We start from the raw sequence: 57,671 nt of genomic DNA on the forward strand, positions 1-57,671 counted from the left end.
AAACGAACACCTTTAACGCGACCACGATTGCCATGGCTGACTATGATATGGAAAGCCTGAGCGCAGAAATTAACCTTGAAGCTGCTCGCCTAGCCCGCCAGGCTGCTGATGAATGGACGGCAAAAACACCCGAAAAACCCCGCTTTGTTGCCGGGGTACTTGGCCCGACCAACCGAACATGTTCTATCTCTCCGGATGTTAATGATCCTGGCTTTCGAAATGTCACTTTTGATCAATTGGTTGAAGCCTACTCTGAGTCTACCCGTGCTCTTATCGAGGGGGGATCTGATTTAATCCTGATCGAAACCATTTTCGATACCCTGAACGCAAAAGCCTGTTCGTTTGCTGTTGAAAGTGTCTTTGAAGAGTTGGGTATTGAGTTACCAGTGATGATCTCCGGTACCATTACCGATGCATCCGGACGTACGTTATCAGGCCAGACGACCGAGGCTTTCTACAACTCACTACGCCATGTTAAGCCTATTTCATTTGGTTTGAACTGTGCCTTGGGCCCTGATGAGCTGCGTCAGTATGTTGAAGAGTTATCACGAATTTCTGAGTGCGCCGTTTCTGCTCACCCGAATGCCGGCCTGCCAAATGCTTTTGGTGAATATGATCTCAGCCCTGAAGATATGGCTGCACATATCAAAGAGTGGGCGCAAAGTGGTTTCCTGAACTTAGTCGGTGGGTGCTGTGGGACAACCCCTGAGCATATCCGTCAAATGGCCGAAGTGACTCGTGATGTGACCCCTCGTCAATTACCCGAAATTACTACTGCTTGTCGTCTCTCTGGGCTAGAGCCGTTAACCATTGAAGCTGATAGTTTATTTATCAATGTCGGTGAACGTACCAATGTTACTGGTTCAGCTCGTTTCAAACGCTTAATTAAAGAAGAGTTGTATGATGAAGCGTTAGAAGTGGCTCGTCAGCAAGTAGAAGCTGGTGCACAGATCATTGATATCAATATGGATGAAGGCATGCTGGATGCGGAAGCGGCAATGGTTCGTTTCCTCAACTTATGTGCAACTGAACCTGAGATTTCGAAAGTCCCTATCATGGTCGATTCTTCGAAATGGGAAGTCATTGAAGCGGGTTTGAAATGTGTCCAGGGCAAACCGATTGTTAATTCCATCTCGCTCAAAGAAGGCAAAGAAAAGTTTGTTGCCCAGGCTAAGCTGCTTCGCCGCTATGGTGCGGCTGTCATAGTGATGGCATTTGACGAAGTTGGCCAGGCAGACACCCGAGAGCGAAAAATTGAAATCTGTACCAACGCCTACCGTGTATTGGTCGATGAAGTGGGCTTTCCGCCTGAAGATATTATTTTCGATCCAAATATCTTTGCGGTTGCAACGGGTATAGAAGAGCACAATAACTACGCTGTCGACTTTATCGAAGCCGTTGGTGATATCAAGCGTACTTTGCCGCATGCCATGGTCTCAGGCGGTGTATCCAATGTTTCTTTCTCGTTCCGGGGAAATAACCCGGTGCGGGAGGCGATCCATGCCGTGTTCCTGTACCACTGTTTTAAGAACGGCATGGACATGGGGATTGTGAATGCCGGCCAGCTGGCAATTTATGATGACTTGCCGGATGAGCTGCGCGAAGCTGTCGAAGATGTGGTTCTTAACCGTCGAGATGACAGTACTGAGCGTTTACTGGATATTGCGGGGAAATACCGTGACAGTGGTGCGGTGGAAGATGATCGCAGTGCACAAGAATGGCGTGGCTGGGATGTCGAAAAACGCCTTTCACATGCGTTGGTCAAAGGTATAACGGAATTTATTGTCGAAGACACGGAAGAAGCTCGCCAAAATGCAAGCAAGCCACTTGAAGTGATTGAAGGCCCGTTGATGAACGGGATGAATATCGTTGGTGATTTGTTCGGTGAAGGCAAGATGTTCCTGCCGCAGGTAGTGAAATCAGCGCGCGTCATGAAACAGGCTGTTGCTTATCTTGAACCGTATATTAATGCTGAGAAACAGGCCGGTAGCTCGAACGGCAAGATTTTGATGGCGACAGTAAAAGGCGATGTTCACGATATTGGGAAGAATATTGTCGGTGTCGTACTGCAGTGTAATAACTACGAAATCATTGATCTTGGCGTGATGGTATCTTGCGATAAGATCCTCAAAGTTGCGAAAGAGGAGAATGTCGACATTATTGGCCTGAGCGGCCTGATCACTCCATCGCTTGATGAGATGGTACATGTGGCGAAAGAGATGGAACGCCAAGGCTTTGATTTACCATTGCTTATAGGGGGGGCGACCACCTCTAAAGCACATACAGCTGTGAAGATTGAAGAAAATTACCACGCGCCGGTAGTCTATGTTTCGAATGCTTCTCGTGCCGTTGGGGTATGTTCTGCTTTGCTCTCTGATGAACAGCGGCCAAAGTTTGTTGAACGTTTAGAGAAAGAGTACGAGGTTGTGCGGGATCAGTATGCCCGTAAAAAACCACGTACCGCCCCGATCACCTTGGAAGAAGCCCGAGCCAACAAAGTGGATATCGATTGGGAGGCCTATCAGCCACCCGTTCCGGCAAAAGGCGGGATCCACACGTTTAATGATTTCCCAGTATCTAGATTACGCAAGTATATCGACTGGACGCCTTTCTTTATGACCTGGTCGCTCAGTGGTAAATACCCAACCATCTTACGCCATGAAGTGGTGGGAGAAGAAGCGCAGCGCCTATTTGATGATGCTAATAAGCTGTTGGATGAGATTGAGCAAAGCGGCATGATTAAGGCCAATGGTGTCTGTGGATTGTTCCCGGCCAACAATATCGGTGATGATATTGAGGTTTACACCGATGAGTCTCGTACTGAGGTGCTGACGACCTTGCGTGGTTTGCGCCAGCAGACGAACAAACCCAAGGGGCCAAACTACTGCCTGTCGGATTATATTGCGCCGAAAGAGAGCAAAAAGGCTGACTGGATTGGTGCTTTCGCTGTCACTGGCGGGATCGGAGAATATGACATAGCTGCTCAGTTTAAGGCTAAGGGCGATGATTACAACGCCATTATGATCCAGGCGGTAGCTGATCGCTTGGCTGAAGCATTTGCTGAGTGTATGCACAAAATGGTGCGTAAGGAAATCTGGGGTTATGCGGCTGATGAAGATCTGAATAATGACGATCTGATCCGCGAGAAGTATCAAGGTATTCGTCCTGCGCCGGGCTATCCGGCTTGTCCTGAACATACCGAGAAGGACGAGATCTGGAAGTTGCTGGATGCCGAGGCAAATACGGGTATGACCCTGACAGAGAGTTTTGCAATGTGGCCGGGAGCGGCGGTATCGGGCTGGTATTTCTCCCATCCGGAATCTCGCTACTTTGCGGTGGCACAGATCCAAGCCGATCAGCGTGATAGCTATGCTGAGCGTAAAGGCTGGGATCTGGTTGAAGCAGAAAAGTGGCTGGGGCCTAACCTTTAAATTCAGAGTTATACCAATCGGGATAAGTAAGTGTTCAGATAATTGCGCAGGAAAAATCACCTAAGGCAAGGAAGAATTTGCAGTAACTAGTGGTTCTAATTACAAAAATTCTGACGTAGTAATAGGTGATTTTAACCAGCAAGAATGATCAAGTACTTATGCTGATTGGTATTAGCCATTAAGATGAGAAGGGCGCCGCAAGGCGCCCTTTTACTGTTATTACAATCCAGGTTCGGTTGAGTTACTCAAGAATTTTGCGGTGCAGTGTTTTCACCACAGATTTTGCATCTTGCTCCTTAACGAGGAAACACAGGTTGTGCGGGCTGGCACCGTAGCAAATCATGCGTAGGTTATAGTCATCCAGCGCCCCAAAGATCTGTCTTGCTGAACCCTTGGTACTGCTCATCTGGTTACCAATAAGAGCAACGAGGCATAGGCCTTGTTCAACCTCAACACGGCATAGCTTGCTGAGCTCTTCGACGGCTTTTTCGGGTAGTGTAGGCGCGCCGCCTCCCGTATCGGTTTGATCCAGGGTGAGTGAGACACTGACTTCTGAGGTAGTGATCAGGTCCACTGAAATTTTATGCTCGGCAAGGATGCGAAACACTTCGGCTAAGAAACCATAGGCATGGAACATATTCAGGCTGGTTAGCGTGACCATAGTCTGGTTGCAGCGCAGGGCCAGTGCACGGAATAGTGGGGCCTTATTGACGCTTTCACGGATCCATGTTCCACCTTGCTCCGGTGCTTTTGATGAGCCGATAAACACCGGGATCTGCTGGCGAACAGCCGGAACCAATGTTGAAGGGTGTAGGATCTTTGCCCCGAAGTTTGCCATTTCAGAGGCTTCGCTGAAACTGATCTCTTTAATGGGCTTAGCCGCCGGGGTAATGCGGGGATCGGTGGTGTACATGCCGGGTACATCCGTCCAGATTTCCAGCGTTGCGGCATCTGTTGCTTCAGCCACCAGTGCGGCACTGTAGTCACTGCCGCCACGTCCCAGTGTAGTGGTCGTCCCTTCGCTATCCGAGCCAATGAAACCCTGCGAGACCACCACCTGCTTCTCCAATAGTGGCTGTAGTTGCGTGGCTGCCAGCTGGCGGATCACCTCTGGCTGAGGGATCGCTTTACCAAATTGGCTGTCGGTACGCATAATGTCACGAATATCGAAACGGACGGTATCGACGCCCATTTCGTTGAGGATCTGAGTAAACAGGTGGGTTGATAGTAGCTCACCATGAGAAACTAGCTGGTCGGTCAGTTGCGCGCTAGGCTGTATTGCCGCTTGTTCAGCCAGGGTTGAGACTGAGTCTAGCAAGCTACCTATCGCAGAGGTCACGGTTTCAGGCGATTTCAGCTCACTGATGACACCATGGTGTATTTCTTTCAGGCGAGTCAGAAGCTGTTGGCGAAGGGCTGCATCATTGACGCCGTTGGCCAGCTCGACAAGCAGGTTGGTAACACCAGAGCAGGCACTGATCAAAACGATACGGGCGGCTGGGTTGTGTTTGATGATGGCGGCACTACGGCTCATTGCAGTAAAATCTGCAACGCTGGTTCCACCAAACTTAGCGACAGTCAGGGCTGTGGCATTATTAACTACAGGGCTCAAAGTAAGTCTCCCAATAACAGTAAAATTATAACGAAGAATAGGGAATTTACTCGGGAGGATATTCCCGACATCCAATTGTCAGGAGAGCAGGTAGGCGAGACGTATTGATAGCGCTACAACCAGAAGCTCCCCACCTTTCAAAAGAGAAAGGTGACAGCCAGAAGGATTCAACCTTCATAGCCGATACTACTGGCCCCCTGTCCAGCAGTATCTCGGCGTTACTCCCCCTCTCTATGCTGCTTAGGGGTGGGGCCCCGCAACCATAGATACCTGGGTAACGCTCCTCTTCTATTTTTACCTGATGGTATTCCAATCATCAGGATGAACAAAAAACGATCTCTATTGAAGCGAATTTGTTACTTGCTTGTCAATGGGAACATGAGAATTTATGCAAAGAAATTGCAATAAATACGACGGGCTATTTATATGCTTGGTTACGTTGCTTGGTTACATTGCTTGCTTCGAAACGAAATTCCTTTAATACTGGTTAACTGCGTGAAGACCAAACGGTACGCTTTTGTGTTCCAGGCAAGCGTACCGCTGGGAGCAACATTCTCGCCCTACCACAGCACTTCAGGGAATCACCGAACTCTTACTAAAGGGAGATACAATAATGACAATCGGTAGCTTTTATCCTCCACAACGAACACTAATGGGCCCTGGGCCGTCAGATATTTACCCGCAGGTTCTACAGGCCTTAAGCCGTCCGACGATTGGCCACCTAGACCCGTTGTTTATAGGCATGATGGATGAGCTGAAGCAGTTGCTGCAGTATGCCTTCCAAACACAAAATACGTTCACGATTGCGGTATCGGCACCGGGCAGTGCCGGTATGGAAGCTTGTTTTGTTAACCTGGTAGAGCCGGGTGACAAAGTGATAGTCTGTCGCAATGGCGTGTTCGGCGATCGTATGCGTGAAAATGTCGAGCGTTGTGGCGGTGAAGCCGTGATGGTAGATAACGCATGGGGCGAGCCCGTTGATCCGCAATTGGTTGAACAGGCACTAGAGGCGAACCCAGATGCAAAAATTGTCGCTTTCGTGCACGCAGAAACCTCTACTGGGGCATTGAGTGATGCCGAGGCGATTGCCAAGCTTGCACGCCAGCATGACTGCCTGACTATTGTTGATGCTGTAACGTCATTGGGTGGTGTCCCTCTGCTGGTGGATGAGTGGCAGCTCGATGCCGTGTATTCAGGTAGCCAGAAGTGCCTGTCGTGTGTACCAGGCCTGTCGCCGTTGACATTCTCACAGCGTGCCGTAGATAAAATCCAAAGCCGTAAGAGCCAGGTGCAGAGCTGGTTCCTCGATCAAAGCTTGGTCTTGGGTTATTGGAGTGGTGAAGGTAAGCGGAGCTACCACCATACAGCCCCGGTCAATAGCTTGTATGCCTTGCACGAAGCGCTCGTTTTGCTAAAAAATGAAGGCTTGGAAAATGCATGGCAGCGCCATAAGGATGTTCACCTAGAGTTGCGTGAGGGGCTGGAGAAGCTGGGCATTGAGTTCGTGGTGGATGAAGCTCACCGCCTGCCACAGTTAAATGCCGTGCATATTCCTGATGGTGTTGATGATGCACTCGTGCGTAAAACATTGCTTGAACGCTATAACCTAGAGATCGGTGCCGGCCTTGGTTCGCTTGCCGGAAAGGCATGGCGGATTGGCCTGATGGGCTATGCGGCAAGAAGTGAAAATGTCGCCCTGTGCCTAAAGGCACTGGAAACGACATTAAAATAATGGTGAAAAAAAAACGGCTACCTCGGTAGCCGTTTTTGCAGGTGCCGTTAACTGGGTGAGCCTGAAGTCTCTGCACTATGGTTGGGGTCTTCGGCGATAGAGTCAGGTTTAATTAAAACCGGGATTGCCTCGCTGGAGGTAAAGTCGTTGCCAGGGAACAAATATTTGGCCTCCTGCCTGATTTGTTCAGCCTGGCTCTGGTTACCAAGGAACAGGTAGGCTGCAATCAAGTTTTGGTATAGGGCAGGACGCGGCCAGTTCACGGCTTTTTTAGTGGCCCATTGAATATACTCATTGACCAGATCCGGGTTGCTAGATGCCGCGCCAAGTTGGAGCTGCGTGACGTGCAAATCCCATTCAAAACGATTTTTCCAGGCCCAAGGGTTATTGACCTTCAGCAGGTAGTCGACATTGGTAGGTCGGGTCGTTTCATATTTTGTCAGCAAATAGCCGGAGTACAAGGTGGTTGCCATATAGCTAGCTGTGGCTATCGGTAGCAGCAGGACCAAAAAGCGGATAGTCAGTACATAGTTTGCTTTGAGCTTGTAGTATTTGGCTGTTAGGTTATCGACCCAGTAAATCAAAATAATGAAAATCGCCCAGTGCACCAGTGAATGGTAAAACGGGTATTCCAACTGGGTATGCAAGGTGATTGGGAAAAACAAGCCAACCAGTGCCAGCTGGGTGCCCTCCCGTGCTTTCTTTATTCTGGCAAATACAGCAACAGCGGCTAGCAACAGGGCAAGGAGCGGAACGATACCGCCTTCGGAAGCCCAGTAAAGCAGTTCATTGTGCGGATGGTCGAGCGCTGCAAGGCCATAATGTTGCTCTGGATCAGCTTGGTGCCATTGTGCTGTTTGGGTAATGAAAGAGGACTCAAATGTTCCGTAGCCATAGCCTGTTAACGGCTGTTTTAAGAACATGTTAAAGGCTTGCGGAATATGGATGGAACGTGCACTTTCCAGGCTGAGTTTATTATCTGACGGTGCCCAGCCGCTATTGCTGCTCAGGTTCCAAGACACACTCAGGCCAAGTACAACCATCAATAGCCACATCCGCCATTGCGCCTTGGCTGCAAAGCGGCGCAGGTACGGGATCATCAGCCCGGTACCTACCACGGCACCCAGCCAACCGGTGCGGGAGCTGAGAACAACCAACATAGGAATAGTGACAACAGGGGTCAGAAGCAGAACCAGTTGCAGCCATGACCATTTTCCTCGGTACATCGGGATCCGTGTCAGTAAATAAGCTGACAAGACCAAGCCGGTAGCCAAAAAGCTGGCCATGACATTGGGTTGCTGGAAGATACCGTAAGGACGGTTTTCTACGGTGTCATAACCAATGGCATTGCCGGGCTCTAAGACTAAAAACTGGCACCAACCGAATAGGGCCTGGATCCAAACCGCAGCCAGGATCATCCACAGCATACGCTGGCGTTGCTTTTGACTGAATGAGAACTGCTGGAGGCTGATAAAAAATAACAGTCCGGCCCACAGGCCTAATAGTCGGTTGATCACTTCGGAACCAACAGCATTGGGGTACAAGGCAGGAATAGTCAGCAGCGTACAGCATGCAAAGAGGATCAGTGTCAGGCGTGAATAGCGCCAGGTCTTCTGGCGGCAGATCTCCAACAAACCGAAGGCAATGGCAAAGCTGAACGGGATCCAGCTAGTGGTATTGAATGACAGCTCCAGCCCAGAGCCTCCCGGGTTATGCTGGAAGTAATGCATGGCAAGTATAAAAAGCACACCCAATGAGGCCAAAAAGGGCCTAACCATGGGCTTGCTGACTTGCTGCTCTGCCAGTCTGGTACCTTGTACATGTAACACTGTCATTGCTATTCCGTGCCTGTTTAGCGGATCGTCTGATAATAAACAGGCTGATTGATACCAGCCTGAATCTTATTTGTCACCTTATTTAGCCTTTCTTAACCTAAGGTAGGCAGTAGCGGCTTGAGGAAACGCGCCGTATGCGAGCCATCAACCATCGCGACTTGTTCTGGCGTACCTGTTGCGACAATCTCACCACCACCATTCCCCCCTTCCGGGCCGAGGTCAATGATCCAGTCTGCTGTTTTGATCACATCAAGGTTATGCTCAATAACAACGATAGTATTGCCATGGTCGCGCAAGCGGTGCAGCACCGACAGCAGTTGCTGAATATCATGGAAGTGCAGGCCCGTGGTCGGCTCGTCCAGAATATACAGGGTCTTTCCGGTATCGCGCTTAGAGAGCTCGCGGGCAAGCTTCACCCGTTGTGCTTCACCGCCAGAGAGTGTGGTCGCAGCCTGGCCCAGTCGGATATACGATAAGCCGACATCAATCAATGTCTGCAATTTTCTCGCAATTGCGGGAACCGGATCAAAATATTCCCTTGCATCTTCAACGGTTAACTCCAGAACTTCGTCAATGCTCTTGCCTTTGTAGCGGATCTCCAGGGTTTCACGGTTATAGCGCTTACCTTTGCATGAGTCACAAGGGACATAGACATCCGGTAGGAAGTGCATTTCGACCTTGATCACCCCATCACCTTGGCAGGCTTCACAGCGTCCGCCTTTCACATTGAAGCTGAAGCGGCCGGGTTTATAACCGCGGGCACGGGATTCCTGGGTGCCAGCGAATAGCTCGCGGATTGGGGTAAAGATCCCGGTATAGGTCGCAGGGTTTGAGCGCGGGGTACGGCCGATCGGGCTCTGATCGATATCGATCACTTTGTCGCAATGTTCCAGATCCTGGATCTCGCGGTACGGGGCAGCGTCACCGGAGGTTGCACCGTTAAGCTGGTGGTGGGCAATGCGGAAGAAGGTATCGTTGATCAGAGTCGACTTGCCTGAGCCGGACACGCCGGTAATACAGGTAAACAAACCAACTGGAATTTCAGCATCGACATTTTTCAGGTTGTTGCCTGTCGCGCCTAGCAACTTAACGGTTTTCTCTGGATTAAACTCAATACGTTGCTCTGGTACCGCAATCGACTTAGCGCCGCTGAGGTATTGGCCTGTCAATGATTCCGGTGCATCAAGGATATCATTCAGCAAACCTTCGGCAATCACCTTACCACCGTGGACTCCGGCTCCTGGGCCGATATCAATGACATGGTCAGCGGTGCGGATGGCATCTTCATCATGTTCAACCACGATCACGGTGTTACCGAGATCGCGCAGGTGGGTCAGGGTTTTGAGCAGGCGTTCGTTATCACGCTGGTGGAGGCCGATCGACGGTTCATCAAGTACATACATGACCCCAACCAGGCCGGCACCAATCTGACTGGCCAGACGAATACGCTGTGCCTCGCCACCTGACAGGGTTTCTGCGCTGCGCGACAGATTAAGGTAGTTCAGGCCGACATTAACCAGGAAGTTAAGGCGATCACCGATTTCTTTCAGAATTTTATCCGCGATTTGAGCACGTTGGCCAACCAGTGAAAGCTGGTTGAAGAACTCTACGGCTTCAATGATGCTCATTTCGCTGATCTGCGGTAGTGTCGTATCGGCGATGAAGACATTACGGGCTTCAAGGCGTAGGCGCGAGCCGTTGCAGCAGCTACATGGCTTGGTCGAGACAAATTTAATCAGCTCTTCGCGTACCGAATTAGATTCTGTTTCACGGTAGCGGCGCTCCATGTTATTGAGGATCCCCTCAAACGGATGACGGCGTACCGTGATATCACCACGGTCATTGATGTATTTGAATTCAATCTCTTTTTTTCCTGAACCACTTAAGACCAGGTTTTGGATTTTCTTCGGTAGTTCGTTAAATGGCGTTTCGACATCAAAGGCAAAGTGTTCAGCCATCGATTTGAGCATCTGGAAGTAATAGAAGTTTCGCTTGTCCCAGCCGCGGATAGCACCGCCAGAGAGGCTAAGCTCATCATTCTGTACCACGCGGTCAGGGTCAAAATATTGCTGGACACCCAGGCCATCACAGGTGCCGCAGGCACCGGCAGGGTTGTTGAACGAGAACAACCGGGGTTCCAGTTCCTGCATGCTGTATCCGCAGTGCGGACAGGCAAAGTTGGCCGAAAATACGATTTCGTCCATCTCGCCTTCAGTCATTGGGCTGATCACGACCGTGCCACCGGATAGCTCTAGTGCCGTTTCAAATGATTCTGCCAAACGCTGCTGGAGATCATCGCGTACCTTAAAGCGGTCAACAACAACTTCAATGGTGTGCTTTTTATGGAGCTCCAATGTCGGTGGATCGGAGAGATCACAAACCTCGCCATCGATACGCGCCCGGATATATCCTTGTGCTGCCAGGTTAGCCAGCGTTTTAACATGCTCCCCTTTACGCTCTTTGACGATAGGAGCCAGCAACATCATTTTGCTGCCTTCCGGCAGTTCAAGGACTTTATCGACCATCTGGCTGACTGTCTGGGCGGCTAGCTCAACATCGTGGGTCGGACAGCGTGGCTCGCCAACCCGGGCATAGAGCAGGCGCAGGTAGTCATACACTTCGGTAATGGTACCGACGGTAGATCGCGGGTTATGCGATGTGGATTTTTGCTCGATCGAAATAGCAGGTGACAGCCCTTCAATATGGTCAACATCCGGCTTTTCCATCAAAGATAGGAACTGGCGGGCATAGGCCGACAATGATTCAACATAACGGCGTTGACCTTCGGCATACAGGGTGTCGAAGGCAAGCGAGGACTTGCCTGAGCCAGACAGGCCGGTGATCACAATCAGCTTGTCGCGGGGAATAGAGAGGCTGATATTTTTAAGGTTATGGGTCCGGGCACCCCTGACTTCGATCTTATCCATAGTATGCGAGCTTTATGACTGACAAATTGGTCAGCATTATCGCATAGCCAGGAAAAGCTTGAAAGCATAAGCTGTATAAAGATACAGTATAATGTGTATTTGTTGAGCATCGCAGTGCCTTTTATGCTCAACAAATAACGACTACAAGGAGTTTCTGATTGTGGATCAGTCACTCATCGTGAATGAGCAAAAATTGCGTCAGATAACACAGTCTGGGCTCTATGCCTAAACCGTGTCAGCATGATAAACTGCGCGATTAAGTATAAACTTTGACTAAGCGGCTATTGGTGATCTGATAGTACGCAAACAGATTTGGAGTTAAGTATGGCCAGTCGTGGCGTAAATAAGGTTATCTTAGTCGGTAACTTAGGTAATGACCCAGAAATCCGTTATATGCCAAGTGGTGGTGCAGTAGCCAATCTTACCATTGCTACCTCTGAATCATGGCGTGATAAAGCAACGGGCGAGCAGCGTGAAAAAACTGAATGGCACCGTGTTGCGCTATTTGGCAAGCTGGCTGAAGTTGCGGGTGAATACCTGCGTAAAGGCTCACAGGTATACATCGAAGGTCAATTGCAGACCCGTAAATGGCAAGACCAGAACGGCCAAGATCGCTACACAACTGAAGTTGTGGTTCAAGGCTTTAACGGTGTCATGCAAATGCTTGGTGGCCGTCAGGGCGGTGGTCAGGGAATGGGTGCACCAATGGGTGGCCAACAACAGCAGCAAGGTAACTGGGGTCAACCTCAACAGCCTGCAGCCGCGCCACAGCAGAACTTTGCGCCTCAACAGCAGCAACAATCTGCACCACAGCAGCAGGCTCCTCAGCAGCCACAGCAGCAGTACAATGAGCCACCAATGGATTTCGACGATGACATTCCGTTTTAATTAACGAATGTTCATGAAATATCAGAGAAAAAAGCAGCGCTGGTCGCTGCTTTTTTATTGCCTATTTATCTTAGTATGAGTGCTATACCGGGTTGGCTTTTTCTTTGATGAAATCAATAAACAATTTGGTTTTGACATGGTTATAGTCAAGCTTCGGGTAGTAGGCATAAGCTGAACTGACGGGTTGTTTTAGCTCGGGCAGAACCGGAACCAACAGGCCTTTGCTGAGCTCTCTTTTGACCATTTTCTCACCGGTAAGGATAAGGCCCATACCGGCAACCGCTGCTGCCACCAGGGCTTCGGGGTTTTGGGTGGTAAAGTTGCCGCGCAGGCGCAAGCGCAGGTTATCTTCAAAAACATGCTCTTGTTCATGGCCGTGGGTGCCGAACAACAAGCAGTTGTGTTGAGTCAGCTGCTCAGGGGTTTCGATTTGTGGCTTGTCTTCCAGGTAACCGGGAGAGGCATAAAAACTTGGTTGGAAGTTAAATAGCCGAGTTGCAATATAGCTAGATGAGTTGAAATCAGTGAGCTCCCGGCTGATGAACACATCCAGATTAAGATCGGGAAGTTGGCCCGGTGTCACGGTGTGGAGTTCCACCTGGATATTGGGGTAGGTTTCAATGAATTCGGCCAAATAGTGGACCAGTAATCGGCTGCCGGTTGCCAGCGGCGCTCCGATCCGTAAAATGCCGCTCACCTCGCCATAGGTTGAGGTCGTTTCAGCTAACATCTGGTGCCAGTCTTCCAGCAGCCGTGCACTACGTTGGTAGAACAGTTTACCGGCGTCGGTCACTGTCAGGCTACGGGTTGTCCGTTTGAGTAACTGCACCCCTAATTGCTTTTCTAACCATGAGAGGCGCTTTGACAGGGCTGAACTTGAGGTGTTGAGCTTCGTTGCTGCCTGAGCCAGAGAGCCCTGATCGACAACCGTGACGAAGCTGGTGGTACACGTGATCCAATCCATATATTTCTATTACCCTCAGGCTGTTACTGAAACCAGTAAGGTGATAATAACAAACAGGGCGATGATCTGATCGATAGGCAACGAAAAGATTTGGGATCTGTTTGGCCTTAATTAACAAATTGTTAAATTGTCGACTTGAGTACTAACACAACAGCTTGGCTGAGTGATATTTTGCAAACTTGGCCATTGTGCTCTATTGCTTAGATTGGCTCGGCGACGAGTCAGTGTGGACTACATTCATTTAGCTAAAATTGGATCCTTATGAGAAAAGCCTCAGGGATGAGACTAACCAACCGCTTGGTTGCCTTTGTTACGCTCATCGTTATTTGTGCCATCTTTGTTATTTTCATCGGCGGAGCTGTCAGTTTTCGTAAGCTGGGGCAAGATTACCTGACCCATTATCTTGATGGCGTTGTTGAGGTGATTGACCTGGAGCTAGCGGATCCACAAGGGGCACAGTCTTTATCTCGATGGCTACCTAAGCTACTGAAAGCCAGTAATGTTGTTGAGCTGGAGGTGGGAAGCTCGGCGGGGGTTATTTATGCCTTCAAAGGGCTTCAACCCGTTAATGACCCGAACATTTTGCACCAGAGCCACTATACACTGAGCCATAACCCTGGTTTCTATATTAATTTAAAATCGATCCCGCCCTATACGGAGTTTACTTATTCAATCGGTGCGATGTCATCGATCAGTATTGCCATTGTGATCATTATTATGGGGCTGGTATGGGGCGTGAACTGGTTGCGCCAGCAGCTCTACGGCTCAGAGCTGCTTGAGCATCGCGGGCGGCTGATCCTCGCCGGAAAAGTCGATGACAATGCGGTGGGAGATGAACAAGAGTGGCCGGCCACGGCCAGCCTGGCGCTGGATCAGATGATTGCCGAGCTCAAAGATGCCCGCCAGGAGCGAAGCCGCTTTGATACCTTTATTCGTACCCATACCTTTCTTGACCAACTGACCGGGGCAGCTAACCGGGTGCTGTTTGACAGCCGTCTGCAGTCGATGGTGCAGGATCAGGAAACGCATGGTGCGGTGATCCTGATCCGAATTTCAGACTGGGACGAGCTACTGGCAAACAAAGGCAAAGATATTGCCGATGAGCTGATCCAAGATGTCGGCATGATCCTGTCTAACCAGATCCAGCGTTATCCTGACACGGTGCTTTCTCGCTATTTCGATGCCGAATTTGCCATCCTGCTATCCCAGCAATCGGCCAAAGAGGTCAAACAATTTACCAGCCAGCTACTAAAAGCGCTGGAAAGGCTGGTACCTGCGACGCCATTACAGCCTGATAACTGGTGCCATATTGGTGTGACATTCTGCTCCAGCGGTGAACGTCGTGGCCGGATCATGGATGAGGCAGATATGGCACTGCGCAGCGCCCAGCTTCAGGGTACCAACAGTTGGTATGCCTTCCAAAAGGAACAGCAGTACGAAGATGCTCGTGGCAGTGTACGCTGGCGTACCCTGTTGGATGCGGTGTTTAACAGTGGTGGTCCGATCCTTTACCAGCAACCAGTCTTAGCGCTGGATGATGAAACGATTATTCATCGCGAGTTGCTGGCACGTATCAAGGATGAAAATGGCGTGCTGATTAAAGCTTCTCGCTTTTTGGCTGCCGTTGAACAGGTCGGGTTTAGTGCCCGGATGGATAAACAGGTCATCACCCAGGCGCTTCAGCAGTTAAAAGGCCGTCCTGTGAATGGCTCGCTGTCGGTAAATATCAGTGTTGAGTCGCTACTGGAGAAAGAGTTTGTGCGTTGGTTGCGTGACGAACTGCTGCAAACACCACGTACGGTACTGAACCGCCTGTCATTTGAAATTGCAGAAGGTGGGCTGGTGAAACACCTCGATGCGATGCGCCCAGTAGTACGGATGATTATTGGCCTGGGCTGTAAACTGGGTGTCGACCAGGCTGGCCGAACTATTGTTAGTACTCACTATATCAAGGATATTAAGGCCGACTACATCAAGCTGCACCGCGGCCTGGTCCGTGAAATCAACCAACGCCAAGAAAATCAGCTGTTTGTTAGAAGTATGCTGGGAGCCTGTGCTGATACCGATGCCCAGGTCATTGCGGTTGGGGTAGAAAATGAAAAGGAATGGCGGGTGTTAAAGCAGCTGGGGGTCCAAGGGGGACAGGGACGATATTTTGCTCCTGAGATTTCCTTGCTGAATGATTCAGAAGAAAAAAATAAAATAGGCAAATCTTTCTTTAGAAAATAACGTCGATAAGCAAAAAAACACTGTGTTCTTCATAAAACCCCGTTATAATGGTCAAATTATTGACGGCAGCTAGTTGTTAGCGTTTTCCAGTTGCAAAACCTGTATGTTTTGTGAGCGGCGCTGGGGTTTTATGAAGTCTAAGTTTTTGTTTGTTAATCGCTTTAAGAAGAAAAGCTGCAACAAGTCCGCCAGTCTGGCAATTTTTACTGATTCCATCACACTTGTTTATAGATCCGACTCGGGATGGGTGGCGGATGACGTTGCCATTTCGACCGTTGGTGAATGGGCCGGGGGAATAAAATCCCTGCTCGATAAGCACCAGCTGGGCGGTTGTACACTACGCCTGGTGCTTGGTCATGGCTTATACCAGAGCATGCTTATCGAGAAGCCTTCGCTGCCTCGTGAAGAATATCCGACAGCACTGCCATTTCTGGTCAAAGAATTGGTTAATGAGTCGCCGCTTGAATTAGTTGCGGATGGCTTTCCTGCACCTTTAAAAGACCGTTTGCAGGTTATTGTTACTAACCGAAAGCAGGTTGAGCAACTGATCCGGATCTGTGCTGATGCCGGATGCGAGCTGCTGTCTATTTCTGCCGAGGAAGTGGTATGGGGGCAGCTAACGGCTTCCTCTCTTAGCCAGCTTGTTTTGCACCGGCGCCGCAATGCCAGCCTGCAGCTAACAGCATTCAAGCAGCAGAAAATGTGTTTTCAGCGCCAGTTACGTGGCTTTCCGACGCCTTTGCTTGATGAGCAAACACCAGGAGAGATCGGTAATAGCCTGCAGCTTGATAGTTTGGCTCTTGAGCTGCAACGCTCGCTGGACTTCCTCAGCGCCCAGCTGCGGGATACGCCTATCACCCAGCTACTGATTTCCTGTGATGATGACGATGACAGCAGCTTGGCGGCTGAACTGAGCCAGCGCCTTAATGTTTCCGTTGCTGCTGTGACACCAGAAGATCCGGCGCTAGCTAATAATGGCGCTCGTATCGCCCAGGCCGCTCTGGCTGAACCTGAGAGTGCCGGCATTAATCTTTATAGTGATGCCTTAAAGCCGAAAACCCAATTACTGACGTTGCAGAATGTCGTGCTTAGCTGGGTACTGGCGGTGGTTGTAATGGGCTCGATGGCAGGCTGGTACAGCTGGCAGAACTATCAGAAGCAGCAGCAGCTGGCGGCTGAGAAAAGCCGCCTTGAGAGCAAAAAAACAGAACTTGAACGGGCCAAGGCATCCTTGGCTAAGCATATGCCAAGCTCATTGAAGCTAGAGTTGGCAGGCGACCTAGAGCAGCACCTAGCGGCCAAACAGGCCACATTGAAAGCGATTGAGATGCATGACGATAGCCTGAAGGTGGGCTATGCCGGTATGTTGCAGCAATTGTCGGATGCGGCAAGCGGGGATATTTCCCTCAGCCGTATTCGGGTAACGGGCAAGCAATTGGACTTAGAAGGGCTGGCCCGTAGTCCAGAGTCGGTGCCTAGCTGGATACAGGCATTTAAAAATTACCCTGATCTGTCTGACCGCCGCTTTCAGTTAATGTCCCTGGGGCGCAATAAACAAAATATTGTAACGTTTAAGTTGCTGGCTGAACGTAACTCCGCCATACCGGTGAGCTCTGCACTTTCCGCGAAAGAGGATAAATCATGAATGGTTGGCAGAAGCTCAGCGATCAGTTTGATTTGCTGACCCGTCGCGAGAAATGGCTGATCCTGATCTCAGGTTGGATTGCCCTATTGTTTGTTGGCTTTATGGTATTTATCGAACCGCAAATGAAAGCGCTGACATCGGCCAAGCGACAAGTCGTGTCTGTGGTCAATGAGATCACCAGCAGCAGCAATCAGATCACCCTGATAGATCGCAAACTAAAGGCTGATCCGAACCAAGATGTTGAGCGCAAGATTGGCGGGCTTGAACAGGAAAATTCAGCACTCGACCAAGAGCTACAGGGGCGGGTGGCTAGTCTGGTGACACCTATGCAGATGTCGGGGCTGATGGAGCAAGTGCTGCAGCGCTCAGAACGGCTGAAGCTGGTTTCGCTTGAATCACAGTCTCCGGTACAGCTGATAAACGGTGAAGATGAAGGGTATTACATTCATCCGGTTCGCCTAACATTGCGTGGGCGCTATTTTGATGTCGTCAGTTATTTGAGCCAGCTTGAAGCATTACCAGTGAAATACTACTGGCGCAGCCTGAGCTACCAGGTTGATAAATACCCTTGGGCCGATATTCAGTTGGATGTTTATACATTAGGTGAGAGTAAGGATTTTATTGGTGGTTAAGTCAGGTTTTATTGCGGTTGCCATGCTGGGCGTACTGGCCAGCGTTGCCCAGGCCAGCCAGGATCCGACGGCGCCATTAGGTTGGCAGGCACCGACTAAAAAGCACACGACGACGAGAGTCCGCCTTCCTCAACTACAGGGCATTGTTTGTGATGAGCTCAGTGCCTGTACGGTAATTTTGAATAATGTGCCCGTTGAGCGCGGGGGACGAGTCAGCGGCTATACCCTAACCGACATTCAGGATGATCATGTCACAGTTACACGCGGCGGTAAGAAATGGCGTTTGGAGCTATTTGCCGACATTGTGAAAACAAATTAATGAATGAAGTGGTTAACATGCGTGGATTAATTGTCGCGGTCATCATGGTGTCTTTGGTTGGTTGTTCAACCAATATGGGGCACCGGGATCCTGTTGAAGTCAAAGGGGCGCTGAATGAGGCGGCCAACGAAGCCAATAGCCGGCCACTGGCTGATTTGCCGTCGGCTGTAAGCTCTGATCTGATGCCAGTGTTGGATGGCAGTGATTATGTATCCAATACCGCGCTGGAAAAGCGTTTTCGGGTTAATGCCCGGAATGTGGATGCCCGTACTTTCTTCGGTAGCCTGGTGAAAGGTACGCCTTTCAATATGGTTATCCACCCTGAGGTCAAAGGGCGCATTTCCCTGACCCTGCGTGACGTGACCTTGGATGAGGTATTGGAGGTCGTATCCGATATTTACGGCTACAACACCACCCGCAAGGGCAATATTATCCAGATATTCCCGGCGACACTACGCACTGAAGTGATCCCGGTTGATTACCTGCAGCTAAAACGCCGTGGTGTGTCGCTGACTTCGCTAACAACCGGCTCGATCACGAGCAGCGACTCGGGCTCGTCTAGCAGTAGTAGTGATAGCAGCAATAATGACAGTAGCTCGGGCAATAGCAAAAACAGTTCAAGCACTGCCACGGGTGGTACTACGATTGAAACAACCACTGAAAGTGATTTCTGGCAGCAGCTGGAAAAAGCCGTCCAGGCGATGATTGGTAACGGGCAGGGACGTAGCATTGTCGTTTCGCCACAGGCCAGCCTGATTTCAGTACGTGCTTTCCCCAATGAGCTGCGTGAAGTGAAAGAATTCCTTGGCGTTTCGCAGCAGCGCCTGAAACGCCAGGTGGTGCTTGAAGCGAAAATCATGGAAGTGACCCTGAGCGATGGTTACCAGCAGGGGATCAACTGGAAAAATATCACCAAGAGTATTGGCGGCACCGATATTGTATTTGGCCGAACTAGCGTCAGTGAGACATTGCCGGGCAGCGATCCGATTGCGGCCCTGCTTGGCGGCCAAACCAATGTCACTATCTCCGACGGTAACTTTGAGGCCGTACTGAGCTTTTTAGATACCCAGGGTGACTTGAACGTACTGTCCAGCCCTCGTGTCACCGCGGCTAACAACCAGAAAGCCGTGATTAAAGTCGGTGGGGATCAGTATTTTGTCACTGACATCTCCGGTGGTGAAGTGAACAGCGATGGCGGTACGGCATCGCCAGATATTGAACTGACGCCATTTTTCTCCGGTATTTCACTTGATGTGACACCGCAAATTGATGATGAAGGTGGTGTGCTGCTGCATGTCCATCCGGCCGTTGTTGATGTGGTGACAGAGGTTAAAGCCATTGAGCTGGGCGAAACCTTCGGTACCTACAAGCTGCCATTGGCAAAAAGCTCGGTACGTGAATCGGACTCGGTGATCCATGCCCGTACGGGTGATGTGGTGGTGATTGGCGGCCTGATGAAATCGGCGACCAGTGATCAGGTATCGAAAGTGCCATTGTTGGGTGATATCCCAATGCTGGGCCACTTGTTCCGTAACGTTAACCAGATCCAGACCAAAACCGAGCTGGTGATCTTACTAAAACCAACCGTAGTCAGCGAACAGACCTGGCAGAAGGAAATTGAGCGTTCCCGGGCCTTGGTGACCGAATGGTTCCCTGAAGAGGGATAAGCCATGTACCAGTCGCATTTTGGTTTTGGTGAGCTACCTTTTTCACTGACGCCGAACACAATGTTATTTCACGCACTGCCGCCGCATCTGGAAGCAATCCAGACTACCTTAGCGGCATTGGAAATGGGTGAAGGCATTATCCAGATCTCTGGTGAGGTCGGTACGGGCAAAACACTGGTGTGCCGGATGTTGATTAATCAGCTGCCAGCACACTTCGAGCTGGCCTACCTGCCGACACCGGCGGCCAGTGGCCATGAACTACGGCTTGCCCTGGCCAGAGAGCTGAATATTCAGGCCGAGGGTGACAATACCACCCTGACTGCGCAGCTTCAGCAAGCATTGATTGCGCGTAAAGCGCAAGGAAAGTCAGTAGTAGTACTGCTCGATGAAGCGCAGGCACTACCCGACGATGCGCTGGAAGTGATCCGGCTGCTCGGTAATTTGGAAACAGAACACGAGAAACTGCTACACATCGTCTTACTAGGCCAGCCTGAGCTCGATCAGCGGCTGGGCCAGCACCATATGCGCCAGTTTCAGCAACGGATCACGTTCCGGGCTAACCTGCGCCCGTTGGATCTGGCAGAGACTATTTCCTATATCGAATTTCGCCTGGGCAGCGCTGGCTGCGAGCGAGTCTTGTTCGAACTTAGTCAGTACCGTGAAATTTGGAAAGCCAGCCAGGGAATACCTCGGCTTATCAACCAGCTTTGTCATAAAGCATTTATCGCAGCATGTAGCAGCAACACTCAATTAGTAGGTCGCAAAGAAGTCTTGATGGCAATTAAAGATACATTAGGGGCACGCCAGCCCAAGTGGACATACCCAGTACTGTGGGGATGGCAGTAGCATGAGTGAGATTAATAAAAAGCTCAATGCATTGAGCCAGAACAATGCTAGCCATTCACCAACGGCAATGCCGCTGAAGGCAGTAAAGGTGAAACCTGTACCGAAGAATAATGGGCCGCTGTGGATGGTTGCTGGCGTATGTATAGCGGTAATGGCGGGTGGTGCTGGATGGTGGTTTGGCTCTCAAAGCCAGGCAACGAGCCCGGCAGAAGCACCATTGCCTGTGGCGAAGGCTGCGGTTAAGCCAGAGCGAGAACCTGAACCCGAGCCAAAACTGCAACCTCAACGAGAGGCCTCAGCTTCGGAGATAGCGCCAGCAGGCTCGCGGTCTGAGGTTGTAAAACCTTTACCAACCCCGGAAGTAAAACCGTTATCAGCCAAGCCTGTTATCAAGCCAATAGCGCCGCCAAAAACGGAGGCTAAACAGCTGCCCGTCAAGGTGGTCAAGGTGAAAGAGGCGCCAAAGGTTGTATCTAAGCCTAAAGCGGCCGAAGAAAAAATACCATCGGCAAACGTTGTAGCGAGCCAGCCTGTTGAATTCCCTGAAGAAGAACAGGCTGAAGGACTCATGATTGAAACCGTTGAGCTTGATGCCGGGCAGCTTGCCAATGTCGAGTACAAGAAGGCACAAAAAGCCCTGAAGTCTGGCGATAGCCGCAAAGCGATTGGCTACCTTGAGAAAGCGCTGAAGTACCAGCCGGAATGGATCAAGGCAAGGCAGAAACTGTCGGCCCTGTATTACGGGCGGGGAGATAACCGTAAGGCGATTGCTACCCTGCAAGAGGGATTAGCCCTGGACGGTGAACAGCCGGATCTGCGTCTGACCATGGCCAAGCTGCTGGTTAATGAGTCGCAGCAACAGGCTGCCCTTAATGTGTTGAGCCGCCTGCCCGAGCAAAGCCACAGTGGTTACCTGGCCATGCGCGGGGCTCTGGCCCAACAGCTCAAGAATAATGAACTGGCAATGAGCAGCTATAGGCAGCTGGTAAAAGAGCAGCCTTATGACGGCCGCTGGTGGATGGGGCTAGGTATTGCCCTGGAGCGTAGCGAAGCGCTCGAAAAAGCTCGCGATGCTTATAAGCAGGCATTGCTGATGGGGCGGGTTTCCCAGCAGTCACAGCAGTTTATCCAACAGCGCCTGGCGGTGCTTGACGCTCGGGAGGGCTAGGCACTATGCAGATCCGGTTAAGAAAGCGTCTTGGTGACTTGCTGGTTGAAGAAGGCATTGTTGCACAGGAACAACTCGAGCAGGCGCTGGGCAAGCAACAGACAACAGGCCGTAAGCTGGGTGATACCCTGATCAGTATGGGGTTTCTGAGTGAGCAGCAGATGCTGTCATTCTTGTCCCGCCAGCTAGATATTCCACTGGTGGATCTTACCCGGGTCTCGGTTGATGTCGAGTCGGTTTCCCAGCTCTCTGAAGTCCATGCCCGTCGCCTGCGCGCACTGGTCATTGGTTCCCGTGGTGATACCGTGCGGGTCGCCATGAGTGATCCGGCAGACTTAGCAGCTCAGGAAGCCGTCTATGATCAGCTGGCCCAGTACCGTGTCGAGCTGGTGATTGCCCCTGAGCGCCAGTTGATTGCCGCTTTTGACCGTTATTACCGCCGGACCCAGGAAATTGTCTCGTTCGCCGAGCAGCTTCAGGCCGAGCACCAGGGTGGATCGGACTATAGCTTTGGGTTTGACGACTCTGAAAACGAAGAAGTCACGGTCGTCAAACTGATCAACTCCTTGTTTGAAGATGCGATTCAGGTTGGCGCTTCCGATATCCATATCGAGCCGGATACCGATGTGCTGCGTATTCGCCAGCGTATTGATGGCGTACTGCATGAGACCCTGCTCAATGAAGCCAGTGTGTCATCAGCCTTGGTATTGCGCCTGAAGCTAATGAGCGGGCTCGATATTTCTGAAAAGCGCCTGCCGCAAGATGGCCGTTTCAACGTCAAGGTACGCGGCCATTCGGTTGATGTCCGTGTCTCGACCATGCCAGTTCAGCACGGGGAATCCGTGGTGATGCGTTTGCTTGACCAGTCGGCGGGGATCCTGAGCTTAGAAGAGATCGGCATGCCTGCTGATCTGCTGCAGCGTTTTCGCCGCCAGCTCAAGCGCCCGCATGGGATGATCCTGGTTACCGGCCCGACAGGCTCCGGTAAAACCACCACTTTGTACGGTGCATTGAGCGAGCTAAACAAGCCGGGCAAAAAGCTGATCACTGCCGAAGATCCGGTGGAATACCGCTTGCCCCGTGTTAACCAGGTGCAGGTAAACAGCAAAATTGGCCTGACATTCTCGTCAATCCTGCGAACCTTCTTGCGTCAGGATCCCGATATCATTCTGGTCGGTGAAATGCGCGATCAGGAAACCGTGGAAATTGGCCTGCGTTCGGCGCTGACCGGCCACCTGGTGCTGTCGACTTTGCATACTAACGATGCCATCGACAGTGCATTGCGGATGATGGATATGGAAGCGCCGGGCTACCTGGTTGCCAGTGCGGTGCGTGCGGTATTGGCGCAGCGGTTGGTTCGCCGGGTGTGCAGCGATTGTGTTGAAAGCGATGATCTTGATGGCGCAACACAGCAGTGGCTAAAGGCGCGTTTCCCGCACTACCAGCATTATGATTTCCATCGTGGCAGGGGCTGCCAGAGCTGTAACTTTACCGGGTACAAAGGACGGGTCGGGGTGTTCGAGCTGCTCGAGATGGATCAGCCGATGATGGATGCGCTGCGGGCCAATAATGCGGTGCTATTTAGCCAAATCGCAAGAATATCAGAAGGCTACAAGCCGCTGATTGAGTCAGCGATGGAGCTGGCACTTGAAGGCCGTACCAGCCTGGAAGAAGTATTGCTGCTGGGCGAAGGTGATGTTAATGGCAGTCAAGTGCTGTGATCTCGCGGTAGGAGTGAGTTATGCCGGTATTTAACTATCGTGGCCGTAGCAGCCAGGGCGATCTCAAACGCGGGCAAATCGAAGCTGCCAGCCAAGATGCGGCCGCCGATCTGCTGATGCGCCAGGGGATCATCCCGCTGGAAATCCGCCAGGGAAAAGCCAAGGGGCAGGGGCTTGATCTGCAGTCACTGTTCAAAAGCCGTATTCCTATGGAGGTGCTGGTGATTTTTTGTCGCCAGCTTTACAGCCTGACCAAGGCTGGGGTGCCACTATTGCGGGCGATCAAAGGCCTGAGCCAGAGTGCCGCCCATCCATTGATGCAAGAAACCCTGGAGTCGGTATCAGACGAGCTGACCAACGGCCGCCCGTTATCGGTGGCAATGAAACAGCACCCGCGGGTATTTGAAGAGCTGTTCGTCTCGATGATCCATGTCGGTGAAAATACCGGCCGGCTGGATGACTCATTGCTGCAGCTAGCCAGCTATTACGAGCAGGAGATGGAAACCCGCCGCCGGATAAAATCGGCAATGCGATATCCGACCTTCGTGCTGTCTGCCATCATGCTTGCCATGGTGGTACTGAACGTCAAGGTGATCCCGCAGTTTACCTCGATGTTTAGCCGCTTTGGGGTGGACTTGCCTCTGCCGACCAGGATTTTGATCGCTATGTCTAACTTTTTTGTTAGCTACTGGCCGCTGATGCTCGGTGGCCTGGTTGTCAGCTGGATCTGCCTCAATGTTTGGCGCCAGACAGCGCAAGGCAATGAGAAGTGGGATCGTTGGCGTCTAAAACTGCCAATCGTCGGCGACATTGTTAATCGGGCGCAGCTATCGCGCTTCTCACGAACCTTCTCGCTGATGATCCGTGCTGGGGTGCCGCTCAACCAGGCGATCCAGATGGCGGCAGAAGCCCTGGGTAACCGCTTCCTGGAAAATCGCCTCATTGAAATGAAAAACGGCATTGAGGGCGGTAACACGATAGCCAGTACCGCCAGCCAGTCAGGGGTGTTTACGCCGTTGGTGCTGCAGATGATCGCGGTGGGTGAAGAAACGGGCCAGGTCGATAATCTATTGCTCGAGGTTTCTGATTTTTATGACCGCGAAGTGGATTATGATCTCAAGACCCTGACGGCACGCATTGAGCCGATCTTGCTGTTTATCGTGGCAATCATGGTGTTGATCCTGGCACTGGGTATTTTCCTTCCAATGTGGAGTCTGCTTGATGTGGCTAGAGGCGTTTAACCAGCTGCAGAAAAAGCGTGTCTATTACTTTATTCGCTTAGTGGTCATTTTTTCTATTATTACTGCTTTGGTCATTCAATGGCATCAAGTGAACGAAAAGGCCGAACAAACACAACTAAGAATGTTAGTTCATACCCTGACTAAAAGTGCTACTACGCTACGCCAAGAGTGGGAGTTGAGTAATAAGCCCGAGCAATCAATCAAGGATGGGCTTAGTTATTCTTTCACCCGTTCTGGATGGCCGATTATTGTTGAAAACAACCAACTAAATTGTAAAAAAATATGGGGTTTATTGTCGTCACGGTTAAGGCCTGTATCATACATTGATTTGGTGAATAAAAGTGAATTTAAATCAATGGATTACGGTTTGTGTTTTTATCAAATTAGTGACGGAAAGTGGCTGGCATTATTTTATGAAAATGAGACAATACGGATCGATGGTTTTTTGACGCGTCCCCGATAGCGGTGACGGTGATTTGACAAAAAGGGTTACATCAAAATGAAAAAACAAGCAGGTTTCTCCCTGGTTGAGTTGGTGATTGTGATCATCGTTGTTGGTCTGCTGGCAGTGGCAGCCCTACCACGGTTTATCAACGTTACCGATGAAGCAAAAAAAGCGTCTATTGAAGGCGTCGCGGGTGGCTTTGCGACAGCGGTGCTATCAGCACGCGCGCAATGGGAAGCTGAAGGGCGACCAACAACAAGCGGTGGCGATCACAAGGTTAACTACGATGGCGATATTTTTATGCTTTCGGTTGCCAACGGTAGCACTGTAAGAGACGGCTATCCTATCCGTTTTGGAGAAAAGAATAATGCAAGCATTGGTGAAATCAGCAATGCGACTTGCAAGGGGTTGTTTGATAATTTGATGCAGAATCCGCCTCAAATTACGGATAAAGAGAACAGCGTTAATTCCGATGATTTTCAGTATTTAGCTAAGGTTTCTCAAAACGGAAATAACAAAGAGTGTACTTATTATCAGCTTGCTTCAGCTAAGAGTAACAGTACAGGTACAAATATTGACCCAGATAGTGGCCATTATTTCAGTTACAAACCAGCCAAAGGCCAGGTTGAAGTACATTTAGTTAACTAATTAATAAATATATAAATAGGAGAAAGTTATGAAACGTCAAGGCGGCTTTACGCTAATTGAAATGGTTGTGGTCATTGTTATTCTGGGTATTCTGGCCGTAACAGCGGCGCCACGCTTTTTGAACCTGCAGGACGATGCGCGTAATTCAGCATTGCAAGGTCTGAAAGGTGCGATTGATGGTGCTGGCGGTATTGTATTCGGAAAGGCTGCTATCGACGGCCTTGAGCGAGTAGATGCAGCAGAAGCCGGTGAAGGTAAAAAGCCAGAGGCTGGTGATGTTAAGATTACCTTTGGTTATCCGACAGCAACATCTGAAGGTATTGGTAAAGCATTCGTATCGGATGATTGGGATGCCATTACAACGAATGAGAATCTTGCCGTTACCGGTGATGCACTAAAAGAAGGTGAAATTGCCTATACCTTTAAAGGTCGTGCAACTGCAGGCTGTTATGTTCTGTATAAGCAGGCTGACGAAACAACTGAAGCTAAAACGGAAGTTGTAGTGGGCAATGGCTGTAATAATGAATAAGTCTTTTTAAATTAGAGCTCTTCGGAGCTCTATTTAATAAAGGTGTTATTTTTCTACGCCTTTATTAAATAGATCCAACCCATTCCAATTCATATATTCTCAGGGTGAACTATGCCCATCACTCAACGTGGTTTTACCTTAATTGAAGTTATCGTGGTGATAATGCTGGTGGGCATTATCAGTGTCACTGCTGCTTCGAAGATCATGGGGCGCAGCAGTTTCGACGCCCATCTAAATCGTGACCAGGCTATTTCTATTGCTAGGCAAGTGCAAGTTATGGCGATGAATCATCCGATTGCTTCAGCTACTGATGCCAATGCCAATGCCATTTGCTATTCCCTGCAAATATCACCGGGCTATTTGGGCAGCCCGAACTGCAATACCGTGTTGTCGGGAATGGCACCTGCGCTAACTGCGGCTGATAATAACCTGAGCTTATCCACCGAAGGGCTGGATGTCGAAAGCCTGCATTTCGATATGCTCGGCCAGCCGTTTTATTTCAGCGGAACGGGAGAGAAGGAAGAGCGTGTATATGTTTGCCAAAGCAGCTCAGGTTGTAAGGTTATCTTCAGCACCGGAGCCGATGAGAAAACCGCCATGTGTATTAATCAGGAAGGCTACATTTATGCAGGCTGCTAAGTTTCCGCGCGCAAAACAAGGCACTAGGCAAGCTGGCTTTACCTTGATTGAAGGCATTATCACTATTGTGATTCTAGGTATTGCGATGGTAACCCTGACCAGCTTCCTGTTTCCCCAGGTAGAGCGCTCTGCCGTGCCCCATTACCAGGCTCGGTCGGCCGCTATTGGCAATGCTTTTCTCAATGAGATCCTGTCCCGTAAATTTGATGAGCACTCTGATCCAAACAATGACAGCAGACTACGTTGTGGCGAAGAAGGAGCCCAGGCTTGTACCCAACCGAATAAGACCAATAAAAGTTGGCCCGAGGACAAGCTGCAAGAATACATTACTGTCATTGATCCAATTGATGATTCTCGGGTAAAGCGCCTAGATGTGGCCGTTGCCAACGATGTCGATGATTTTCACGGCTGTTGGGGGGAGCGTAAATTATGCCGGGAGCGCTATGGCAGTACCGATTACCCGTGGCGCGGGCTTATTGAGAATTTGATTGAACCCGATAGCGAGCAAACAGATAAGTATTTCAATATGACGGTGATAGTTGATGTGGCCTATGGCAGCCCTGACGGAGAACTTGTAAGCCGCAACCTGCACAAACGCATTGAAACCTTGGTCAACGCCAACCGTTATGGCGAATATAAGTTTGTTGCCTACCGGAGTAATTACTGATGCTCCCTCAAAATTATGCTTCGAAGGGCTTCACCTTGCTGGAAATGGTGATTGCGCTGGTTATCCTCGGGATCATCTCGCTGGCTATCGGTAGCTATTTGCAGCTGGGGGCTCAGGGATATACCAGTACAATCCAGCGTGAGCAAACCCAGGGCCTGGCCCGTTTTGCCATTGAAAAAATGACCCGGGAAATTCGGCATGCGGCGCCCAACAGTGTCAGGGCTGAAGTGATTGCTAACAATCGCTGTCTTTCATTTTACCCGGTTCGGCTATCAGGTTTTTACCTGGATAAGCCAAGCGGTAACTCTATGGGTTTTATTGCAACTGGGGCAGAAGAGCGCTGGAAGGCCATCACTGTTGATGATGGTATGGCGATGGCGGTTGGTTTTGGCTCTCAGCAGCAATATAACGCCAAAAATCCTATTCAAGTTATTACTGAAGCAGATGATGTGTTGCTTGCCACCTTGGCTAGAAGCATTACCACCGCATCGCCTGCCTCCCGTCTCTATGCCTATAGCGAGAAAGTCAGCTATTGCCAGCAAGGCGATAAACTGTATCGGCTGGTCGATGATGCACTGCCTTCGATGCAGAATGCCATTGCGGAGAATATCGTAGGCGCTGAGTTTACCTCGGAGGGGGCCGGTATCAACAGTAACGGTATGGTACATATTTCCCTATCAGCAAAGAGCTCAAATAGTGACGAAGTAACCACTTACAACCACAGTGTGCAGGTGTTGAATGTCTTATAGAAAACAACGTGGTAGCGCACTAATAACCTCAATCTTTGTGATCACCGTGATGGCAGCTTTCGCCGCTGCAATGATCCGGGTGGATTGGTCGAACCAAGAAACGACCTCGCGTGAAGTCTTTGCCACCCGGGCCTGGTTTGCGGCCCATTCGGGCAATGAGTATCTACTGAGCAAACTGTTTCCGCTTGGAGTGGAAAAATCTGATCCGGCTGTGTGTTCAGAGCCAAAGCGCGATCTTAAGAAATACACGTTAGATGCAAAGCTGTTCCAGTGCCAGGAAGTAACAGTAATTTGCACCCGCCATAAGTATGGCTCTAGTACGCCAGCTTCATATAAATATCAGTTAGAAAGTACGGCAACTTGCGGGACCGGAAAATTCAAAACAACCCGCGTTCAGGAAATATGGGCGAAGGATTTAAATAATGACTAAAGCAATACCTATTTCTTTGCTGTTGATTTCATTTTTATTTAGTACACATAGCATGGCTTCACCTCAGTTTGAGTTTGGTAAGCTGAACTATGACAATTGCCTAAATCAAGTCTGTGAAATTAAATTTGATACTGAATTTGATTCTAAACCATATGTTTTTGTTATGCCGACTATTGGAACCGGAGACAATGGTAAAGGGGATTGGCGAAGTGCCCCATCCGCAATCCGTATTATGGATGTGGGATTGAAGAAAGCAACGTTTAGGCAGTTTGCTGCACCGTATAGCAAATTAGCGTCTGATAGTTATAAAGAGCCACTGCTTAAACAAATCAAACCTAAGCCAATGACAGAATTTCACTATTTAGCGATAGAGAAAGGCACGATCAAACTTCCTAACGGAGGGAAAATAGTTGCAGGAGATATTTCAACCAACGAGTATGTTTGGGGGCGGGTGAACTGGCAGAAAATAAAGTCTGGTTGGGATAATGAATTTAATACACATTTGCCAGAAATTGGATATGGACTGCATTTTGATAAAACGCCAGGAATTCTGACCCAGATTCAAACGACAAATAATAAATATCAAGATGGGAAAGATCATTACTATAAAGCCGGTGAGCCTGTTTGGCTGACATCGTTAGGGTGGGATGTTGAAGGCCGTAAACATAGCAAAATGCGTTTGGCTCTGGATATTTCCGAGGTTCATAGGCCGACTAAATATAAGAAAGGCAGGCAGAGTAACCATAGGAATATACCTGTACCTAAAATGAAAGAAACCGTTGCTTATATCGCTGCTGAAGGTAGCGGTTTTATTAGTGGCAAGAAGTTCTGGATGGGGAGTATTCAAACTAAAAATACACACAAAGATCCTGATAACGGTAATGCAGAGCTAGGCAATAGCGTTCAAGACAGGCTTGTAAAGCCAGTCACGATTGCCTGTCAACATAATGACTTGGAGTTTGTCGAAGATTTTCCTTCGGCACCTGTTATTTTGGTAGGAAAGAACTCCCGCTCAGGTCCCAACGGTGGTTGGATCCGCCGCTGTAAGCTAAATAAAGACAGAGTGACCGTTCAGGTAGAAGAAGACTTTGACCAAGACAGCGAACGCAAACACGCCTCTGAGCTAGCAGGTGTGTTTATTTTTGAAGGTAGCAAGCAGGGAGCATATTGTGATGTATTCCCGGGCCCAGCCCAGACATGGAAGAACAATTCGAGTGAAAAGCTAATTATTAGCAATCATGCCCAAATAAAAGGCACCCGTAGTATCGGTGGCAAGCGGGTTGTCGGTTTTGCCAATTTGAGCGGGCAGGGTTTGCCTACCGGGTGTGATGACAAGCGATGTAATACGGAGCATGGACTGATGGTTGACAGGGCTGAGCTGGGAACTTTTGTCAAGCTTCCTTCGGCCGGTACTGATGTCATGCAAGACACAACATTTACCCAGGGCTCTCACGGTATCCTTGGCCCTGTTTTTGTCAAAAAAGGAGCTACGCTGAGACTGACATCAGGGGAATACTGGAATGACAGTATGGATATCAATGGCAATGTATTTATTCCAAAAGGAGAAAAAGTTGTCATTCATACCAAGGCGATTGCTTTGAACAACAACAGCCGATTTGGGGTGGCAGAGGGCTCTGCTGTCGATAATCTGGTGATTTATGTTCATGATGAGCCGGTAGGCGGTAGGATCCACCCTCAGGTGATGTTAAGTAATAATTCGAAGTTTCGTGGCCTGATTTATAGTGAGAGGAATGTTGACCTGAGTAATGGCGTTGAGTATTTCGGTGCAATCACAGCCAAAGATCTTCACCTCCATAACAATTCATTGATTAATGGTGAAAGTGCCTGCTTCTCGCCGATAGAAGATTATGATATTGAGGTGACGCCGAAAGCTGACTTTTCATTAACCTGCGATTTGCAGGAGATCGAATTTACGATCACTAATGATGGCAGTGTAGCTGATAGTTTCGATGGTAAAGTACGAATCACCACAGATCTGACAAAACGAGGGCAGGCTAAATGGTTCACAAGCAGCAATGGTAGCGGTCAAGGGTATGATGCCAGTGTTGCGTATGAGGCAACACCCGTCGCTGGTAAGGTGAAGCTTTGGCTAAAAAGTGACTATGTCGGCAAGGTAGCCGTCAGGGGGGAGATCCTTGATGACGATGCAGATCCGGCGAGTGCCAGTTTCAGCTTTGCACCATTTAAGTTTGAAATTGCTAACAGCGCGCTAAAAGTGGTGGCGGGTAAGCCGCGTGATATCACGATTACCGCCAAGTCATGCCGCAATGAGAATCGCACCGATGTGGCCGTAGGATACACTGGCAAGCGTACCCTCAACCTGTCAACGGCTTATATCGCACCTGCTCATGGCAATAAGTCTCATGGTGTTGAGCTGGCCAAGTGCCAGCCTGAAAATGGTGTCCTTAATTCACAATGTAAGCCAATAGCGGATAAAGACTGGCAGGACAGTAAAATTACTCTGAACTTTGACAAGGGGGTAGCCCGGTCGGTACTGCGCTATCTAGAGGCAGGGATGATTGATCTGAACTTTCATGATCCGGAATGCACGCTAGATAAGGGCTGTGAGCTCTTACCAAAAGGTTATCGCCAAGCGAAATCTAGCTTGGGTGACTGGGAACGCCTGGAAGGTAAGCAATCGGTGTGGTCACGGCCATACACTTTTGCCCTGTGCCAGTCTGGAGTCAGCAATATTGAAAGTGCGTCAGGCAAGTCAGATCGCGGAGTTGGTTTTGTTGCTGCAGGTAGTGAGTTCAAGACCCTAGTCAAACCGGTTATCTGGCACAACGGTGATCCTGTTGCTGCCTCTGGCAAGCAACCTGATGTTGATAGTTCTGGGATGTGCAGTCGGACAGTGACACGGAACTTTTATCATAACCAGGGACCAGCAGCTGTGGTTGCTTTGTCCCATAAACTAGAGACGCCGGATAAAAAAGGAGCGGTAGCAGGAGAGCTTGGAGGAACATTGAGTCAGGCCCATAGTGCTATTGGTAATGCTCCATTTTCTCTGTACTGGAGTGAAGCGGGGAGTATCATGCTTGCGGCTGATACTTCCAGTAACTACCTGGGGATGGATATTAATCAAGGCTACCGCCCGGTAGGCCGTTTCTACCCTAAGTATCTCAAACTTGCCTCAGACAGTATTGATTACCCACTGGGACAAAGCGGTTTTGTCTATATGGATCAGAACTTGAATTTCGATTTCATCGTTGAGGCGCAAAACGCAGCGAAAAATCCGACCAAGAACTATGGCTTCTTTGCAGATAAGTACAAGACAGGTTTAGAGTTGATGGTGGTCGATAACACCAAGCCAGAAACCGTTGTCAATTCACTTGCAAAGAGAGTGGAATACTTCTCTCGAAAAGGTGTTCCCTATACCTGGTCATGGTCGGGAGCTGCTTGGAATAAAGGTGGAGATAAGCAGGCAAATACGGCACAGATGAGCATTAGCGAACCGAATTTTACCTTTGTCCGTAATTACTATAACAACACTAACCGGAGCAGTGCGACGCGGTATAGCCGTGAAGACGGGCCTTTTGACTCGGATAATACCCGGATGGGGCTGTTTATTAAGAACAACGCTGATCCGCTAGATTGGGATTACACCAGCTATAGCGGTGAGAGCAAGCTAAAGCAGGTTGAAACGGCTGAAACCCATATTGGTCAGGTTTGGCAATCCAAGCCGGATATTCGCTATGGCCGGATGGTGATGGAGGATGCTGCGGGCCCTGCTGATAGCAACATTGTGATCCCTTTACGTGTCGAATTCTGGAGCGGCATCGAGTTCGTGGTCAACAACGAGGATTCGGTATCCGAGTATGACGGGCGATATTCCTGCAAGCAGATCATCACGAATTCGGCAGATAAGCTTGAGCAGGGAGAAAGCAGCAATTCTTACACCCAAGGTCGCGGGGAAGTACGTAATGGCGATACCCAGTCAGGCCAGTTTGTGGCTGTTCCCCACCTGCGGGAAGGCAAGCCTGTCGAGGGCTACCGTGAGCAGGTCCGTTTTTGGCAACGGTTGACCGCCAATAAGCCCAATAACATTAAACAAGTGAATAAGGCGATCAGTTGTATCGGTAGCCACTCAAGTCAGCCTTGGCTGTTGTACAACTGGCGCCAGCTTGGTGACGAAAACCCGTCTGCCGTCGTCACCTTCGGTGCCTACCGCGGTAACGACCGCATCATTTACCGTGGTGAAAAGGGCATTAATACATTGCTCAATTAAATAAAATGCGGATCTGTGGCAGGTTTGACAAAGCTTACCTTGTCTCGATCCTTGCCCCTTGATACATTTAGCACAATTTAACGAATTTGTAAGCTTGCAGGAATTAGCCGAAGACTATGTTTAAAAAACTTCGTGGCATGTTTTCTAATGACCTGTCTATTGACCTGGGTACTGCCAACACCCTTATTTATGTCAAAGGACAGGGCATCGTACTCGATGAACCATCAGTAGTAGCTATTCGCCAGGATCGTGCGGGAGCAACCAAAAGTGTTGCCGCCGTCGGTCATGACGCAAAACAGATGCTAGGTCGTACTCCCGGTAATATCGCCGCTATCCGTCCGATGAAAGACGGTGTGATTGCCGATTTTTACGTGACTGAAAAAATGCTGCAGCATTTTATCAAGCAGGTGCATGACAACAGCATCCTGCGTCCTAGCCCACGCGTGCTGGTGGCGGTTCCTTGTGGCTCTACCCAGGTTGAGCGTCGTGCGATCCGTGAATCGGCACAGGGTGCAGGTGCCCGCGAAGTGTACCTAATTGATGAGCCAATGGCGGCTGCGATCGGTGCGGGTATGCCAGTATCGGAAGCGACAGGTTCGATGGTGATCGATATCGGTGGTGGTACTACTGAGGTCGCTGTGATCTCGCTTAACGGTGTGGTTTACTCCTCATCGGTACGTATCGGTGGTGACCGCTTTGATGAAGCTGTTATTAACTACGTACGCCGTAACTACGGCAGCCTGATCGGTGAAGCAACCGCAGAGCGCATCAAGCATGAAATCGGCTCGGCTTACCCGGGTGACGAAGTGCGTGAGATCGAAGTGCGCGGCCGTAACCTAGCTGAAGGTGTGCCTCGTAGCTTTACCCTGAACTCCAATGAAATTCTAGAAGCATTGCAAGAGCCACTAACCGGTATCGTTTCGGCGGTGATGGTTGCGCTTGAGCAGTGTCCACCAGAGCTGGCGTCTGATATCTCAGAGCGCGGCATGGTACTGACCGGTGGTGGTGCGCTATTGCGTGATCTTGACCGCCTGCTAACAGAAGAAACCGGTATCCCAGTGGTTGTCGCTGAAGATCCGCTAACGTGTGTTGCACGTGGTGGTGGTAAGGCACTGGAAATGATCGATATGCACGGCGGCGATCTATTCAGCGAAGAATAATAATGCCATGTCTGGCAATTGATAAAACAGGTTATAGCGTTAGATGAAACCTATATTTGGCAGAGGCCCCTCTCTGCAGTTACGCCTGTTTCTTGCCATATTACTGTCGGTTAGCCTGATGCTGGCCGACAGCCGCCTAGATGCCTTCGCCAATGTACGTTATTTGCTGAACACAGCAATTGCGCCTCTTCAATATGCTGCTAACTTGCCCCGCGATATGTTAGATGGTATGTCGGGCCAGTTGAGCTCACATCAGCGTTTGTTGGCAGAGAATAAAGCACTTAAGCGTGATTTATTGGTAAAGCAGAGCGATGTGCTGCTGCTCGACCAGTTGAAGCAGGAAAACCAGCGTTTACGCGAGCTGTTAGGCTCACCGTTTGTCCGTGACGAGAAGAAGTTGATCGCAGAAGTGATGGCGGTGGATTCGGATCCTTACAGCCATCAGGTGATGATTGACAAGGGGCGGGTCGACGGTGTGTACGAAGGCCAGCCGGTGATCAATGAAAAAGGGATCGTCGGCCAGGTATCTTATGTCGGTGCCCATAACAGCCGCGTGCTGTTATTGATTGATCCCACCCATGCGATCCCGATCCAGGTTGTCCGCAATGATATTCGGGTCATCGCTTCGGGCAGTGGCCAGATAGATCAGGTCCAGCTTGAGCATGTGCCGAGCAGTACCGATATTGAAGTCGGGGATCTACTGGTCTCCTCCGGCCTGGGCGGCCGATTCCCCGAAGGGTATCCTATCGGGCACGTAACCGAGTTTTCGTTTGATAACAAACGACCTTTTGCACAAATTAAAGCTAAGCCGACAGTACAGTTTGATCGCTTGCGCTATCTGCTGTTGGTCTGGCCGACACCACGGGAAACGCTGATGCTAGGGGAGGCCGATAGTGGCAACTAGTCGACCGAACGGCCGTTTGCTGATCTGGCTGTCTTTTATCGTGGCGCTGATTTTACAGGCCGCGCCATGGCCTGGCGAGCTAGAGCTATTCAGGCCTTCATGGGTGTTGCTGGTGGCATTTTACTGGGTGTTGGCATTGCCTCACCGGATAAATGTCGGAACAGCATTGCTCCTGGGGCTGCTGTGGGATCTGATGCTGGGTTCGACCCTCGGGGTACGCGGCCTGATGATGTCAGTTCTGTGTTATGTCGTCGCCCTGAATTTTCAGGTGCTACGTAACTTATCACTGTGGCAGCAGGCGATACTGGTCGCTTTGCTGACGCTGGCCGGTAAGCTGATCGAGTTTTGGGCTGAATACCTGGTATCAGTGATCACCTTTGAGCCACAACGGTTATGGGCTGTGCTGCTTAACTTACTATTGTGGCCATGGCTGTTTTTACTGCTGCGGCGAATGCGTCGCAAGTTCTCAATTCGTTAAATAATTTTTCAAACAAGGTCTATTCGGTGTTAGGTTGTGAAGCATGACATCGAATGGATCTTTTTGATATTTAAGTAAATGGTATAGATCATGTCTACGTTGCAACTGTATCTGGCATCGGGATCTCCCCGCCGCAAAGAGTTACTGGCTCAGCTGGGTTACCGCTTTGAACGGGTGGTTGTGGATGTTGAGGAGTGTCATCAGCCTGGTGAGGGCCCGGCGGAGTATGTTCAGCGCCTGTCACAAGACAAGGCTCTGGCCGGGGTAAAAGAAACCGATGGCCAGACGCCGGTACTGGGTTCAGATACTATTGTTGTAGTAGATGATGAAATCTTGGAAAAACCTGAAGACTTTGCCGATGCCAAGCGCATGCTGACACTGCTGTCAGGCCGCCAGCACCAGGTGATGACAGCAGTCACATTGGCAACGGCAACACGCAAAGAAACCCGCCTGGTTGTAACGAACGTCTGGTTCAAGACTTTGTCTGATAAAGAAATAGAAGCATACTGGCAAAGTGGTGAGCCGCAGGATAAAGCGGGCAGCTATGGGATCCAGGGGATCGGCGGCAAATTTATCGAGCGCATCGATGGCAGTTATTACGCTGTGGTGGGGTTACCGTTAATGGAAACCGACATCATGGTTCAAGACTTTTTAAGTTTATCAATTTAGAGGCAACCATGAGCACAGAGCTGCTGATTAACGTGACGCCAAGTGAAACGCGCGTTGCAATGATTGAAGGAGGGACCCTTCAGGAAGTACATATAGAACGAGAATCAAAACGCGGTATTGTCGGCAATATTTATAAAGGCCGGGTGAGCCGGGTATTGCCGGGTATGCAGGCTGCGTTTGTCGATATCGGTTTGGATAAAGCCGCATTTCTGCATGCGTCCGATATTGTGCCGCACACTGAATGTGTGGCTGAAAATGAAAAACAACAGTTTCAGGTTCGGGATATTTCCGAGCTGGTCCGCCAGGGACAGGATCTGGTGGTTCAGGTAGTCAAAGATCCCCTGGGAACCAAGGGTGCCCGCCTGACAACCGATGTTACCTTGCCGTCGCGTTACCTGGTCTTTATGCCGGGGGCCGGCCATGTGGGTGTTTCCCAGCGTATTGAAAGTGAAAATGAGCGCGAGCGCCTGAAGAAGGTCGTGAACAAATACTGTGACGATCTGGGTGGCTTTATTATCCGTACTGCTGCCGAAGGGGCGACGGCGGAAGAACTGGCGCAAGATGCCGCATTTCTGAAACACCTATGGCGTAAAGTGTTGGATCGCCGTGCCAAGCACAAGCCAAAGTCGATGCTATATGGCGAGCTCGGCCTGGCGCAGCGTATTCTTCGTGACTTTGTTGGCACGGAACTGGACTGTATCCAGGTTGATTCGCGCCTTGGTTTTGAAAAGCTCAAAGAGTTCACCGATGAATTCGTTCCTGAGCTGAGCGAGAAACTTGAATATTACGCCGGCGAGCAGCCTATATTTGATTTATACGATACAGAGAGTGAAATTCAGCGCTCGCTGGATCGCAAGGTCGAGCTTAAATCCGGTGGTTACCTGATCATTGATCAGACGGAAGCCATGACCACCGTCGATATTAATACCGGGGCGTTTGTTGGCCGCCGTAACCTGGAAGAAACTATCTTCAACACCAATATTGAGGCTACCAAGGCGATTGCGCGTCAACTTCGGTTACGAAATCTCGGTGGGATCATTATTATCGATTTTATCGATATGGCATTGGAAGATCACCAGCGCCGCGTATTGCTCGCTCTGGAGCAGGCGCTCTCTTATGATCGGGTAAAAACCAATATCAATGGCTTTACTCAGCTAGGCCTGGTTGAGATGACGCGTAAGCGGACCCGTGAAAGTATCGAGCACGTTCTGTGTGGTACTTGCCCGACTTGTGAAGGGCGCGGTACGGTGAAAACAGTTGAAAGTGTTTGCTACGAGATCCTGCGTGAAATTACCCGGGTGAACCGTGCCTACGATGCTGACCGATTTGCGGTATATGTCTCGCCTGCGGTGGCGGAAGCCTTGGCGGGTGATGAATACCACGCCTTGGCAGAGCTGGAAGTATTTATTGGTAAGCAGGTGAAAATTAAAGCTGAGCCATTATATATCCAGGAACAATTTGACGTTGTAATGATGTAATTACCCATGCGAGGCTATTGAGTGACAACAGTTCCAGTTCGTCTGGCACGTGGATTAATGTGGCTGGTGCTGACTATGTTGGTACTGGCCGCAATTGCGATTAGTGGTCTGCGTTTTTTCCTTCCCCAGCTAAACGAATATCGCGAGCCTATCCGTCAGTGGGCATCTGAACAGGCTGAAATGCGCCTGGAAATTGCCCATGTCGAAGGGCGCTGGCGTAACCTAGGACCATCCCTGGTCTTGCAGGGTGTAGAGGTAGCGGCAACCGATGATCCGGCCTCGATTGTCCAGGTCGGTGATGTTGAGATGCAGCTTGATGTGCTGCGCTCGGCGTTTGAGGTACGGCCGGTATTCAAAGATATACGTATCAATCAGCTAAGCCTTGACCTGACCCGCCTTCCTGGTTCTGTTTTCAGCCAGGATACCCTAGTGCAACCAACGGCAGAAGATAGTAGCCAAGCTTCCACCGTGGCACGGCTGGAAGCGTTATTTTTTGTTCAGTTAGGAAAGTTTTCCCTGAAGAACTCTGATATCACCTTGTTGTCTCCGGCCGGACATAAGCAACGTATCGATATCAAAGAATTAAAATGGGATGGGACAGGTGGCCAGCACCTGGCTGAAGGGGTGATCAGCGTTGCTGATACTCACTTCAGCCAGATGCGAGTGATTGCTAACTTATCGGCCAAACGCTCGTTGCCTGAACTGTCTGGCAGCATCTATGTCCAGAGCCAAAACCTATCGGTTACCCCATGGCTGAATAAGCAGCTGCTGGGCGGTGCCGATATAACGGGCAGTAATATTAATGCCGAAATCTGGCTAAATTTACAAAGCGGTAAATTGGTCAAAAGTCTGGCTAAGCTCGATGATAGCTACCTGCGCTGGCGCCAGGGCGAAGAAAAGCATGAGTTCCGGATCCGTCAGGGGCTGGTGGGGCTAACCCCGCAAGCTCTGGCAGAAGGAAAAACAGGCTGGCGGATTGATAGTGACCAGATAACTTTGCAAACCGACAAGCTGCTTTGGCCTGCCTTTGATATTGCCGCGCAATGGGAACCAGAGCGCTGGCAGGTTGCATTGAGCCATCTTCCTCTGGAGCATCTACTTCCATTCACTAGTTTCTTGCCGAAGGACAATGCAGCAGCCGACGTTCTATCGACATTGCAGCCTTCAGGCCAGCTACAGGATATTCGTGTAGCCGCCAATGGCGATCAGCCACCTCGATTTTCTGCCAGCCTAAAACAGTTTGGCATGAAACAGTGGGAGCTGCTGCCTGAGGTACATAAGCTTAATGCCCGACTATCCGGTAGCCTGAATTCCGGCAAAGCCATATTGGATCTTGAAGATGACATTTTGCCGTATGGCAATGTATTTCAGGCGCCATTGCAGCTCGCCAAAGGTGAAGTCACCGCTTACTGGCAAGTCGGTGAAGAGGGATGGAGATTGTGGAGCGATCAGCTGGCCGTGTCGACGCCGCATTTAACCGCAGATGGTCAGTTCAGGTTGGACTTTCCGGCCGATGCACCGTCATGGCTGTCATTTTACGGTGAAGCCTCGGTGAGTAATGCGGGTGAAGCCTGGCGTTATTTACCGACACTGGCGTTGGGACGTGAGTTGACCGATTTCCTGTCGACGGCGATTCGAGGCGGCAAGGCCGATCATGCGCAGTTGTTATGGTACGGCGAGCTTTCTGATTTTCCTTACAGCAAGCATGATGGGATTTTTCAAGTTGATGTGCCCCTTAGAGAGGGGCGCTTTAGCTTTGATACGGCGTGGCCTGTACTTACCGACCTTAAATTGGACCTGCTGTTTGAAAATGATTTCATGTATCTCGATGCGAGCCATGCAAAAACGATGGGGGCAACGGCCTCCCGGGTGACTGGTGATGCCGAGCTGAGTCCTGACGGGCACTTGAAGCTGGCCCTTGATGTCGGTGCAGAAGGCCAACAGATCCGTGATTATATGCTGGCGACACCATTGGTTGATTCCGTTGGTGCTGCATTGACGACCGTTCAGGTCAGTGGCCCGGTGACATCACGTTTCAAGCTGGATATTCCTTTTGATGGCAGCGAGGTACGAGCCTGGGGTTCGGCTCAGCTGGAAAAAAACCAGATCGCCATTGAGGCTCCCCCGATCCAGCTAGAGCAAGTCAGTGGTAGTCTGGGTTTTGATAATGATGTCATTAAAGCTAATGATATTCAGGGCATGTTGCTGGCACAACCTGTTAGTTTTGGTTTTGATGGTAAGAGTGTCGAGACGGGCTATCAAGTCGGGATCCAGCTGGGAGGAGACTGGGAGATCGCAGCTTTGCAGCAGCAGATCCAGGATCCTTTATTAGCACATGTGTCTGGTCGTAGCCCTTGGCAGGCAGCAGTCGGGGTGAGTTTGCATGATACTGGCTTTAATTATGATGTTGACCTGTTGGCCGATCTTTCTGCAGTAAATAGCAAGTTGCCTTATCCGCTCCACCTGTCACCAGGTACTAAACAACAGGCTAAAGTGATGGCCGCAGGTAATGCCGAATCACTTACAGCGACAGTAGCAGTGCCAGATGCCAGCTACCAGGCAACGATCAACTTGGTGCCGGAGCGGCTGAAAATTGAGGCGAGCGAGTTGCTGGTTGGGGGCGGAAAATTACGCTCTTTGGCTGTGGGCAACCATACCTTGCGGATCAACAGTGATAGCCTGGATGCTGACCGCTGGATTGAGCTGGCAGGTGAAATTGATGATAAGGCCGCCGAGTTGGCAGATTCCGGTCAGCCTGTTGTGATGCCGGAAATCCCGTTACCGACCCGGGTAAACGGCCGGATAAAGAGGCTGAAACTGGCGACGCTGAACTGGAATGAGGTTGATCTGGCGGTTCGCAAACAACCTGCGCAGTGGCATATGATCTTGGGAAGCCGTGAAGCCACTGGTGAGGCTTTCTGGCCAGACGGTGCGCCATTGAAGATAGTGCTGGAAAAAATGCACTTGAATCTGCCGGGGCTTGAGAGTGTTGAAGAAGTATTACCACGTAAAAAATATGTTCCACAGAGTGATATTCCACCAGCAACCGATTTTGACCGTAGTATGATGGCCAATATACCGGAAATGGATCTGCAGCTTGAGGATGCCTGGTTACAGGGGTACCGTCTGGGTAAGGTGACAGGTAAGTTGCGCCGGGAAGGGCCGATGCTGGAGTTGCAAAACTTTCTGATTGACTCCGGAACAACCTCCTTAAGCCTAGATGGCCACTGGATGCTAGATGATGATCAGAATGAAACACAAATTGCCTTCGATATCGAAGGTGAAAACAGTTCTGATTTGATGGGGCGATTTGGTGTTTCCGGAGGGATCCAGGGGGCAGAGTTCAGCAGCTATGCGTCGATTCAGTGGCAGGGCTCACCTTGGACGATGCACCGTGAAACTTTGAGCGGCGAAGTGAAAACAGAAACTGGCAAGGGCGTGATCAGTGAAGTCGGTGGTGCAGGGCGCTTGCTTGGGCTATTTAGTATCGATTCGATTGTGCGCAAAATGCAGCTCGATTTCTCCGGTATTTTTGATGACGGTTTGGCATTCGATTACATCAAGGGCTCCGGAACCATTGAGAATGGCCAGTTTGAGAGTGACGACATTAAGATGAAGGCGCTGGCGGGCGATATGTTTATTACCGGAAGTGCTAACCTTGTAAATGAAACGGTTGATGCGAATGTGAAGTTTCTTCCTGATTTTACATCCGGTATACCGGTATTGACCGCTTTTGCTGTGGCGCCGCAAACTGCGATTTTGGTATTTGCCATTTCAACGGCGCTATCACCGGTACTGGATGTATTCACCCAGATCAACTACGTGGTGAAAGGGCCGATTGATTCTCCGACGGTCACCGAGAAATCTCGCTTTACGGGTGAGTACACTTTGCCTGAAAAGCTAAAAGAATAAGAGCACCTGCTTTAATGAATATGGAATGGCGGTCTTTGTCAGAAAAAGGAAGTAAATGATGGCAATAGTGGGCGTTGTACAAATGAATTCAGGTGCCGATCCTGAAGAGAATTTACGGCAACTGAAAAAAAAGCTCAAAGGGCTGCAGTTGCAAGGGGCGAAGCTAGTTGTGACGCCAGAGAATTGTCTGGTGTTTGGTTCCCGTTTAGATTATCAGCGCCATGCTGAGCCTCTGGGAGAGGGGCCTTTACAGGCTGAATTATCAGCGTTTACACGGCAGCTAGGGATTTGGCTGCTGATCGGTTCGATGCCGATCCGCCAGCCTGACGGGGCTATCACCACAACAGCCTTGCTGTTCGATGATAACGGCCAATGCCTGGCGCATTACGATAAATTGCATATGTTTGATGTTGAAATAGAAGATCAGCATCATAGTTACCGTGAATCTGATACGTTCCAGCCAGGGCGTGATATTAAAGTGGTGCCAACACCCTTTGGCAACATCGGGTTATCAATCTGCTATGATATCCGCTTCCCACAGCTGTATACGGCTTTAAGAGAGCAGGGTGCTGATATTATTGTGGTTCCGGCGGCATTTACCAAAGTGACCGGTAAGGCTCACTGGGATGTATTATTACGTGCTCGTGCGGTGGAAACGCAGTGCTGGATTGTGGCTGCAGCCCAGTGGGGCGAGCATAATGAAGGCCGGGAAACCTGGGGACACTCAATGATAATTGATCCCTGGGGCCAGGTGGTTGCCTGCCAGCAGCAGGGAACCGGTGTACTGACGGCCGATCTGGATTTAAATTTAAGCCAGACCATAAGAACAAATATGCCTTTGCTGAAACACGCCCGGTTAGGTGTGCACCAGCGATAGGTATCTTACAAGAGCAAAGTGAATGACTCTGGAAACTGTAGAAAACACCATGCTGACCCAGTCAGGCTTGGGACGAGATGAATTAAGTCAAACTCTGGGGCTGATTGCGGCTCGGGATGTGGATTATGCCGATATTTACTTTCAGTCTTGTTGGCATGAGTCGTTAGTACTTGAAGACAGCATAATCAAAGATGGCTCGTTCAACATTGACCGTGGTGTGGGTGTTCGGGCAGTTGCTGGTGAAAAAACCGGCTTTGCCTATTCTGATCAGATCAACCAGCTGGCATTGACCCAGAGTGCAAAAGCGGCTCGTGGTATTGTCCGTGGTGGTGGAAACGGCAAAGTGCAGGCATTTAGCCCTGTTACGGCTTCAGGGATCTATGCACCAATTGATCCATTAGGGAGTTTTGACAAGCATCAGAAAATTGCATTGCTTGAAGAAATTGACCGTTACATCCGAACCAAAGAGCCGTTGGCGAAGGAAGTGTCTGTCAGCATCAATGGCGTGTATGAGCAGATACTGGTTGCCGCGCTAGATGGTACCTATGCGGCTGATATCCGCCCGTTGGTGCGTTTGTCTATCAGTGTACTGATAGAAAAAGGCGATAAGCGCGAGCACGGTAGTGCCGGTGGTGGTGGACGCTATGGTTATGAATATTTTCTCAATGAAGAAAACGGCAAGTCCATTGCGTTAAATTATGCCGATGAGGCAATCCGTCAGGCTTTGGTGAATATTGATGCCGATGCGGCGCCTGCGGGCACTATGCCTGTTGTACTCGGTGCGGGCTGGCCAGGGGTCTTGCTGCATGAAGCGGTTGGCCATGGCTTGGAAGGTGACTTCAACCGCAAGGGCTCATCAATGTTTGCTGGCCACATGGGCGAGCAGGTAACCTCACCCCTGTGCACCATTGTTGATGACGGCACATTGGTTGATCGTCGGGGTTCTCTCAATATCGATGATGAAGGTACACCCGGCCAATATAATGTACTGGTCGAAGGCGGTAAGCTTAAAGGTTATATGCAAGACAAGCTGAATGCGCGTTTGATGGGTGTAGCCCCGACGGGGAACGGCCGTCGCGAGTCCTATGCTCACCTGCCGATGCCACGTATGACCAATACTTACATGTTACCTGGGCAGCATACGCCGGAAGAGATCATTGCTAGCGTGAAGCAAGGGATCTACGCCCCTAACTTTGGTGGTGGTCAGGTCGATATTACCTCGGGTAAGTTTGTGTTCTCGGCCTCGGAAGCGTACCTGATCGAGAACGGCAAAGTGACGCGGCCAATTAAGGGAGCGACCTTGATCGGTAGTGGTATTGAAGCGATGCAGCAAGTATCGATGGTGGGTAATGATCTCGATATCGATCGCGGTGTCGGGGTATGTGGTAAAGCCGGCCAGAGTGTACCTGTTGGTGTTGGCCAGCCAACGCTGAAGGTTGATTCAATGACCGTCGGTGGAACGCAGTAACCGGGCCTGAGCCTAGCCGATATAAAAATGCCAGCAATGAGATTGCTGGCATTTTTTTAGTGCGCTTTTAAGCGGGGTTATACCAATCAGCATAAGTACTTGATCATTCTTGCTGGTTAAAATCACCTATTACTACATCAGAATTTTTGTAATTAGAACCACTAGTTACTGCAAATTCTTCCTTGCCTTAGGTGATTTTTCCTGCGCAATTATCTGAACATTTACTTATCCCGATTGGTATTAGTCTTCCAGGTACAGCTCTTTGAGGTATTGGAAGATCTCGCGGTACGCTTTCGCTGGCTTGTTTTGCGTTTTTTCTTTGTTCGCTTGGCGAACAAGCTGGCGCAGGCGCTGACGGTCAGCATCTGGGTGATCCACCAGAATGGCATTGATCATACTGTCGCCATTTTCGATCAGTTTGTCGCGCTTAAGCTCCAGCTTTTTCAGGGCAACAGTCGCCTGTGAGTGCTTGTTACGCAGCATATCCAGTGCGGCCTGGATTGGCTCAAGCTCAACTTGGCGCATTAGCTTACCAATTCGTTGTAACTGACGGCGGCGGGCTTCATTTTTAAAGCGCTGTGCGTCACGAATGGCATCCATCAGCTCTTCATCAAGCGGAATTTTTGCCAGCGCATTAGGCTTGAGCTCAACAAGCTCCTCACCAATTTTTTGCAGGGCTTCCATGTCGCGTTTCATCTCGGACTTGCTTACCCAGATGATTTCTTCTTCCTCTTCCCAAGGGGCTTTTTGGTTTTTACGGCTCATAACTGGCTCACTAAAGAAGGTAATGGCTCTATTTTATCAGTTTAATCATGATTTGGGGCGCAAATTCCACAGTGGCGGTGTTATCCTATAAGTAATACTAAATAGAGCACGTATCAGCGTTGGTTGGTGTGCTGCTAATCATAATCATGATCCCCATTTCATTAGTCACCTGTCAGAGTCAGATAGCTTTGGGTAACTTAATGAAATGGGTATCATTTCCTGAGAAAGTGAAGGTATGGACGTAAGAGAACAGGTTGCGCAGCAGCGCGTAGAGCTGGAAGTTGCGGTCGCAAAAGCATTAGAGCTGGCGGGCAAGCAGGCTGACGCTGCCGAAGTTGCTATTAATAAAACCACGGGTATTAGCGTATCCACACGTATGTGTGACGTTGAGAATGTGGAGTTTAATAGCGATGGAGCATTGGGGATCACTGTCTATCGTGGTCAGCGTAAAGGCAGTGCCTCTACCTCTGATCTGAGTGAGAATGCAATTGCCCAGACTGTTGCTGCGGCACTCGATATTGCCCGCTATACCTCAGAAGACCCGTTTGCAGGCCCAGGCCCTAAAGAGCTGATGGCCAAAGATATTCCGGATCTGGACTTGTTCCATCCCGATGAGCCTGAGCCGGATCATGCTGCCGCTATTGCCATCCAGGCTGAGCAGGCAGCGCTAGATTTCGATCCGCGTATCAAGCAGAGCGACGGTGCTAGCTATGACAGCCACTATGGTATCCGTGTCTATGGTAATAGCCATGGCATGTTGGCCAGCTATGCCTCAAGCCGCCACAGTACCAGCTGCTGTGTGATTGCCGAAGGTAAAAACGGCGAAATGGAACGTGATTACAGCTATACAACCGCGCGTCGTGCTTGTGACTTATGGACCCCTGAGCGAGTGGGCCAGCATGCTGCTGAGCGTACGGTTGGCCGTATTGACCCACAAAAGCTGTCGACCCGTGAGGCTCCGATTATGTTTGCCGCTGATGTGGCTACTGGGCTATTTGGGCATTTGGTGATGGCGATCAGCGGCTCTAACTTGTACCGCAAGTCGTCTTTCCTGCTGGATAAGCTAGATGAGCAGATCTTTCCTGAATGGATGAATATCAGTGAGCGTCCGCATATTCTCCGTGGCATGGCAAGTACACCTTTCGACAGTGAAGGCCTTGCTACCCATGATCGTGAAATTATCCAGGACGGTATCTTGCAGACTTACCTGATGACCAGCTACGCCGCGCGTAAGCTGGGCCGTCAGCCAACCGGGCATGCTGGTGGTATTCATAACTGGCTAGTTAAGTCGACGGGCGAAGACTACACCCAGATGCTGAAGAAAATGGATCGAGGCCTGTTGGTGACCGAGCTGATGGGTCAGGGAGTCAACATTGTTACTGGTGACTACTCCCGCGGTGCGGCGGGTTTCTGGGTGGAAAATGGCGAGATCCAGTTTCCGGTCAGTGAAGTGACCATTGCCGGTAACCTCAAAGACATGATGCAACATATTGTTGCGATTGGTACTGATACCGAAACCCGTAGCCAGATCCAGACCGGCTCTATGCTGCTCGATACGATGAAGATAGCGGGAGAGTAAAGAACTTATATGCTTTGCATAGGAAGCGTTTTACACTTCGTGTAAGAGGCGAGTACGCTTCGCTTCGGGAAGCGGGAATAAAAAGCGAGAGCTGTTGACTCTCGCTTTTTTGATTCTACAATCTGCGACGCTTCACGCTTCACGCTTCACGCTTCACGCTTCACGCTTCACGCTTCACGCTTCACGCTTCACGCTTCACGCTTCACGCTTCACGCTTCACGCTTCACGCTTCACGCTTCACGCTTCACGCTTCCTTTATACCAAAAATATTGTCGCCAGCCCCAAAAACACCGACAGGCCGATAATATCGGTAATGGTGGTTAGCGCCATTCCGCCCGCCAAGGCCGGGTCGATATTGAGTTTTTTCAGTAGGATAGGAATGCACACCCCGGCAATACCTGCGACCAGCAAGTTGGTCATCATGGCGCCGGCAATGATCACCCCGAGGATCAGGTTTCCTTTCCACACGACGACGACACCGCCAATAATTGCCGCCCAGAGAATGCCGTTGATCAAGCCGACCCGGGCCTCTTTGCTGAGCAGCCAGCGGGTGTTGGTTTCACCGATATGGCCGACAGCCAGGCCACGGATCACCAGGGCAACGGTCTGGTTGCCTGCGACCCCGCCCATTGATGGGACAATGGTCATTAGGATCGCAATCGCCGCCATTTTATCTAGGGTTTCTTCAAACATATTTGATACTGAAGCTGCAGCTAGTGCAGCCAGCACATTAACGCCTAGCCAAATACTCCGGCGTCGGGCCGATTTCATGACAGGAGCGAAGGTGTCCTCGTCATCATCCATACCCGCCATACTCATCATTGAGTGTTCGGCATCTTCACGGATAATATCGACGACGTCATCAATGGTGATACGGCCAACAAGCTGGTTGTTGGTATCAACGACCGGGGCAGAGAGCCAGTTGCGTCGTTCAAAGAGGTTGGCGACCTCACTGTCATCCATATCCACAGCGATAGCTTCATCCGCATCATCCATGACTTCCTGGATGGCGGTATCCGGCTGGGTGGTGATCAAGGTAGAGAGTGACAAATGCCCAATCAGCAGGTCATTTTGATCAACCACGTACAGGGCATCTGTCGCTTCGGGTAGCTCGCCTTTCATTCGCAAGTAACGCAGCACCACATCTGCGGTGACATCACCCCGGATAGTGATAAAGTCGGTGCTCATCATCCCGCCAGCCGTTTCTTCCGGGTAGGCCAGGGCTTTTTCTACCCGGTGGCGGTCTGTCGCATCCATCTGCGCCAGTACTTCCTGGTATTTATCATCAGGCAGGCTACGCAGTACATAGGCAACATCATCGGTTTCCATTCCCTCGGTCACGGCGGCCAGTTTTTCTGGCTCCATTTGCGAGACAATACCGTCTTTTACATCTTCCGACAGTTCATCGAGGATCTCACCTTGCTCTTCCGGATCGGTTAACTGCCATAATACCTGGCGCTCTTTAGGCGGCGAGGCTTCCAACAGGTGTGCGATGTCCTCCGGCTCCATATCCTGAAGCATTCGGCGGACATGGACAAACATGCCATTTTCAAGCGCTTGGTTGACTTCTTGCAGCGTCTGATGGGTCTTATCTTGTTCTAGTACATCCGCCATTGGTCGTGGTACCCCAAATTACTCTGATGCCGGCCGCGATACCCTGAACTGGTGAGTGAGGTGAACAGGGGAAATGCCGAGAAGGCATTGCTGACTGTTTAGCTTGATCTGCTTAGTTGGGTATGGCAGCGCAATAAGCTGAATTTTAACGCAATAGTGCAGTGGTTGTCTCACCAGATCTGAGAGGAAATAAAGATTTAATCTGCTTGAGGAATAGCTGTGGTGGCATGAAAGGAATGATTATGGTCCGGTTTTGCGGAAATTAACCCATAATCATTCTTTTTGGCCGCTTGATTGGCGAAGTTATGCTGAATGAGGCTGTTAGTTTTCTTCGTCAAAGCCCGCTTCAATTAGCTCAGAGACCGCAGATAGTGCCGCTTCGGCATCATTGCCATTGGCACTGACACAGATTTCCTGGCCTTGGGCCGATTCCAGCATCAATAGTCCCATTACGCTATCAGCAGTGGCACTTTTCTCGTCATTGCTGATAGTGATGGTTGCTTCGAAGCTTTGGGCCAATTCAACCAGCTTGATGGCGGCACGGGCGTGCAAGCCAAGGCGGTTCTTGATAAATAGCTGACGGCTTAAGGCGGTCATGAGCTTGCTTCCAGTGTACGGTGACGCACCTGGATCTGGTGGCCTTCACTGCGAAAATGCTCTGCTAGCTGCTGGGCTACGTATACGGAGCGATGCTGGCCACCAGTACAGCCAATAGCTACCGTCAGGTAGCTACGGTTATTTTTTTCCAGCATCGGTAGCCAGGTCTCAATAAAATTTCTGATCTGGTAGATCAGCTGGTTCACTTCATGGTGGCCTGAGAGAAACTCTTTGACGCCCTGATCCAGGCCGGTCAGAGGTTTTAGCTCGGGTACCCAGTGAGGGTTTGGCAAGAAACGGACATCAAAAACATAGTCGGCATCCGTGGGTAATCCGTGTTTGAAACCGAAGGATTCAAATACCATGACCAGCTCGCGTGCATCGCGGCCCAATACCCGGGAACGTACCGTTTCACTTAGATCGTGAATAGACTTATTGGTGGTATCAATCACCAGGTCGGCATGCTCTTTCAGTTCAGCTAGGCGGCTACTTTCCGACTGGATTGCTTGCTCCAGGCTCATGTTATCGCGTGATAACGGGTGCAGGCGGCGGGTTTCGCTGTAGCGCTTCACCAGCTCTTTGTCATCGGCATCAAGGAAAATCACGTTTACATCGAGCGTTTCACTGAGTGAATCCAGTGTTCTTCGGATCTCCTCAGGTTCATTAGGCATATTGCGAACATCGATGCTAACCGCGATATCTTGCTGGTTACTTTCGACTGTTTTGACAAACTGCGGCAGCAGGTTAACCGGTAGATTATCAACACAGTAATAGCCCAGATCTTCCAATACCCGCAGGGCAATGGATTTTCCTGAACCAGAACGTCCGCTTACGACCATTAACATCATGGCTTGTATACCTTAAATAACGGGAGTGGGGAGATGAGCATTATGCATCACAGGTTAGGATTTGATAAAGCTCTTCATCGCTTTTTGCGGTGCGTAGCTGTTTGCAGACTTGTTTGTTGCTCAGCTTTTCCGCCATGCAGGACAGGGTTTTAAGATGCTCCTTACATTGCGCATCAGGGACGAGCAGGGCAAAGAGAAGATCGACAGGCTGGTTATCAATGGCATCAAATTGGATCGGATCCATACACTGGATCAGTACAGCAATAGCCTGATCACTGTTATTGATCCGCCCGTGGGGAATGGCGATACCATTGCCAATACCGGTACTTCCCATTTTTTCGCGGCTGAGCATACACTCAAATAGCGGCTGGGGATTCTGGTCTAGGTGTTCAGCAGCAATCTCGCTGATGATCTCTAGGGCGCGTTTTTTGCTGGAGCAGTGAACTGCACTCTTGGTGCAGTCCAGGCTCAATACATTACTCAGTTGCATGATCAGTGGCTATTGAGTTTATCTTTGTGTTTGTTTAATTGACGAACCAGTTTATCAGTTAATGCATCAATAGCGGCATACATATTTTCAGAATCCGCTTTCGCGTGGATTTCTCCCGCGTTAATGTGCAAGGTCGCTTCGGCCACCTGCTGTAATTTTTCAACGTTCAGAATCACATGGACATTATTAATCTTATCAAAAAAGCGCTCCAGCTTATCGAACTTGGTCGTTACGTAATCACGTAGAGACGGGGTAATTTCGACATGGTGCCCTGTGAGATTAATTTGCATAGACATCTTCCTTCTGTTGGCGTCTGGTTAGAGCAGACGTTTTCGCTGATTAGACGGCGGGATACCCAGCGATTCACGGTATTTGGCGATGGTTCGCCGTGCCACCATGATGCCTTGATCCGCCAGTAATGTCGCAATTTTACTGTCACTTAGTGGCTTCGCCTGATTTTCAGCGGCAACCAGTTTCTTCACCAGTGCCCGGATAGCGGTCGAAGAGCACTCTCCGCCATTATCCGTACTAACGTGACTTGAGAAGAAATATTTCAATTCAAAGATACCACGTGGGGTGTGCATGTATTTTTGCGTTGTCACACGTGAAATCGTTGATTCATGCATGTCCACTGCCAGTGCAATATCGTTGAGCACCATAGGTTTCATGGCTTCTTCGCCATATTCAAAGAAATCCTGCTGGTGTTCAACAATGCAGCGGGCGACTTTCAGCAGCGTTTCATTGCGGCTTTCCAGACTCTTGATCAGCCATTTGGCATCCTGCAGGTGAGAGCGGATGAACTGGCTGTCAGCACTGTTGCGGGTGTTTTTGCTTAATGCAGCGTACTGCTGGTTGACCCGGATCCGCGGTACGCTATCGGGGTTGATGGTCACCACCCATTTGCCGTGATCTTTAAATACCGAGACATCCGGTACGACATACTCCGTTTCAGAGCTGACTACGCGGTTGCCCGGGCGAGGCTCCAGGCTGTGGATCAACTGCATCACCGCCTTCAACTCTGGCTCTTTGAGCTTGGTTTCGCGCATCAGCTGGCGGTAGTCCCGGTTGGCGAGCAAATCAATGTGCTGATTAAGCAGGATTTTGGCCTCAGCCAGCCAAGGGGTATCTTCCGGATAGGTAGCCAGCTGAAGTAGTAAGCATTCTTGCAGGTTACGAGAGGCAACGCCAAGCGGGTCGAATTGCTGTACGCGTTTTAGTACCGCTTCAACCTCATCCAGCTCGACCTCGTCATCGCCCATGCTTTCCAGTATTTCGTCGGCTGAACAGGTGAGATAGCCTTTCTCATCGGTGGCATCAATAATGGCGGTGGCGATGGTCAAATCGGTATCGCTAAAGGGCGTTAGCTGAACCTGCCACATCAAGTAATCTTGCAGGCTTTCAGTGGTTTCACCCTGATAGACGGGCATGTCGTCATCGATAGCAATGCCCGTACTGCCGGTACCTGCACTGTAAACATCATCCCAGGTGGTATCAACTGGGAGCTCTTCTGGCATCTCGCGCTGTTCAATGGCCTCAGAGGTATCGATAGGTTCTGGATCGTTACCTGACTCACTTTCCTGGGCAGAAACCTCATTGCTGCCTTGGCCGTCGGTTTTATTTTCTTCAGCACTAGGAGCCGCTTCATTGAGGTTCTCATCCAGCTCCAACAGCGGGTTAGCGTCCAGTGCTTCTTGAATTTCTTGCTGAAGGTCCAAGGTGGATAATTGCAACAGGCGAATGGCTTGCTGCAACTGTGGCGTCATTGCCAGTTGTTGACCTAGTTTGAGCTGGAGCGAGGTTTTCATATATGTGTATGTACCTTGTTGTTATCTTTGTCATGGTGCCAAGCACTGCTTAAACATCGGCAGTCGTCGAGCGTTTACGGGCTGGCTCCTGGTACGTCCTTATTTTAACTATAGACGGAACTGGTCACCCAGATAGACTCGTTTTACATGCTCATCATTGAGAACATCACTTGGGCTGCCGTGGGCAATGAGTTGCCCCTGGCTAACAATGTAAGCATGTTCACAGACATCGAGCGTCTCTCTGACATTATGATCGGTGATCAGGACACCAAGCCCACGATCGCGTAAATGTTCGATGATCTTTTTGATGTCGATCACAGATATTGGATCGACCCCGGCAAAAGGTTCATCAAGCAAAATGAATTTTGGATTGGCGGCGAGTGCCCGGGCGATTTCGACCCGGCGACGTTCTCCCCCTGATAATGCCATGCCTAAACTGCTACGAATGTGCTGAATGTTGAATTCATCCAATAATTCTTCCAGTTTATCTTGCCGCTCGGCTTTGCTGAGTTCCTTTCGGGTTTGCAATACCGCCATCAGGTTATCGTGAACGCTGAGCTTGCGGAATATAGAGGCTTCCTGCGGTAGGTAGCCGATCCCCATTCTCGAGCGGTTGTGCATCGGCTGCAGGCTGATGTCGTTTCCGTCGATGGTGATTGTACCTTCATCCCGGGCAACCAAGCCTACGATCATATAGAAAGAGGTGGTTTTGCCCGCGCCATTTGGGCCCAGCAAGCCGACGATTTTGCCTGAATGGACTTCGAGGCTGACGTCTGAAACGACTTTACGGCCGTTATAGCTTTTCGCCAAGTGTTCTGCTTTTAACGTTGCCATAATTGTCGCTTACTTCTTATTACTATTAAGCTGGTTCGGTTGCAAAATCGTGGTGACACGCTTCTTCTTGCCACTTTCTGCCACGAGTTTTTGCTCATCAATCTTGTAGCTGATGACCTTGCCCTGAATTTCACTGCCTTCCTGGATCAAGATGGCCTCATCGGTCATCTTCAGAAACTCTGTCGACGTTTCATAGCGCATTTTCAGTGCGGCACCATCGATAGGTTTACCGTCATCCATTATTTGGTGGAAGGTGGCTGGCTTGCCATAGGCATCGATGGTTTCCTTGCCTTCCGTATGTCCCCGGGTAACGACAACTTTATCGGCACGGATATCAATGCTGCCCTGGCGCAAGATCACGTTACCGCTAAAGGTCACAATATTCTTTTGAATATCGAGCTCTTGGTTATCTGAATCGATATATATCGGCTGCTCTGTATCGTTACTTAATGCCCAGCTAGATGCACTGATACAAAGGCAGAGCAGGGTACTAATTTTGTAAAGCTTCATATCTACCTTTTACATTCTTTAATAAGGTCGCCACGCTGCGGTCCATATTGCCCTTCATACCCGTGCCTTCATTTTGGAAGGCGCTGCCGGTGATGAGCACATGGTCGGGGGTGTCAAAATCTTTGCTGATCAGGTCAAGCCTCAGGCTTTCAGTTTGGATCACTTTGACTGCTGACTCTGGCAAGAGGTTAAAAATTCGGACATTGCCGTTCATTTGCAGAACCTGATTTTTATCTAACCTGGCGGTGTTCGAGCTGATACGCCACTCGGTTTCGGTACCGTCACGGTATACCCATAAGACGGGCTCGACAAAGTCGGTATCGCCACTTTTACTGAAGTGCTCCAGGTAGTCCGAATCTATCTGGTAGCTACGCAAACCTGACTCGTTAAACGAGGTGTTGACGACGGCATTGCCGGTAAATAACGGCTTTTCTGCGTCCGGTTCCACTTGAATATCTTCCTGCCAATAGTTGTCTAGCAGGTAGTAGCCAGTCCATGCACAAACGAACAGTAGCAATGCATAGAGTAGCTTCTGTAAGGTCATATACTTAAGCCTTTATGTTTATCTAATTCACCTTTGGCTTCAAGGATCAGGTCGCATACCTCGCGTACTGCGCCGTATCCACCTTGAATTTTAGTGACAAAGTCAGCACGGCGGGCCAGCAGGGGATGGCCGTCTGCGACACAGACTGACAGCCCGACTTTTTCCATTACCGGCCAGTCAATCAAATCGTCACCAATATAGGCGGTATGCTCTGGTGCGATACCAAGGTTCTTCTCGATATCGGCATAAGCGGCCAGCTTGTTGTCCTGCCCTTGGTAGACATGCTTGATGCCCAGTGCCGACATACGGTTTTCCACGATAGCCGACTTGCGGCCGGTAATGATTGCAATCTCAACACCGGCTGCCATCAATGACTTGATGCCATACCCATCACGGGTATGAAAGGTCTTTAGTTCTTCACCGTCATTACCCATGTAAATACGGCCATCGGAGAAGACGCCATCGACATCGCAGATCAGCAGTCGGATATTTTTTGCCTGCTGATACACCGTTTGACACACTGGTCCATAAATAGTTTCGATTTGCATTACATGACTCCGGCTTTTAGTAGGTCGTGCATGTTAAGGGCGCCCACCAGGCGTTCGTCTTCCGTGACCAGCAAGCCGTTGATCTTACGGTCTTCCATGAGCTTTAATCCTTCCGCAGCCAGTAACTGGGGCGAAATGGTAGCCGGGTCACGGGTCATTACCTCACCGATGGCCGTGTTGTGGATATCAACACGGTTGTCCAGCAGGCGACGCAAGTCACCGTCGGTAAAGATCCCGCTGAGCTTTTGCTTGCTATCAACGATGGCTGTCATGCCCAGCCCTTTGCGAGAGACTTCCAGCAGGGCATCTTTGATTGTGGCCTGTTCAGTCACAATCGGCAGCATCTCACCGGAGTGCATCACATCAGCAATACGCATAAGCAGCTTGCGCCCAAGCGCGCCGCCAGGATGGGACAGAGCAAAGTCATCGGCGGTAAAACCGCGGGCTTCCATTAGGGCAATAGCCAGTGCATCCCCCATAGCCAGTGTTGCCGTGGTACTGGACGTCGGTGCCAAATTCAGCGGGCAGGCTTCCTGGGCGACAGTGATCTGAAGATGGGTTTGAGCCAGTTTGGCCATGCTCGATTCCGGTTTACCCGTCATACTGATCAGCGGGATCCCCAGGCGCTTAATCACCGGCAGCAGGGTCAGAATTTCTGAGGCTTCGCCAGAGTTTGAAATTGCGAGCACCACATCGCCTTTTTTGATCATACCCAGGTCGCCATGGCTGGCTTCTCCCGGGTGAACAAAGAAAGAAGGGGTACCGGTACTGGCCAGGGTAGCGGCAATTTTATTGCCAATATGGCCTGATTTTCCCATTCCCATCACAATGACCTTGCCGGTACAACTGGCGATGAGACTGCAGGCTTCACTGAAACTGCCATTGATATACTGGGTCAGTTTCTGCAGGGCTTCTGCTTCAATTTCAATAACTTTGCGGCCAAAATTGCAATAATCAAACGTATTAGACATGGTTTAGGTCTCCGTTAAGCCGCTAGATTATAAAACAGATAGCCTTGATAGGCGACAAAGCAACAAATCAAGAATCCACCTTCTACTCGGTTGATTCTGCGACGCTTTCCAAGCGCCATCAAAAGCAGTAAGACAGAGATGCCAAGCATGACATAATAATCACGGCCCATCGCCAGCGGGCTAAGCACTGAAGGGTTGAGCAGGCCTGGGATCCCCATAACGGCAAGGATATTGAAGACGTTGGAGCCGATAATGTTACCGACAGCCATATCGTCTTCACCTTTATAGATACTGGCGATAGAGGCGGCCAGTTCCGGTAGGCTGGTGCCGATCGCGATAATTGTCAGGCCAATGACCAGGTCGCTCATACCGAAGAACTTGGCGATAGTGACCGCTGAATCAACCAGCATGCTAGCTGCATAGGGAAGCAGTACCAGTCCGACAACAACCCAAACCAGGGCCGCTTTGTTGCTGACACCATCGGGGATTTCTGATTCTTGTTCCTCGGCCAGTGGGTCGCCGGACTCTTTGGCAGAGCGGCTGATTTTCAGCATCACAAGCAGGAACATTACAAACAAGACCACCAGCAGAACGCCTTCAAGGAAACCCAAGTGGCTGTCCCATAACAGAGCGCCTGCGATAAGCGTTACGACCATCATCAAGGGTAATTCGCGGCGGATAATGCCCGAGCTGATCGCCAGCGGCTTTAGCAGGGCGGTGAGGCCGAGGATAAGCGCGATATTGGCAATGTTCGAACCCAGGACATTACCGACAGCCGTATCGGTTTTACCATCGAGAGCGGCTGTGGCTGAAACCATCATTTCTGGGGCGGATGAGCCCATTGCAAGAATTGTCATACCGATGACTAATGGTGCAACACCGAGATTTTTTGCCAGTGCAGCGGCACCAAAAACAAGTCGATCTGCACTCCATACCAGTAAAGCCAAACCAATACAGAGCAACACAATGGCTTCGAGCATTCTTATCCCTTTTGTCGTAAATCTTTAGATAGTAGTTAGGAGGGCAATTTTGACGGTTCGCTGACTAAAAAGAAAGGAAAAGCCGTGACTAATTGAGCGGAGCGAGAAGTTATTGTGATGCCTTGTTCCTTTCTTCACTCAAAATGCCCAGGGGGAAGGCGTTGCATTGTGCCTGATGATGTGGCTGGCAATGACGAAAATCAATATGTTGGACACGTATAATGAACTCATGGGCGGACTGCGGCTCTAATCGTTCTGCATTCTTGGAAATTGATAGCTGAATAAAGGCTGAAATTACACAGATCTTACAGTTCTCGTCTTGAGTTGGTTGGATAATGTACCTATGATCGATGCTTAGCGGTTAAATTATTAATAATATTAATTATATCCTCCCTGATCCGGAGGGCGAAAAAGACAAATTAAGGCCGGAGCGGCCGACAGGATGGCTATGGAACAGACTGAAGCGCTAGTTTCGATCAAGAACATGACATTCTTGCGGGGTGACCGCAAGATTTTCGATGATGTGTCATTGGATGTGCCCAAAGGTAAAGTTACGGCCATTATGGGGCCATCGGGAATAGGAAAAACCACCCTACTGCGACTTATCGGTGGTCAGATCCAGCCTGATAGCGGTGAGATATGGTTTGAGAGCTGGAATATCCCGACTCTGAGTCGGAGTGAACTGTATCAGGCGCGCAACAAGATGAGCATGTTGTTTCAGTCTGGGGCGTTATTCACGGATATGACGGTGTTTGACAATGTGGCTTTTCCGCTGCGAGAACACACTGACTTGCCAGAAGATTTACTACATACCCTGGTGCTGTTAAAGCTTGAAGCGGTGGGGTTGCGCGGTGCGGCGCAGCTGATGCCGAACGAGTTATCTGGCGGGATGGCTCGGCGAGCAGCACTCGCAAGGGCAATTGCCCTGGATCCTGATTTAATCATGTATGACGAGCCGTTTGTGGGCCAGGATCCAATAACCATGGGGGTCTTGGTTACTTTGATCCGAAGCCTGAACCAGGCGCTGGGAACCACATCAGTGATTGTGTCCCATGATGTGCCTGAGGTAATGAGCATTGCCGATCATGTCTACTTGCTGTCCGGAGGTAAAGTCATCGGCCAGGGAAGTCCTGATGAATTACGGGCGGATCCGGATCCTCAGATCCGACAGTTTCTTGATGGTGATGCTGATGGCCCGGTGCCGTTCAAGTATCCGGCCCGGGACCTGAGTGATGATATTTTTGGGGTGGTTGAGCCAAAGTAGCTGGGAATACCATCATATTAGCGCGTGCTTGAGATGGTCGGTCGCCAGCAGGTACAACATATAGAATAAGGTAATTATCAAGAATGATAGCGGATTTTATTGCGCGGCAAGGACGGCGAGGTATTGATAAATGCCAGACTGTGGGACGTGCAAGTTTGTTACT

48 protein-coding genes and 1 riboswitch (2 of these 49 cut by a window edge) are annotated in these 57,671 nt (G+C 50.1%); of the genes, 31 read left to right on the forward strand and 17 right to left on the reverse strand.

Annotated features, from left to right (window positions below; genetic code table 11):
• Positions 1 to 3,431, forward strand: the 3' portion of a protein-coding gene (gene metH, locus AC51G0_RS01705; RefSeq protein WP_496300415.1) for a methionine synthase. 241 nt of this gene lie to the left of the window's left edge; the window shows 3,431 of its 3,672 coding nt (coding positions 242–3,672); its start codon lies beyond the left edge, outside the window; it ends in the stop codon at positions 3,429 to 3,431.
• A gap of 241 nt (positions 3,432 to 3,672) precedes the next feature.
• Here the strand turns inward: metH and lysC are convergent, their stop codons facing one another.
• Positions 3,673 to 4,965, reverse strand: coding sequence for a lysine-sensitive aspartokinase 3 (gene lysC / locus AC51G0_RS01710; protein WP_496301835.1), 1,293 nt, complete (start codon positions 4,963 to 4,965; stop codon positions 3,673 to 3,675).
• A gap of 193 nt (positions 4,966 to 5,158) precedes the next feature.
• Positions 5,159 to 5,339, reverse strand: a riboswitch (Lysine riboswitch).
• 317 nt (positions 5,340 to 5,656) lie between these two features.
• On the opposite strand from lysC, the gene AC51G0_RS01715 reads away from it, so the two are divergent.
• Complete coding sequence (locus AC51G0_RS01715; protein WP_496300416.1) at positions 5,657 to 6,775, forward strand: pyridoxal-phosphate-dependent aminotransferase family protein; 1,119 nt, start codon at positions 5,657 to 5,659, stop codon at positions 6,773 to 6,775.
• Between the two features lie 47 nt (positions 6,776 to 6,822).
• On the opposite strand, the gene AC51G0_RS01720 is transcribed toward AC51G0_RS01715, so the two are convergent.
• Complete coding sequence (locus AC51G0_RS01720; RefSeq protein ID WP_496300417.1) at positions 6,823 to 8,610, reverse strand: PglL family O-oligosaccharyltransferase; 1,788 nt, start codon at positions 8,608 to 8,610, stop codon at positions 6,823 to 6,825.
• Positions 8,611 to 8,702: 92 nt separating this feature from the next.
• A complete protein-coding gene (gene uvrA / locus AC51G0_RS01725; RefSeq protein ID WP_496300418.1) occupies positions 8,703 to 11,537 on the reverse strand; it encodes an excinuclease ABC subunit UvrA in 2,835 nt (944 codons plus the stop codon).
• A gap of 324 nt (positions 11,538 to 11,861) precedes the next feature.
• On the opposite strand from uvrA, the gene AC51G0_RS01730 reads away from it, so the two are divergent.
• The gene (locus tag AC51G0_RS01730) at positions 11,862 to 12,425 is read left to right on the forward strand and encodes a single-stranded DNA-binding protein (protein WP_496300419.1); all 564 of its coding nucleotides are present in this window, start codon (positions 11,862 to 11,864) and stop codon (positions 12,423 to 12,425) included.
• An 82-nt stretch (positions 12,426 to 12,507) separates the two neighbouring features.
• On the opposite strand, the gene AC51G0_RS01735 is transcribed toward AC51G0_RS01730, so the two are convergent.
• Positions 12,508 to 13,389 (reverse strand): LysR family transcriptional regulator, encoded by an 882-nt coding sequence (locus tag AC51G0_RS01735; protein WP_496300420.1) that lies wholly within the window; start codon positions 13,387 to 13,389, stop codon positions 12,508 to 12,510.
• Between the two features lie 261 nt (positions 13,390 to 13,650).
• Between AC51G0_RS01735 and csrD the strand changes: the two genes are divergently transcribed.
• The 25 genes from csrD (at position 13,651) to tldD (ending at position 44,159) form a co-directional block, all read left to right on the forward strand.
• Positions 13,651 to 15,618 (forward strand): RNase E specificity factor CsrD, encoded by a 1,968-nt coding sequence (gene csrD / locus AC51G0_RS01740; protein ID WP_496300421.1) that lies wholly within the window; start codon positions 13,651 to 13,653, stop codon positions 15,616 to 15,618.
• A 130-nt stretch (positions 15,619 to 15,748) separates the two neighbouring features.
• Positions 15,749 to 17,263: a PilN domain-containing protein gene (locus AC51G0_RS01745; protein WP_496300422.1), complete on the forward strand. Its 1,515-nt coding sequence runs from the start codon at positions 15,749 to 15,751 to the stop codon at positions 17,261 to 17,263.
• On the forward strand, positions 17,260 to 17,895 hold the full coding sequence (locus tag AC51G0_RS01750) for an MSHA biogenesis protein MshJ (protein ID WP_496300423.1): 636 nt from the start codon (positions 17,260 to 17,262) through the stop codon (positions 17,893 to 17,895). The genes AC51G0_RS01745 and AC51G0_RS01750 overlap by 4 nt, the downstream gene beginning before the upstream one ends.
• Positions 17,888 to 18,214 carry an MSHA biogenesis protein MshK gene (locus tag AC51G0_RS01755; protein ID WP_496300424.1) on the forward strand — a complete coding sequence of 109 codons (327 nt, stop codon included), beginning with the start codon at positions 17,888 to 17,890 and terminating at the stop codon, positions 18,212 to 18,214. The genes AC51G0_RS01750 and AC51G0_RS01755 overlap by 8 nt, the downstream gene beginning before the upstream one ends.
• Before the next feature lie 17 nt (positions 18,215 to 18,231).
• A complete protein-coding gene (mshL, locus tag AC51G0_RS01760) occupies positions 18,232 to 19,881 on the forward strand; it encodes a pilus (MSHA type) biogenesis protein MshL (protein ID WP_496300425.1) in 1,650 nt (549 codons plus the stop codon).
• A 3-nt stretch (positions 19,882 to 19,884) separates the two neighbouring features.
• On the forward strand, positions 19,885 to 20,727 hold the full coding sequence (locus AC51G0_RS01765; protein WP_496300426.1) for an ExeA family protein: 843 nt from the start codon (positions 19,885 to 19,887) through the stop codon (positions 20,725 to 20,727).
• A gap of 1 nt (position 20,728) precedes the next feature.
• Entirely contained in the window at positions 20,729 to 21,895 is a 1,167-nt protein-coding gene (locus AC51G0_RS01770; protein WP_496300427.1) for a tetratricopeptide repeat protein, read from the forward strand.
• Between the two features lie 5 nt (positions 21,896 to 21,900).
• Positions 21,901 to 23,616, forward strand: coding sequence for a GspE/PulE family protein (locus AC51G0_RS01775; protein ID WP_496300428.1), 1,716 nt, complete (start codon positions 21,901 to 21,903; stop codon positions 23,614 to 23,616).
• Between the two features lie 20 nt (positions 23,617 to 23,636).
• Positions 23,637 to 24,857, forward strand: a complete 1,221-nt coding sequence (locus tag AC51G0_RS01780) for a type II secretion system F family protein (protein WP_496300429.1) — start codon at positions 23,637 to 23,639, stop codon at positions 24,855 to 24,857.
• Complete coding sequence (locus tag AC51G0_RS01785; RefSeq protein ID WP_496300430.1) at positions 24,838 to 25,320, forward strand: hypothetical protein; 483 nt, start codon at positions 24,838 to 24,840, stop codon at positions 25,318 to 25,320. Before AC51G0_RS01780 ends, AC51G0_RS01785 begins: the two co-directional genes overlap by 20 nt.
• A 36-nt stretch (positions 25,321 to 25,356) precedes the next feature.
• A complete protein-coding gene (locus AC51G0_RS01790; protein WP_496300431.1) occupies positions 25,357 to 25,950 on the forward strand; it encodes a prepilin-type N-terminal cleavage/methylation domain-containing protein in 594 nt (197 codons plus the stop codon).
• Between the two features lie 28 nt (positions 25,951 to 25,978).
• Positions 25,979 to 26,479 carry a type II secretion system protein gene (locus tag AC51G0_RS01795; RefSeq protein ID WP_496300432.1) on the forward strand — a complete coding sequence of 167 codons (501 nt, stop codon included), beginning with the start codon at positions 25,979 to 25,981 and terminating at the stop codon, positions 26,477 to 26,479.
• Between the two features lie 111 nt (positions 26,480 to 26,590).
• On the forward strand, positions 26,591 to 27,118 hold the full coding sequence (locus tag AC51G0_RS01800) for a type II secretion system protein (RefSeq protein ID WP_496300433.1): 528 nt from the start codon (positions 26,591 to 26,593) through the stop codon (positions 27,116 to 27,118).
• Positions 27,105 to 27,785 carry a type IV pilus modification PilV family protein gene (locus AC51G0_RS01805; RefSeq protein ID WP_496300434.1) on the forward strand — a complete coding sequence of 227 codons (681 nt, stop codon included), beginning with the start codon at positions 27,105 to 27,107 and terminating at the stop codon, positions 27,783 to 27,785. Before AC51G0_RS01800 ends, AC51G0_RS01805 begins: the two co-directional genes overlap by 14 nt.
• Positions 27,785 to 28,534 carry a PulJ/GspJ family protein gene (locus AC51G0_RS01810; protein ID WP_496300435.1) on the forward strand — a complete coding sequence of 250 codons (750 nt, stop codon included), beginning with the start codon at positions 27,785 to 27,787 and terminating at the stop codon, positions 28,532 to 28,534. Before AC51G0_RS01805 ends, AC51G0_RS01810 begins: the two co-directional genes overlap by 1 nt.
• A complete protein-coding gene (locus tag AC51G0_RS01815) occupies positions 28,524 to 28,964 on the forward strand; it encodes a hypothetical protein (protein ID WP_496300436.1) in 441 nt (146 codons plus the stop codon). The genes AC51G0_RS01810 and AC51G0_RS01815 overlap by 11 nt, the downstream gene beginning before the upstream one ends.
• Positions 28,957 to 33,213 (forward strand): DUF6701 domain-containing protein, encoded by a 4,257-nt coding sequence (locus AC51G0_RS01820; protein ID WP_496300437.1) that lies wholly within the window; start codon positions 28,957 to 28,959, stop codon positions 33,211 to 33,213. The genes AC51G0_RS01815 and AC51G0_RS01820 overlap by 8 nt, the downstream gene beginning before the upstream one ends.
• A 116-nt stretch (positions 33,214 to 33,329) precedes the next feature.
• Positions 33,330 to 34,373, forward strand: a complete 1,044-nt coding sequence (gene mreB, locus AC51G0_RS01825; RefSeq protein ID WP_075762409.1) for a rod shape-determining protein MreB — start codon at positions 33,330 to 33,332, stop codon at positions 34,371 to 34,373.
• Between the two features lie 43 nt (positions 34,374 to 34,416).
• On the forward strand, positions 34,417 to 35,277 hold the full coding sequence (mreC, locus tag AC51G0_RS01830; RefSeq protein ID WP_496300438.1) for a rod shape-determining protein MreC: 861 nt from the start codon (positions 34,417 to 34,419) through the stop codon (positions 35,275 to 35,277).
• Positions 35,267 to 35,755 carry a rod shape-determining protein MreD gene (gene mreD, locus AC51G0_RS01835; protein ID WP_496300439.1) on the forward strand — a complete coding sequence of 163 codons (489 nt, stop codon included), beginning with the start codon at positions 35,267 to 35,269 and terminating at the stop codon, positions 35,753 to 35,755. The genes mreC and mreD overlap by 11 nt, the downstream gene beginning before the upstream one ends.
• Before the next feature lie 90 nt (positions 35,756 to 35,845).
• Positions 35,846 to 36,424, forward strand: coding sequence for a Maf family protein (locus AC51G0_RS01840; protein ID WP_496300440.1), 579 nt, complete (start codon positions 35,846 to 35,848; stop codon positions 36,422 to 36,424).
• A gap of 8 nt (positions 36,425 to 36,432) precedes the next feature.
• Positions 36,433 to 37,902: a ribonuclease G gene (gene rng / locus AC51G0_RS01845; protein ID WP_496300441.1), complete on the forward strand. Its 1,470-nt coding sequence runs from the start codon at positions 36,433 to 36,435 to the stop codon at positions 37,900 to 37,902.
• Between the two features lie 21 nt (positions 37,903 to 37,923).
• The gene (locus AC51G0_RS01850) at positions 37,924 to 41,814 is read left to right on the forward strand and encodes a YhdP family protein (protein WP_496300442.1); all 3,891 of its coding nucleotides are present in this window, start codon (positions 37,924 to 37,926) and stop codon (positions 41,812 to 41,814) included.
• A gap of 58 nt (positions 41,815 to 41,872) precedes the next feature.
• Positions 41,873 to 42,691 carry a carbon-nitrogen hydrolase family protein gene (locus AC51G0_RS01855; protein ID WP_496301836.1) on the forward strand — a complete coding sequence of 273 codons (819 nt, stop codon included), beginning with the start codon at positions 41,873 to 41,875 and terminating at the stop codon, positions 42,689 to 42,691.
• Positions 42,692 to 42,740: 49 nt separating this feature from the next.
• Positions 42,741 to 44,159 (forward strand): metalloprotease TldD, encoded by a 1,419-nt coding sequence (tldD, locus tag AC51G0_RS01860; RefSeq protein WP_496301838.1) that lies wholly within the window; start codon positions 42,741 to 42,743, stop codon positions 44,157 to 44,159.
• A gap of 240 nt (positions 44,160 to 44,399) precedes the next feature.
• Here the strand turns inward: tldD and yjgA are convergent, their stop codons facing one another.
• On the reverse strand, positions 44,400 to 44,924 hold the full coding sequence (yjgA, locus tag AC51G0_RS01865; RefSeq protein WP_496300443.1) for a ribosome biogenesis factor YjgA: 525 nt from the start codon (positions 44,922 to 44,924) through the stop codon (positions 44,400 to 44,402).
• A 235-nt stretch (positions 44,925 to 45,159) separates the two neighbouring features.
• On the opposite strand from yjgA, the gene pmbA reads away from it, so the two are divergent.
• Positions 45,160 to 46,503, forward strand: coding sequence for a metalloprotease PmbA (gene pmbA / locus AC51G0_RS01870; RefSeq protein WP_496300444.1), 1,344 nt, complete (start codon positions 45,160 to 45,162; stop codon positions 46,501 to 46,503).
• A 255-nt stretch (positions 46,504 to 46,758) separates the two neighbouring features.
• Here pmbA and mgtE read toward each other — a convergent pair whose 3' ends face one another.
• The 12 genes from mgtE to AC51G0_RS01930 form a co-directional block, all read right to left on the reverse strand.
• Positions 46,759 to 48,117, reverse strand: coding sequence for a magnesium transporter (gene mgtE / locus AC51G0_RS01875; protein ID WP_496300445.1), 1,359 nt, complete (start codon positions 48,115 to 48,117; stop codon positions 46,759 to 46,761).
• A gap of 321 nt (positions 48,118 to 48,438) precedes the next feature.
• Entirely contained in the window at positions 48,439 to 48,714 is a 276-nt protein-coding gene (locus tag AC51G0_RS01880) for an HPr family phosphocarrier protein (protein ID WP_496300446.1), read from the reverse strand.
• On the reverse strand, positions 48,711 to 49,562 hold the full coding sequence (gene rapZ, locus AC51G0_RS01885; RefSeq protein ID WP_496300447.1) for an RNase adapter RapZ: 852 nt from the start codon (positions 49,560 to 49,562) through the stop codon (positions 48,711 to 48,713). The genes AC51G0_RS01880 and rapZ overlap by 4 nt, the downstream gene beginning before the upstream one ends.
• Positions 49,563 to 49,602: 40 nt before the next feature.
• Entirely contained in the window at positions 49,603 to 50,052 is a 450-nt protein-coding gene (gene ptsN / locus AC51G0_RS01890; protein ID WP_496300448.1) for a PTS IIA-like nitrogen regulatory protein PtsN, read from the reverse strand.
• Between the two features lie 2 nt (positions 50,053 to 50,054).
• Positions 50,055 to 50,342, reverse strand: coding sequence for a ribosome hibernation promoting factor (gene hpf / locus AC51G0_RS01895; RefSeq protein ID WP_064601809.1), 288 nt, complete (start codon positions 50,340 to 50,342; stop codon positions 50,055 to 50,057).
• Between the two features lie 27 nt (positions 50,343 to 50,369).
• Positions 50,370 to 51,857 carry an RNA polymerase factor sigma-54 gene (rpoN, locus tag AC51G0_RS01900; protein WP_496300449.1) on the reverse strand — a complete coding sequence of 496 codons (1,488 nt, stop codon included), beginning with the start codon at positions 51,855 to 51,857 and terminating at the stop codon, positions 50,370 to 50,372.
• Between the two features lie 108 nt (positions 51,858 to 51,965).
• Positions 51,966 to 52,691, reverse strand: a complete 726-nt coding sequence (lptB, locus tag AC51G0_RS01905; RefSeq protein WP_496300450.1) for an LPS export ABC transporter ATP-binding protein — start codon at positions 52,689 to 52,691, stop codon at positions 51,966 to 51,968.
• Between the two features lie 9 nt (positions 52,692 to 52,700).
• Positions 52,701 to 53,201, reverse strand: coding sequence for a lipopolysaccharide transport periplasmic protein LptA (gene lptA / locus AC51G0_RS01910; protein WP_496300451.1), 501 nt, complete (start codon positions 53,199 to 53,201; stop codon positions 52,701 to 52,703).
• Entirely contained in the window at positions 53,182 to 53,745 is a 564-nt protein-coding gene (gene lptC / locus AC51G0_RS01915; RefSeq protein WP_496300452.1) for an LPS export ABC transporter periplasmic protein LptC, read from the reverse strand. Before lptC ends, lptA begins: the two co-directional genes overlap by 20 nt.
• Positions 53,742 to 54,293: a 3-deoxy-manno-octulosonate-8-phosphatase KdsC gene (gene kdsC / locus AC51G0_RS01920; protein WP_496300453.1), complete on the reverse strand. Its 552-nt coding sequence runs from the start codon at positions 54,291 to 54,293 to the stop codon at positions 53,742 to 53,744. The genes lptC and kdsC overlap by 4 nt, the downstream gene beginning before the upstream one ends.
• Positions 54,293 to 55,264 (reverse strand): KpsF/GutQ family sugar-phosphate isomerase, encoded by a 972-nt coding sequence (locus tag AC51G0_RS01925; RefSeq protein WP_496300454.1) that lies wholly within the window; start codon positions 55,262 to 55,264, stop codon positions 54,293 to 54,295. The genes kdsC and AC51G0_RS01925 overlap by 1 nt, the downstream gene beginning before the upstream one ends.
• Positions 55,265 to 55,278: 14 nt before the next feature.
• On the reverse strand, positions 55,279 to 56,244 hold the full coding sequence (locus AC51G0_RS01930; RefSeq protein WP_496300455.1) for a calcium/sodium antiporter: 966 nt from the start codon (positions 56,242 to 56,244) through the stop codon (positions 55,279 to 55,281).
• A 448-nt stretch (positions 56,245 to 56,692) separates the two neighbouring features.
• Between AC51G0_RS01930 and mlaF the strand changes: the two genes are divergently transcribed.
• Positions 56,693 to 57,508: a phospholipid ABC transporter ATP-binding protein MlaF gene (mlaF, locus tag AC51G0_RS01935; RefSeq protein ID WP_496300456.1), complete on the forward strand. Its 816-nt coding sequence runs from the start codon at positions 56,693 to 56,695 to the stop codon at positions 57,506 to 57,508.
• Positions 57,509 to 57,591: 83 nt separating this feature from the next.
• Positions 57,592 to 57,671: the start of a lipid asymmetry maintenance ABC transporter permease subunit MlaE gene (mlaE, locus tag AC51G0_RS01940; protein ID WP_496300457.1), read on the forward strand. 703 nt of this gene lie beyond the right edge of the window; 80 of the gene's 783 nt are visible here — the first part of the coding sequence; its start codon is at positions 57,592 to 57,594; its stop codon lies off the right edge, out of view.

This window comes from Photobacterium sp. HL06, assembly GCF_059552575.1.

Bases quoted from the DNA above. Each gene is read 5' to 3' on its own strand.
- lysC (WP_496301835.1), bottom strand. From the start codon at position 4,965: ATGAGCCGTAGTGCCGCCATCATCAAACACAACCCAGCCGCCCGTATC.
- AC51G0_RS01715 (WP_496300416.1), top strand. From the start codon at position 5,657: ATGACAATCGGTAGCTTTTATCCTCCACAACGAACACTAATGGGCCCT.
- AC51G0_RS01720 (WP_496300417.1), bottom strand. From the start codon at position 8,610: ATGACAGTGTTACATGTACAAGGTACCAGACTGGCAGAGCAGCAAGTC.
- uvrA (WP_496300418.1), bottom strand. From the start codon at position 11,537: ATGGATAAGATCGAAGTCAGGGGTGCCCGGACCCATAACCTTAAAAAT.
- AC51G0_RS01730 (WP_496300419.1), top strand. From the start codon at position 11,862: ATGGCCAGTCGTGGCGTAAATAAGGTTATCTTAGTCGGTAACTTAGGT.
- AC51G0_RS01735 (WP_496300420.1), bottom strand. From the start codon at position 13,389: ATGGATTGGATCACGTGTACCACCAGCTTCGTCACGGTTGTCGATCAG.
- csrD (WP_496300421.1), top strand. From the start codon at position 13,651: ATGAGAAAAGCCTCAGGGATGAGACTAACCAACCGCTTGGTTGCCTTT.
- AC51G0_RS01745 (WP_496300422.1), top strand. From the start codon at position 15,749: ATGAAGTCTAAGTTTTTGTTTGTTAATCGCTTTAAGAAGAAAAGCTGC.
- AC51G0_RS01750 (WP_496300423.1), top strand. From the start codon at position 17,260: ATGAATGGTTGGCAGAAGCTCAGCGATCAGTTTGATTTGCTGACCCGT.
- mshL (WP_496300425.1), top strand. From the start codon at position 18,232: ATGCGTGGATTAATTGTCGCGGTCATCATGGTGTCTTTGGTTGGTTGT.
- AC51G0_RS01765 (WP_496300426.1), top strand. From the start codon at position 19,885: ATGTACCAGTCGCATTTTGGTTTTGGTGAGCTACCTTTTTCACTGACG.
- AC51G0_RS01770 (WP_496300427.1), top strand. From the start codon at position 20,729: ATGAGTGAGATTAATAAAAAGCTCAATGCATTGAGCCAGAACAATGCT.
- AC51G0_RS01775 (WP_496300428.1), top strand. From the start codon at position 21,901: ATGCAGATCCGGTTAAGAAAGCGTCTTGGTGACTTGCTGGTTGAAGAA.
- AC51G0_RS01780 (WP_496300429.1), top strand. From the start codon at position 23,637: ATGCCGGTATTTAACTATCGTGGCCGTAGCAGCCAGGGCGATCTCAAA.
- AC51G0_RS01785 (WP_496300430.1), top strand. From the start codon at position 24,838: ATGTGGCTAGAGGCGTTTAACCAGCTGCAGAAAAAGCGTGTCTATTAC.
- AC51G0_RS01790 (WP_496300431.1), top strand. From the start codon at position 25,357: ATGAAAAAACAAGCAGGTTTCTCCCTGGTTGAGTTGGTGATTGTGATC.
- AC51G0_RS01795 (WP_496300432.1), top strand. From the start codon at position 25,979: ATGAAACGTCAAGGCGGCTTTACGCTAATTGAAATGGTTGTGGTCATT.
- AC51G0_RS01800 (WP_496300433.1), top strand. From the start codon at position 26,591: ATGCCCATCACTCAACGTGGTTTTACCTTAATTGAAGTTATCGTGGTG.
- AC51G0_RS01805 (WP_496300434.1), top strand. From the start codon at position 27,105: ATGCAGGCTGCTAAGTTTCCGCGCGCAAAACAAGGCACTAGGCAAGCT.
- AC51G0_RS01810 (WP_496300435.1), top strand. From the start codon at position 27,785: ATGCTCCCTCAAAATTATGCTTCGAAGGGCTTCACCTTGCTGGAAATG.
- AC51G0_RS01815 (WP_496300436.1), top strand. From the start codon at position 28,524: ATGTCTTATAGAAAACAACGTGGTAGCGCACTAATAACCTCAATCTTT.
- AC51G0_RS01820 (WP_496300437.1), top strand. From the start codon at position 28,957: ATGACTAAAGCAATACCTATTTCTTTGCTGTTGATTTCATTTTTATTT.
- mreB (WP_075762409.1), top strand. From the start codon at position 33,330: ATGTTTAAAAAACTTCGTGGCATGTTTTCTAATGACCTGTCTATTGAC.
- mreC (WP_496300438.1), top strand. From the start codon at position 34,417: ATGAAACCTATATTTGGCAGAGGCCCCTCTCTGCAGTTACGCCTGTTT.
- AC51G0_RS01840 (WP_496300440.1), top strand. From the start codon at position 35,846: ATGTCTACGTTGCAACTGTATCTGGCATCGGGATCTCCCCGCCGCAAA.
- rng (WP_496300441.1), top strand. From the start codon at position 36,433: ATGAGCACAGAGCTGCTGATTAACGTGACGCCAAGTGAAACGCGCGTT.
- AC51G0_RS01855 (WP_496301836.1), top strand. From the start codon at position 41,873: ATGGCAATAGTGGGCGTTGTACAAATGAATTCAGGTGCCGATCCTGAA.
- tldD (WP_496301838.1), top strand. From the start codon at position 42,741: ATGCTGACCCAGTCAGGCTTGGGACGAGATGAATTAAGTCAAACTCTG.
- yjgA (WP_496300443.1), bottom strand. From the start codon at position 44,924: ATGAGCCGTAAAAACCAAAAAGCCCCTTGGGAAGAGGAAGAAGAAATC.
- pmbA (WP_496300444.1), top strand. From the start codon at position 45,160: ATGGACGTAAGAGAACAGGTTGCGCAGCAGCGCGTAGAGCTGGAAGTT.
- mgtE (WP_496300445.1), bottom strand. From the start codon at position 48,117: ATGGCGGATGTACTAGAACAAGATAAGACCCATCAGACGCTGCAAGAA.
- AC51G0_RS01880 (WP_496300446.1), bottom strand. From the start codon at position 48,714: ATGACCGCCTTAAGCCGTCAGCTATTTATCAAGAACCGCCTTGGCTTG.
- rapZ (WP_496300447.1), bottom strand. From the start codon at position 49,562: ATGATGTTAATGGTCGTAAGCGGACGTTCTGGTTCAGGAAAATCCATT.
- ptsN (WP_496300448.1), bottom strand. From the start codon at position 50,052: ATGCAACTGAGTAATGTATTGAGCCTGGACTGCACCAAGAGTGCAGTT.
- hpf (WP_064601809.1), bottom strand. From the start codon at position 50,342: ATGCAAATTAATCTCACAGGGCACCATGTCGAAATTACCCCGTCTCTA.
- rpoN (WP_496300449.1), bottom strand. From the start codon at position 51,857: ATGAAAACCTCGCTCCAGCTCAAACTAGGTCAACAACTGGCAATGACG.
- lptB (WP_496300450.1), bottom strand. From the start codon at position 52,691: ATGGCAACGTTAAAAGCAGAACACTTGGCGAAAAGCTATAACGGCCGT.
- lptA (WP_496300451.1), bottom strand. From the start codon at position 53,201: ATGAAGCTTTACAAAATTAGTACCCTGCTCTGCCTTTGTATCAGTGCA.
- lptC (WP_496300452.1), bottom strand. From the start codon at position 53,745: ATGACCTTACAGAAGCTACTCTATGCATTGCTACTGTTCGTTTGTGCA.
- kdsC (WP_496300453.1), bottom strand. From the start codon at position 54,293: ATGCAAATCGAAACTATTTATGGACCAGTGTGTCAAACGGTGTATCAG.
- AC51G0_RS01925 (WP_496300454.1), bottom strand. From the start codon at position 55,264: ATGTCTAATACGTTTGATTATTGCAATTTTGGCCGCAAAGTTATTGAA.
- AC51G0_RS01930 (WP_496300455.1), bottom strand. From the start codon at position 56,244: ATGCTCGAAGCCATTGTGTTGCTCTGTATTGGTTTGGCTTTACTGGTA.
- mlaF (WP_496300456.1), top strand. From the start codon at position 56,693: ATGGAACAGACTGAAGCGCTAGTTTCGATCAAGAACATGACATTCTTG.